The sequence below is a fragment of the Mesorhizobium sp. WSM3866 genome, from assembly GCF_002294795.1.
In the GTDB taxonomy this organism is placed as follows: Bacteria; Pseudomonadota; Alphaproteobacteria; order Rhizobiales; family Rhizobiaceae; genus Mesorhizobium.
The window spans coordinates 1-57671 of record NZ_NSGC01000022.1 but is presented as its reverse complement, the minus strand read 5'-3'; the positions used below and the strand labels follow the sequence as shown (position 1 = coordinate 57671).

Annotated in this window: 52 protein-coding genes (1 of these 52 running past the window's edge); 23 read left to right on the top strand and 29 right to left on the bottom strand. The window is 59.8% G+C overall.

All coding sequences use genetic code 11. From position 1 onward, the window contains the following. The 5 genes in view from thiO to CK222_RS29295 are tightly spaced (at most 4 nt apart) and all read left to right on the top strand, a layout consistent with a single transcriptional unit that may run on beyond the window. On the top strand, nucleotides 1-491 hold the final stretch of the coding sequence (gene thiO / locus CK222_RS29315; RefSeq protein WP_095802717.1) for a glycine oxidase ThiO. 493 nt of this gene lie to the left of the window's left edge; the window shows 491 of its 984 coding nt (coding positions 494-984); its start codon lies beyond the left edge, outside the window; it ends in the stop codon at nucleotides 489-491. Continuing rightward, nucleotides 475-672 (top strand): sulfur carrier protein ThiS, encoded by a 198-nt coding sequence (thiS, locus tag CK222_RS29310; RefSeq protein ID WP_095802716.1) that lies wholly within the window; start codon nucleotides 475-477, stop codon nucleotides 670-672. The genes thiO and thiS overlap by 17 nt, the downstream gene beginning before the upstream one ends. Nucleotides 673-676: 4 nt before the next feature. Further along, nucleotides 677-1450 (top strand): thiazole synthase, encoded by a 774-nt coding sequence (locus CK222_RS29305; RefSeq protein ID WP_095802715.1) that lies wholly within the window; start codon nucleotides 677-679, stop codon nucleotides 1448-1450. Next, nucleotides 1447-2052, top strand: coding sequence for a thiamine phosphate synthase (locus tag CK222_RS29300; protein WP_095802714.1), 606 nt, complete (start codon nucleotides 1447-1449; stop codon nucleotides 2050-2052). Before CK222_RS29305 ends, CK222_RS29300 begins: the two co-directional genes overlap by 4 nt. Continuing rightward, entirely contained in the window at nucleotides 2043-2792 is a 750-nt protein-coding gene (locus tag CK222_RS29295) for a hydroxymethylpyrimidine/phosphomethylpyrimidine kinase (protein ID WP_095802719.1), read from the top strand. Before CK222_RS29300 ends, CK222_RS29295 begins: the two co-directional genes overlap by 10 nt. A 1279-nt stretch (nucleotides 2793-4071) precedes the next feature. Here the strand turns inward: CK222_RS29295 and CK222_RS29285 are convergent. Then, entirely contained in the window at nucleotides 4072-4965 is an 894-nt protein-coding gene (locus tag CK222_RS29285) for a LysR family transcriptional regulator (RefSeq protein WP_095802718.1), read from the bottom strand. 119 nt (nucleotides 4966-5084) lie between these two features. Between CK222_RS29285 and CK222_RS29280 the strand changes: the two genes are divergently transcribed. Then, the gene (locus CK222_RS29280) at nucleotides 5085-5954 is read left to right on the top strand and encodes an NmrA/HSCARG family protein (protein ID WP_067320441.1); all 870 of its coding nucleotides are present in this window, start codon (nucleotides 5085-5087) and stop codon (nucleotides 5952-5954) included. A gap of 204 nt (nucleotides 5955-6158) precedes the next feature. Here the strand turns inward: CK222_RS29280 and CK222_RS29275 are convergent, their stop codons facing one another. The 3 genes from CK222_RS29275 to CK222_RS29265 all read right to left on the bottom strand — a co-directional run bounded on the left by CK222_RS29275 (nucleotide 6159) and on the right by CK222_RS29265 (nucleotide 8907). Next, a complete protein-coding gene (locus CK222_RS29275; protein WP_082953728.1) occupies nucleotides 6159-6869 on the bottom strand; it encodes an ABC transporter permease in 711 nt (236 codons plus the stop codon). A 77-nt stretch (nucleotides 6870-6946) separates the two neighbouring features. After that, a complete protein-coding gene (locus tag CK222_RS29270; protein ID WP_082953713.1) occupies nucleotides 6947-7828 on the bottom strand; it encodes an ABC transporter permease in 882 nt (293 codons plus the stop codon). After that, the gene (locus CK222_RS29265) at nucleotides 7825-8907 is read right to left on the bottom strand and encodes an ABC transporter ATP-binding protein (protein ID WP_067320728.1); all 1083 of its coding nucleotides are present in this window, start codon (nucleotides 8905-8907) and stop codon (nucleotides 7825-7827) included. Before CK222_RS29265 ends, CK222_RS29270 begins: the two co-directional genes overlap by 4 nt. A gap of 538 nt (nucleotides 8908-9445) precedes the next feature. Between CK222_RS29265 and CK222_RS29260 the strand changes: the two genes are divergently transcribed. The 3 genes from CK222_RS29260 (at nucleotide 9446) to CK222_RS29250 (ending at nucleotide 12327) form a co-directional block, all read left to right on the top strand. Next, the gene (locus CK222_RS29260) at nucleotides 9446-10528 is read left to right on the top strand and encodes an extracellular solute-binding protein (RefSeq protein ID WP_082953711.1); all 1083 of its coding nucleotides are present in this window, start codon (nucleotides 9446-9448) and stop codon (nucleotides 10526-10528) included. A 79-nt stretch (nucleotides 10529-10607) separates the two neighbouring features. Then, entirely contained in the window at nucleotides 10608-11273 is a 666-nt protein-coding gene (locus CK222_RS29255; protein WP_095802713.1) for an SGNH/GDSL hydrolase family protein, read from the top strand. A gap of 304 nt (nucleotides 11274-11577) precedes the next feature. Then, on the top strand, nucleotides 11578-12327 hold the full coding sequence (locus tag CK222_RS29250) for a FadR/GntR family transcriptional regulator (protein WP_095802712.1): 750 nt from the start codon (nucleotides 11578-11580) through the stop codon (nucleotides 12325-12327). An 11-nt stretch (nucleotides 12328-12338) separates the two neighbouring features. On the opposite strand, the gene CK222_RS29245 is transcribed toward CK222_RS29250, so the two are convergent. The 4 genes from CK222_RS29245 to CK222_RS29230 form a co-directional block, all read right to left on the bottom strand. Beyond that, nucleotides 12339-13376, bottom strand: coding sequence for a pyridoxal-phosphate dependent enzyme (locus CK222_RS29245; RefSeq protein ID WP_067320429.1), 1038 nt, complete (start codon nucleotides 13374-13376; stop codon nucleotides 12339-12341). 54 nt (nucleotides 13377-13430) lie between these two features. Continuing rightward, the gene (locus tag CK222_RS29240; protein ID WP_067320422.1) at nucleotides 13431-14429 is read right to left on the bottom strand and encodes a Gfo/Idh/MocA family oxidoreductase; all 999 of its coding nucleotides are present in this window, start codon (nucleotides 14427-14429) and stop codon (nucleotides 13431-13433) included. A 349-nt stretch (nucleotides 14430-14778) separates the two neighbouring features. Then, a complete protein-coding gene (locus CK222_RS29235; RefSeq protein ID WP_067320419.1) occupies nucleotides 14779-15870 on the bottom strand; it encodes an ABC transporter ATP-binding protein in 1092 nt (363 codons plus the stop codon). A 152-nt stretch (nucleotides 15871-16022) separates the two neighbouring features. Further along, entirely contained in the window at nucleotides 16023-16760 is a 738-nt protein-coding gene (locus CK222_RS29230) for a FadR/GntR family transcriptional regulator (RefSeq protein WP_095802711.1), read from the bottom strand. Between the two features lie 73 nt (nucleotides 16761-16833). On the opposite strand from CK222_RS29230, the gene CK222_RS29225 reads away from it, so the two are divergent. Further along, nucleotides 16834-17394 carry a RidA family protein gene (locus tag CK222_RS29225; protein WP_210201952.1) on the top strand — a complete coding sequence of 187 codons (561 nt, stop codon included), beginning with the start codon at nucleotides 16834-16836 and terminating at the stop codon, nucleotides 17392-17394. On the opposite strand, the gene CK222_RS29220 is transcribed toward CK222_RS29225, so the two are convergent. Then, nucleotides 17387-19039: a choline dehydrogenase gene (locus CK222_RS29220; RefSeq protein WP_095802709.1), complete on the bottom strand. Its 1653-nt coding sequence runs from the start codon at nucleotides 19037-19039 to the stop codon at nucleotides 17387-17389. The genes CK222_RS29225 and CK222_RS29220 overlap by 8 nt on opposite strands. Nucleotides 19040-19052: 13 nt before the next feature. After that, nucleotides 19053-20549, bottom strand: coding sequence for an aldehyde dehydrogenase family protein (locus CK222_RS29215; protein ID WP_095802708.1), 1497 nt, complete (start codon nucleotides 20547-20549; stop codon nucleotides 19053-19055). A 318-nt stretch (nucleotides 20550-20867) separates the two neighbouring features. On the opposite strand from CK222_RS29215, the gene CK222_RS29210 reads away from it, so the two are divergent. From CK222_RS29210 to CK222_RS29200, 3 genes are read left to right on the top strand one after another with little or no spacing between them, the layout of a single operon-like run. After that, complete coding sequence (locus tag CK222_RS29210; protein WP_095802707.1) at nucleotides 20868-23000, top strand: hydantoinase/oxoprolinase family protein; 2133 nt, start codon at nucleotides 20868-20870, stop codon at nucleotides 22998-23000. Continuing rightward, complete coding sequence (locus CK222_RS29205) at nucleotides 22984-24627, top strand: hydantoinase B/oxoprolinase family protein (protein ID WP_095802706.1); 1644 nt, start codon at nucleotides 22984-22986, stop codon at nucleotides 24625-24627. The genes CK222_RS29210 and CK222_RS29205 overlap by 17 nt, the downstream gene beginning before the upstream one ends. 13 nt (nucleotides 24628-24640) lie before the next feature. Next, nucleotides 24641-25366 (top strand): ribonuclease activity regulator RraA, encoded by a 726-nt coding sequence (locus CK222_RS29200; RefSeq protein ID WP_095802705.1) that lies wholly within the window; start codon nucleotides 24641-24643, stop codon nucleotides 25364-25366. A 123-nt stretch (nucleotides 25367-25489) separates the two neighbouring features. Here CK222_RS29200 and CK222_RS29195 read toward each other — a convergent pair whose 3' ends face one another. The 4 genes from CK222_RS29195 to CK222_RS29180 all read right to left on the bottom strand — a co-directional run bounded on the left by CK222_RS29195 (nucleotide 25490) and on the right by CK222_RS29180 (nucleotide 29456). Continuing rightward, nucleotides 25490-26200: a cytochrome b561 domain-containing protein gene (locus CK222_RS29195; RefSeq protein ID WP_095802704.1), complete on the bottom strand. Its 711-nt coding sequence runs from the start codon at nucleotides 26198-26200 to the stop codon at nucleotides 25490-25492. A 96-nt stretch (nucleotides 26201-26296) separates the two neighbouring features. Beyond that, nucleotides 26297-27181: a carbohydrate ABC transporter permease gene (locus CK222_RS29190; protein WP_095802703.1), complete on the bottom strand. Its 885-nt coding sequence runs from the start codon at nucleotides 27179-27181 to the stop codon at nucleotides 26297-26299. Then, nucleotides 27171-28073: a sugar ABC transporter permease gene (locus CK222_RS29185; RefSeq protein ID WP_067320721.1), complete on the bottom strand. Its 903-nt coding sequence runs from the start codon at nucleotides 28071-28073 to the stop codon at nucleotides 27171-27173. Before CK222_RS29185 ends, CK222_RS29190 begins: the two co-directional genes overlap by 11 nt. Nucleotides 28074-28196: 123 nt before the next feature. Further along, entirely contained in the window at nucleotides 28197-29456 is a 1260-nt protein-coding gene (locus tag CK222_RS29180) for an ABC transporter substrate-binding protein (protein ID WP_067320387.1), read from the bottom strand. Between the two features lie 425 nt (nucleotides 29457-29881). Here CK222_RS29180 and CK222_RS29170 point away from each other — a divergent pair, with 425 nt between their 5' ends. Further along, complete coding sequence (locus tag CK222_RS29170; protein ID WP_067320718.1) at nucleotides 29882-30895, top strand: Gfo/Idh/MocA family oxidoreductase; 1014 nt, start codon at nucleotides 29882-29884, stop codon at nucleotides 30893-30895. Nucleotides 30896-31063: 168 nt separating this feature from the next. Here CK222_RS29170 and alr read toward each other — a convergent pair whose 3' ends face one another. From alr to CK222_RS29120, 10 genes are all read right to left on the bottom strand, one after another. Continuing rightward, nucleotides 31064-32155 (bottom strand): alanine racemase, encoded by a 1092-nt coding sequence (alr, locus tag CK222_RS29165; RefSeq protein WP_176477770.1) that lies wholly within the window; start codon nucleotides 32153-32155, stop codon nucleotides 31064-31066. A 177-nt stretch (nucleotides 32156-32332) separates the two neighbouring features. Then, nucleotides 32333-33562, bottom strand: coding sequence for an amidohydrolase family protein (locus CK222_RS29160; protein WP_067320373.1), 1230 nt, complete (start codon nucleotides 33560-33562; stop codon nucleotides 32333-32335). Nucleotides 33563-33599: 37 nt separating this feature from the next. Next, on the bottom strand, nucleotides 33600-34349 hold the full coding sequence (locus tag CK222_RS29155; protein ID WP_067320370.1) for an SDR family oxidoreductase: 750 nt from the start codon (nucleotides 34347-34349) through the stop codon (nucleotides 33600-33602). Continuing rightward, on the bottom strand, nucleotides 34346-35458 hold the full coding sequence (locus CK222_RS29150) for a Xaa-Pro peptidase family protein (protein WP_176477769.1): 1113 nt from the start codon (nucleotides 35456-35458) through the stop codon (nucleotides 34346-34348). The genes CK222_RS29155 and CK222_RS29150 overlap by 4 nt, the downstream gene beginning before the upstream one ends. Before the next feature lie 35 nt (nucleotides 35459-35493). Then, nucleotides 35494-36753, bottom strand: a complete 1260-nt coding sequence (locus CK222_RS29145; protein WP_067320363.1) for an acyl-CoA dehydrogenase family protein — start codon at nucleotides 36751-36753, stop codon at nucleotides 35494-35496. Between the two features lie 57 nt (nucleotides 36754-36810). After that, nucleotides 36811-37287 carry a heme-binding protein gene (locus CK222_RS29140; protein ID WP_095802701.1) on the bottom strand — a complete coding sequence of 159 codons (477 nt, stop codon included), beginning with the start codon at nucleotides 37285-37287 and terminating at the stop codon, nucleotides 36811-36813. Between the two features lie 179 nt (nucleotides 37288-37466). Then, complete coding sequence (locus CK222_RS29135) at nucleotides 37467-39065, bottom strand: GMC family oxidoreductase N-terminal domain-containing protein (protein WP_176477768.1); 1599 nt, start codon at nucleotides 39063-39065, stop codon at nucleotides 37467-37469. 78 nt (nucleotides 39066-39143) lie between these two features. Continuing rightward, nucleotides 39144-40028, bottom strand: coding sequence for a carbohydrate ABC transporter permease (locus CK222_RS29130; RefSeq protein ID WP_067320354.1), 885 nt, complete (start codon nucleotides 40026-40028; stop codon nucleotides 39144-39146). Then, nucleotides 40015-40953 (bottom strand): sugar ABC transporter permease, encoded by a 939-nt coding sequence (locus CK222_RS29125; protein ID WP_067320351.1) that lies wholly within the window; start codon nucleotides 40951-40953, stop codon nucleotides 40015-40017. The genes CK222_RS29130 and CK222_RS29125 overlap by 14 nt, the downstream gene beginning before the upstream one ends. A gap of 114 nt (nucleotides 40954-41067) precedes the next feature. Further along, nucleotides 41068-42420, bottom strand: coding sequence for an ABC transporter substrate-binding protein (locus CK222_RS29120; protein ID WP_176477767.1), 1353 nt, complete (start codon nucleotides 42418-42420; stop codon nucleotides 41068-41070). Between the two features lie 210 nt (nucleotides 42421-42630). On the opposite strand from CK222_RS29120, the gene CK222_RS29115 reads away from it, so the two are divergent. From CK222_RS29115 to CK222_RS29085, 7 genes are all read left to right on the top strand, one after another. After that, nucleotides 42631-43176, top strand: coding sequence for a flavin reductase family protein (locus CK222_RS29115; RefSeq protein ID WP_067320712.1), 546 nt, complete (start codon nucleotides 42631-42633; stop codon nucleotides 43174-43176). Nucleotides 43177-43202: 26 nt separating this feature from the next. Next, nucleotides 43203-44690 (top strand): M81 family metallopeptidase, encoded by a 1488-nt coding sequence (locus CK222_RS29110; RefSeq protein WP_067320708.1) that lies wholly within the window; start codon nucleotides 43203-43205, stop codon nucleotides 44688-44690. Beyond that, a complete protein-coding gene (locus CK222_RS29105; RefSeq protein ID WP_067320348.1) occupies nucleotides 44687-45841 on the top strand; it encodes a Xaa-Pro peptidase family protein in 1155 nt (384 codons plus the stop codon). Before CK222_RS29110 ends, CK222_RS29105 begins: the two co-directional genes overlap by 4 nt. 8 nt (nucleotides 45842-45849) lie before the next feature. Then, nucleotides 45850-46782: a zinc-binding dehydrogenase gene (locus CK222_RS29100; protein WP_176477766.1), complete on the top strand. Its 933-nt coding sequence runs from the start codon at nucleotides 45850-45852 to the stop codon at nucleotides 46780-46782. Between the two features lie 40 nt (nucleotides 46783-46822). Beyond that, on the top strand, nucleotides 46823-47731 hold the full coding sequence (gene kdgD / locus CK222_RS29095; RefSeq protein ID WP_067320345.1) for a 5-dehydro-4-deoxyglucarate dehydratase: 909 nt from the start codon (nucleotides 46823-46825) through the stop codon (nucleotides 47729-47731). A 179-nt stretch (nucleotides 47732-47910) separates the two neighbouring features. Then, entirely contained in the window at nucleotides 47911-48999 is a 1089-nt protein-coding gene (locus CK222_RS29090) for an ABC transporter ATP-binding protein (protein WP_067320342.1), read from the top strand. Nucleotides 49000-49047: 48 nt separating this feature from the next. Then, nucleotides 49048-50094 (top strand): pyridoxal-phosphate dependent enzyme, encoded by a 1047-nt coding sequence (locus CK222_RS29085; protein ID WP_067320340.1) that lies wholly within the window; start codon nucleotides 49048-49050, stop codon nucleotides 50092-50094. A gap of 169 nt (nucleotides 50095-50263) precedes the next feature. Here CK222_RS29085 and CK222_RS29080 read toward each other — a convergent pair whose 3' ends face one another. Continuing rightward, a complete protein-coding gene (locus CK222_RS29080) occupies nucleotides 50264-50920 on the bottom strand; it encodes a GntR family transcriptional regulator (protein WP_067320336.1) in 657 nt (218 codons plus the stop codon). Nucleotides 50921-51468: 548 nt separating this feature from the next. Beyond that, complete coding sequence (locus tag CK222_RS29075) at nucleotides 51469-52353, bottom strand: sugar phosphate isomerase/epimerase family protein (RefSeq protein WP_067320334.1); 885 nt, start codon at nucleotides 52351-52353, stop codon at nucleotides 51469-51471. A gap of 456 nt (nucleotides 52354-52809) precedes the next feature. Here CK222_RS29075 and CK222_RS29070 point away from each other — a divergent pair, with 456 nt between their 5' ends. After that, nucleotides 52810-53946 carry a Gfo/Idh/MocA family oxidoreductase gene (locus CK222_RS29070; protein ID WP_095802696.1) on the top strand — a complete coding sequence of 379 codons (1137 nt, stop codon included), beginning with the start codon at nucleotides 52810-52812 and terminating at the stop codon, nucleotides 53944-53946. A gap of 64 nt (nucleotides 53947-54010) precedes the next feature. Here CK222_RS29070 and CK222_RS29065 read toward each other — a convergent pair whose 3' ends face one another. The 3 genes from CK222_RS29065 to CK222_RS29055 form a co-directional block, all read right to left on the bottom strand. After that, a complete protein-coding gene (locus CK222_RS29065; protein WP_245307398.1) occupies nucleotides 54011-54691 on the bottom strand; it encodes a GntR family transcriptional regulator in 681 nt (226 codons plus the stop codon). Between the two features lie 123 nt (nucleotides 54692-54814). Then, a complete protein-coding gene (locus tag CK222_RS29060; protein ID WP_067320316.1) occupies nucleotides 54815-55399 on the bottom strand; it encodes a flavin reductase family protein in 585 nt (194 codons plus the stop codon). Nucleotides 55400-55735: 336 nt separating this feature from the next. After that, entirely contained in the window at nucleotides 55736-56731 is a 996-nt protein-coding gene (locus CK222_RS29055) for a LysR substrate-binding domain-containing protein (RefSeq protein ID WP_095802695.1), read from the bottom strand. Nucleotides 56732-56853: 122 nt separating this feature from the next. On the opposite strand from CK222_RS29055, the gene CK222_RS29050 reads away from it, so the two are divergent. Further along, nucleotides 56854-57671: ATP-binding cassette domain-containing protein (locus CK222_RS29050; RefSeq protein WP_245433348.1), on the top strand; the 818-nt coding region annotated here is incomplete at its 3' end.

The following is a 57671-nucleotide window of genomic DNA, read 5'->3' as shown; positions in this document are numbered from 1 at the left end:
CCGCATCTCAGGATATTGAGGTGGACTGCACCGGCAGCGGTGACAGGCGACCGGAACTGCGCGGCGTGCGCGGCGAGATGCTCATCCTGCGAACGCACGAGATCTCGCTGACCCGCCCGGTGCGGCTGCTGCATCCGCGCATCTCCGTCTATGTCGTGCCCCGCGCGGAAAACCTGTTCATGGTCGGCGCGACGATGGTCGAATGCGATGCCGAAGGCCCGATCACCGCGCGCTCGACCATGGAGCTGCTCGGCGCCGCCTATGCGTTGCATCCGGCCTTCGGCGAAGCCGAGCTGGTCGAAACCGGCGTCGGCGTGCGTCCCGCATTCGTCGACAACTTGCCTCGCGTCGAGCGCGACGGGAGGAATATTCGCATCAACGGCCTCTACCGCCACGGCTTCCTACTCGCGCCGGCCATGGCGCGGCAGGCAGCCGACCTCATCCTGGGAAATCCTGCCGCAAAGGAGTTTGCCCTTGAAGCTCATTGTTAACGGTCAAGCCCATGAAGTCGCGGCAGAAACGCTTGCCGCGCTGCTCAGCGAACTTGACTTCCAGGGCAGCTGGCTCGCCACGGCGAGGAACGGCGATGTCGTGCCTGCCAAGGAACGGGACCGCTGCCGGCTCACCGATGGCGACCGCGTCGAAATCCTCTCGCCGATGAAGGGAGGCTGATCCCATGCTCGAGTTCTATGGACAGAAACTCGCGTCTCGCCTTCTGCTGGGCACCGCGCTTTACCCCTCGCCTGCCGTCATGGCGGAGGCGGTGAAAGCGTCCGGCACGGAGATCGTCACCGTGTCGCTCCGTCGCGAAACATCGGGCGGCAAAGCCGGCGGCCAGTTCTGGTCGCTGGTCCAGTCGCTCGGCGTTCGCGTGCTGCCCAACACCGCCGGCTGCAACTCGGTGAGCGAAGCGGTCACCACGGCGCGGATGGCGCGCGAGGTGTTCGGCACTGACTGGATCAAGCTCGAAGTGATCGGCAACCACGATACGCTGCAGCCCGACGTATTCGGATTGGTGGAAGCCGCAAGGATCCTTGCCTCTGAAGGCTTCGAGGTGTTTCCCTACACGACCGACGACCTCATCGTTGCCGAGCGCCTGCTCGACGCCGGCTGCAGGCTCTTGATGCCCTGGTGCGCGCCGATCGGCTCCGCACGCGGGCCGCAGAACCCCGATGCGCTGCGAAGCCTGCGCGGCCATTTCCCCGGCATTCCGCTGATTGTCGATGCTGGCATCGGCCGGCCCTCGCATGCCGCGGCCGTGATGGAGCTCGGCTACGACGCGGTGCTGCTCAACACCGCCGTCGCCAGGGCCGGCGATCCCGTTGCCATGGCGGCGGCCTTCGGCAAGGCGGTCGAGGCCGGCCGCGAGGCCTATTGCGCCGGCCTGCTCGAGCCGCGCGACATGGCCGTTCCCTCCACCCCCGTCATCGGCATGGCAGCATTCTCATGAAGCTCGATCCGTTTTACCTGATCGTCCATTCCGCCGCTTGGATCGCACGTCTGGTGCCGCTCGGCGTGAAGCTGGTGCAGCTGCGCACTAAGGACCAGGACGAAGCTTCGCTGCGCCGAGAAATTCGCGCCTCGAAGGCAGTCTGTGACAGCCACGGCTGCCAGCTCATCGTCAACGATTACTGGCGTGTTGCGATCGAGGAAAATTGCGATTTCGTTCACCTCGGCCAGGAAGATCTGGCGGAGGCTGATGTGAAGGCGATCCGCAGGGCGGGCGTGAGGCTGGGCCTCAGCACCCACGACGGCGCCGAACTCGAAACAGCGCTCCAAGCCGAGCCGGACTATGTCGCGCTCGGACCGATCTACCCGACCATTCTCAAGGCGATGAAATGGGCTCCGCAGGGGCTGGACCGCATCGCCGCCTGGAAGCAGCGCTTAGGCGATATTCCGCTTGTGGCCATCGGCGGGCTCACCGTCGAGCGCGTTGCCGGTGTCTTCGCCCACGGCGCCCAAAGTGCGGCGGTCGTCACCGACATCGCCCGCAACACGCACCCCGAGGCGCGGACAGCTGAATGGCTGGCGGCGACAGCCCAATGGCGTTGACGCCGCATGTGCTGATCGTCGCCGGCTGCGATTCAAGTGGCGGCGCGGGAACAGCCCGAGACGTCGAGACCGTATGCGCCTTTGGACTGCGCAGTTGCCTCGCCGTCACGGCCGTGACCGTCCAGACGCACTCGGCCGTCGAACACATCGAGCAGATGCCGCCGCAGCTTATCGCCGCCCAGATGCGCGCTGCCTTTGCTGCCAATCCGGTCGCAGCGGTCAAGATCGGCATGCTGGGGACCGCGGCAGCCATTGAGGCGGTCGGCTCTGTCCTGGCGGCCCCTCCGAAGGTGCCGGTGGTCCTCGACCCTGTGCTTGCCTCGACCTCGGGACGCGGGTTGCTGGAGGACGATGCCGTCGACGTGTTGCGCCGTGATCTGATGCCGCTCTGCCGGCTCGTGACCCCCAACCTGATCGAGCTCGCAAGGTTGGTGGGAGCAGACCCTGCGAAGGACGAAGAAGGCGCGTGCGTTCAAGGCGAGGACCTGTTGGCGAGGGTGCGGACCGCCGTGCTCGTCAAGGGCGGGCACGCGCACGGAGATCAAGCGAATGACGTTCTCATGCAGCCGGACCGTCGCGCAGTTCGGGTCGAAGCGCCTCGCGTCCATCGGGGGATGCGTGGCACCGGCTGCGTGCTGTCCAGCGCCATCGCAGCATCGTTAGCTCAAGGTCTGCCGTTGGAGGCGGCGGTACGGGGCGCCAAGACCTATGTTCTTGAACTCCTTCGTGGGGCGCGATGACGTTGAACGGGCGAGCGCAATGCGCATCTTGACCGATTCCCAGGAGGTCAGAGGCGCATGCCCTCCAGGTCCGAGCCGGCGATCTAACAAACCTTGGAGGTCAATGGCATCAACTCGTTACCGTCTGCTATTCACCTCGCTTCATAAGATGCTACCCCAACAATCTGGAGCAGCGGGCGGAAGCGAGCGGTAACAAGTGGCGGCCCCGAGTTTGGCCTCCAGCATGGGCATGCAGCGCCAGTGTAGGCTTGTGTCGTCCGGGCAATGGTGGTTAGTCACTCGATGGTGCTGCGCCTCCAACTTGACGGGAGCAAACGCGGGGATCGCCTTTTGCCCAGCCCGTCAACGGGCCCGGAAGTTTCTGGCCTCGCTCAATTTTCGGCAACGAAATCAAAGGTTATGGTGGTGCTGGCAGTCACCTGCGAACCGGTCTCTGTCCCATTTTCCCTGTTAGGTGCTGAAAAACAGCGAATTTTTCGGTAATTTTCGCCTCGCGCGGGAATTCGAACGTGAAATCCTTGCGCAGTTTCAATGCTCTGGCGGAGAATTCCCTACCGGCATATCAGGGAAATGAACTCAGCCTAACAGGGAACAGTGCTGGCGTCGGGGGCCAGAACTGTGCACCCTTGCTTGCCTTTGAGCAGCGTTGCGACTGGGGTGTCGCAACCCCACCAAATCCCCCGTGATATCCAAAAATGCAACGCACCTTCACCAGACAAGAACTGTACGACCTCGTTTGGTCGACACCGATCGTGACTCTGGCCTAACGCTTCCAGAAGGCAGATCGAGGGACTGGCGAAGATTTGTGCTGCTGTGGTCGATGCCTTCCCGATCCAACACCCAGTTCTGCGGATCAGGGCCGATCAGGCGGAGCGTTTCGCGGGCGTGGAAATCTGAATCGGAGGGCAACGCCATTTTAGTTCCGGCTGAAGCTCAAGCGTTGCGCGCCAGACTCCACCCTGGTAGGCAAACAGTCCAGAACGCCTGCTTTAATTGCTCCGCAGCTTTTTTTCACTTGCATCCGATCTCAATCGGGAGCGCTTTCAGATTGGCCTGCAAAAAGGGGCAGGCCGAGAACGGGCGGTACTTTCTGGACGTTGAGTCCCGCCAAAAAGTACCGCCGGCTTGATCTGCTGCCCCTCACATCGCTTGCACGGGGTCAGAAAAATCATTGACTATGGGGCAGTCGGAGGCTTTCGTTAATGATGATACTCCGCTTGTCTTGTTCGCAGTTTTGATCGAAGCAGAGCTGGGTTCCTAGGGAAGGGTGGCCGGATGTTCAGTCCGCGACATAGCCTGCCAATTCATCAGCCGTCCCCTGCGGAAAGGCTTCTTTCAAGTAGTCGAGGAACGCTGACACGCGGGGGCTGAGCAAACGCCTCGAGGGATAAAGGGCCCAAAGCGCCGTCTCGGGCCCTGACACATCCCCCCAATGCACTAGCCTGCCGGCAGCCAAATCGCCGCTGGCAAGCGACAACGGGAGGCGCGCGGCGCCGAGCCCCATGCGCACCGCATCCCGGACCATGACGAACGACGCCAGGCTGAGCACTGGCTTGGCGTCAATCGTCGACTTGCCGGACGAGGTCGTGACTTGCCAGGCTTCGGACTCGTTCAACGAGCCTCGACTGATCGCGGGAACAGGACGCCCAGAGGCTGGGGGCGTCAGGTGCGGACTGGCCACCACCACCAGCCGATCGCGCAGGAACACTCGCCCAACAAGGGTGGCATCCGGCTTCTGATTGACCCGGATGACGAGGTCGTAGGCTTCTTCGATCATGTCCACCGCCCTGTCTTCCGTGGTGATCTCCAACCGAACCTCCGGATATCTAAGGACGAAGCCGGCCGCGAGCTTTCCGACCGCGGTCTGAGAAAAGAGCAGTGGCGCGCTGATGCGTAGCCGACCACGCGGGCTACGGCCGCCCGAAGCGATCGCTTTCGCCGTCTCATCAAGTTCTGTGAGCAGAAAGCCCGTTCGTTCAAACAGGGCTCGTCCCTCCTCCGTGAGCTTGAGCGTCCGCGCACCACGTTCGAAGAGGCGCAGATCAAGACTTGCCTCGAGATCGGCCACGCGTCTGGAAAGGGTGGCCTTTGGCCGGCCGGCGGCGCGCGAGGCCTTTCCGAACCCGCCGTGGCGGGCCACCAAGTTGAAGTCGGCAAGAGCGAGAATATCCACGATCTTGTTCTTTCTGTTCCATCTATGAGACGACCTGTCCAAACATACCATCTATCGGGATGTATGTGGATCACTCATTTTGAGCGTGCCTTTTAACTCAAAACAGAAAGTGAATCCCAATGACCATACTTGTTACAGGTGCCACCGGCCGCGTCGGCCGCCATGTCGTCGACCAACTCCTTCAGCGCGGCGCGACGGTGCGTGTGCTAACCCGTGACCCGGCGAAAGCCAGCTTTCCGACCGGTGTGGACGTCGCCAAGGGTGATCTCCTCGACGTCGATGCGCTGCGCAGCGCCTTCAAAGACGTGAGCACCCTCTTCCTACTCAATGCCGTCACAGGTGACGAATTTGCCCAGGCGATCATCGCACTCAACGTTGCTCGCGAAGCGGGCGTCGACCATGTCGTCTATCTCTCGGTGTTCGAAGCCGATCGGGCGGTGAACGTCCCGCACTTCGCCGTGAAGTTCGGCGCCGAGCGCATGCTGGTGCAGATGGACTTCAGCGCCACCATCTTGCGTCCGACCTACTTCATCGACAACGAGTCGATGGTAAAGGACGTCATTATGGAGCACGGCGTCTATCCGATGCCGATTGGCAGCAAGGGCGTAGCCATGGTCGACGCCCGTGACATCGCCGAAGTAGCCGCGATCGAGCTGATCCGCCGCGACTCCGCGCCCGGCAAGCTGCCGGTCGAGACCATCAACGTGGTGGGGCCCGACACGCTGACCGGCCCCCACGTGGCCAGGATCTGGTCGGACCTTCTGGGTCGCCCGGTGGTCTATGGCGGCGACGATCCCGGCGCGTTCGAGCAGAACATGGCGAGCTTCATGCCAAAATGGACGGCCTACGAGATGCGCCTGATGGCCGAGCGCTATGTCAGCGACGGCATGATCCCGGAGGCCTGTGACGTTGTACGGCTGACCAGTATTTTGGGCCGCCCCCTGCACACCTATCGCGACTTTGCGGCCAGGATAGCGAGCGCGGCCTAAGGCCGCCAACCAGCCGCCAAGATCTTTGGCATAGACTTAGGGGGGAGGTCCGAATCTGATATCGTTGGCTGGAGCGATAACGTCCGTCTCGTCCTGGAAGCGGAAGGGTGGTGCGGCGGACCGAAGGTCTCCTCCGCGGCCACCAAGGCCTCCTGGCCAGGTGCCTGTACAGTGGCAACCGGACTCAAATGGCCAAGCTCGTTTCTACGCGACCGCCTTGGAGCGCTCGGGGATAAAAAGCCTGATGAGGAAGAGGCTCAATACCGTGCTGACGGCGAGGATGTAGACGACCAACGCGCTGATCGAGGGCGAGAACCCAAGACGCATCATGCCCCAAAGCCGAACCGGGAAAGTACTTTGGCCACCGGTCAGAAGCAAAGTGACCATGGTCTCGTCGAACGATAGCGCAAAGCACAGGACGAATGACGCCATCAGTGCCGGTCTGAGGTTAGGTAGCACGACCCACCAGAAGGTCTGAAGCCGGCTGGCGCCCAGATCGAGCGACGCCTCGACCAGTGAAGGACCCATTTCACGCAGCCGCGTCACGATGGTCCGATAGGCGATCGCCAGCAAGATCGTGACATGGCCGATCAAGACAGTCAGAAGCGACCTCGGGACGTCCGCCTCCCGGAAGGAAATCAGGAGCGCGAGCCCTGTGATGATAGGAGGCATTACAAACGGGAGGAAGATCAGGAACTCAATGAACTTTCTGCCCAAGCCGAATCCCGGTGCGCAGTAAAGAGCAAGTCCGGTGCTGATCGCCAGCGCAATCGTGGAAGCGACAAGCCCGACGATCAGGGTCAATTTCAGCGCATCGACAATATCGCCATTGATGCTCTCAAACGCCACGACGGAGACCTGATCCCACTGGAATACGCCACCGCGGATCGGCACGAACGCGGTAACGATGGCCATGAGAATCGGGCCGTAAAGGACGGCCAAGATTAGTGCGGTTACGACGCAAAGGAAGACGACCGTGGAGCGTGCTGGCTTCAAAATGTCACCTTTCCAGGTGGACGGATGCGGGTGGCCAATGCCAACGCCACCGTGACGATCATCATCATGAAGGTCGAGAGCGCGGCACCGAACGGCCAATTGAAGCCGAGACCAAACTGACTGAAGATGATGCGACCGAGTGTAAATCCGTTCGGCCCGCCAACCAGTTCCGGGGTGATGAAATCACCGATCGCCAGCACAAACGTGAATGTCAACGAGACTGCCACTCCCGACAGGCTCAATGGAAAGATCACCGTCCAGAAGATGCGCGGGCGGCTTGCGCCCAGGTCGGCGGCCGCTTCGACCAGACTTGCCGGGATGCGATCAAGGGACAGGAAAATCGGAAAAACCGCAAACGGCAGCAATACGGAGGTCAGTGTCAGGAAGACCCCGTAGTAGCTTAGCGTGAAGAATTCGAGCGGTTGGGAGACAAGGCCCGAAGCCGTCAGGAAATGGTTGATGACGCCATTGGTGCCAAGAAGATTGCGCACCGTGTAGATCTTGATGACGTAACTCATCAGCAAGGGCACAGCAAATGCCACCATCAGCAGAGAGCGCCGCGTCGGGCCAAGAACCTTCATCAGATACGCAGCCGGAAAGCCGATCAGCGTGCAGACAAGGGCTGTAGCGACCCCTATAACGAGGGTCCGCCCAATGACCATACGGACGGTCGAGTCCGCGAAAATTCGAACGTAGTTCGACAGGTTGAAGTCAATAACGACAGTGGAGGCCTCGACGCGCCCGAAGCTGACGACGAAAAAAATACAAAACGGCCCTAGGATCAGGATGATCGGCAAGACATAGGCGATGACGACAAGGCTGTTGATGAGCCGGGCCTCGCCGGTGGATCCCAGCTGCGGGGTCTTCGTGGAGTTCACTTGCGGATGACCCACGTCTCTTGTCCCTTCCACGAGACTGTCACGCCGGCGCCGATTTCAAGCGGAGCAGCCAACTGGCTGCTGAGCTGTTTAACGTGCAGGGTCGCACCGGGCGACTTCGCCGCTTCAACTTCTAAAAGCGACATAGGCCCGACGAAGGAGACTGATTTGACATATGCCGCGGGTGCCGATCCGTTTGCCCCGGCAAGCTCTACGTTCTCTGGCCTCACAGCGAGTGTCACCGTGTCGCCGGCATTGAACTGCATGCCCTGATCGCCCCGGGCCACGGCCGTTCCAAATGGCGTCTCCACAGCGACCCCGTCGCGGTTGATGGTGCTCACCTTAGCTTCAACAAGATTGTTGTCGCCGAAGAAATCCGCGACATAGCGATTGCAAGGGCGATAATAGACCTCTTCCGGCTGGCCGACCTGCACAACCTCGCCATGATCCATGACGCAAATGCGATCGGCCAGACTGATGGCCTCTTCCTGATCGTGAGTGATGAACAGGAATGAGGTTTGGATCTCACGCTGGATTGACTTGAGAAAGGTCTGCATCTGGTGGCGAAGGCCGGCGTCCAACGCGGCGAGCGGTTCGTCCAACAGGACCAGTCGCGGCTTGCAAATGAGGGCGCGCGCCAGGGCCACCCGTTGCCGTTGTCCGCCGGACATCTGCGCTGGATAGCGCAGCCCAAGCTGGCCGAGGCCCACCAGATCGAGCGTCTGCGCAACCAGCTTCTTGATCTCGTCGGACGGCAACCCTTTGACCCGGAGCCCATAGCCGACATTCGCGGCCACCGTCATGTGCGGGAAAAGTGCATAGTCCTGGAAGACGGTGTTGAACGGTCTGCGATTGACCGGAATGCCATTGATCCGGGTTCCGTTCAGGAGAATGTCGCCGCTCGTTGGTTCGACAAATCCGCCAATCATGCGAAGGATAGTGGTTTTGCCGGACCCCGATGGGCCGACCACCACGAGAAACTCGTTCTGGCCGATCTCAAGGTTGACATTGCGCAGGACCGTCTGGCTGCCATAGGTCTTGCCGATATCTCTCATCTCAATAAGAGGCAGGTCGGTCATGAGCATTTCCCATTAGCCGGTTGGGCTGTTCCACCCATTCTTATAGCGGATTGCGAGTAAGCGATGCCGCCACCGTCAGGGACCGCACCTACACCAAGTTGCATGCAGAACGCAATACCGGTAATTCGCTTCAGTTGTTCCCATTTCTGTCTTACAGCGCATTCGCGCCGACCCGGACGCAGTTGCCTCATCTCATCCTCGGCGTCGACAATGTTCTGTCTCAGCACCTTAATTAGCGCGCGTTTGGCGCTTGCTACTCCCATTCGTTTTCGTCGGATCGACCGGCCGTTCACAAAAATTTGCAACATCGGCAGATGATTCCGCGATTCAAAAAAACCGCCGGGACCTCTTGACTCCACTCATTGCCGATTGCACGCTGCATGCACTACGGTTTGCGCCCTGAAAAATGCCTGCCCCATCGACGAGGGAGCCGCGGAGCCGGAGTAAAGGCAGGCCGCCGAGTTGGAGCACCTTCGACAACGGAACGTCATAATCGACAGGGACCAGACCAGCTCGAACCAAACCCGGCTAAACTCAAATGATCAACGATGCCGGAACCATTCCAGAGGAGATGAGAATGTACAAAAAGCTATTTGGCGAAATTGGAAAGCTGCTGGCGGTATCGTCTGTTCTTGCGCTTGCCGTTGCCGGCCCGGCCATGGCCGGAGGCAAGCTGCGGATCCTGACGTGGGATGGCTACGCCGACAAGGACTGGGTCGCGCAATTCGAGAAAGACAATGATGCGACCGTCGAAGTGGTTTTTGCCGGATCTAACGACGAGATGTGGGCCAAGATCCAGGGTAGCCAAGGCAAGGATTTCGACATCTTTGCGACAGCTGCAGCTGGTATGCAGAGATACTATGAGGCAGGCCTCCTCCAGCCGATCGATCTGTCGAAGATCCCAAATCATGCCGGGCAGTTGCCTCAGTTCCAGGATCTTTCCAAGATTGCCGGCGCGGTTCACGACGGGAAGACCTATCTTATTCCCTATGCCTTCAGCCCGATGACGCTCATCTATGACCCCGCAAAGGTAAATCCGGCGCCCACCTCGTGGTCGGTGATGTGGGATCCTCAGTACAAGGGTAAGGTATTGCTCTATGACGACGGCGAAAGCGCGTTCGCTACAGCGGCAATCATGAACGGCGTGCAGACGCCCTTTCATCTGACCGACCAGCAATTCAAGGATGCCATGCCGAAGCTGGTAGACCTGAAGCATAATTCCGCGAGCTTCTACACGTTCGTTCAGGATTCAGTTCAGTTGGCGCAGAACAATGATGCGCCCATCATTTTCGGCGCTTACGCGGATCAGCAGATCAAGGCGCTTGCTGCTGGCGGCCTGAATTATAAGCAGGCCTATCCGAAAGAAGGTGTCATCGCCTGGGTGGATACGTGGGCGGTCACCAGCGGAGCCAAGGGCGATTCCTACGACCTAGCCTTGAAGTGGATCAACTTCGTGATCAGCAAGAAGATTGCCGCAGAGCTGACCGAAAAATCCGGCTACGCCAATTCGGTCACGTCAACCGATACCATACCAGCGGGAACCAAGATCTTCTGGATGCAGCCGGATGAAGATCCAACCAAGCGCACTGATCTTTGGAACCAGGTCAAGGCGACGCCATGACATCGGCCGGCCGTGTCATGTGATGCCGTCGGGCTTCCTCGAGTAATAACTTGCCGCCGTAGCAAAGGGTCCGACATCGATGACAAGAGTAAGGCGAATTCTATGCTGCGGCGACAGCAACACCCATGGCTCGGCTCCCGCCAGGAGTTGGTACGACAGTCAGCGGTTCGACGAGACCGCACGCTGGACAGGCGTTCTGACGGAAGCCTTGGGTAAGGGCTTCCGCGTAATCGAAGAGGGCCTTCCCGGTCGAACAACAACTCTCGACGATCCTATCGAAGGCGCCTCGCGCAACGGGTTGACCTACCTCAAGCCCTGCGTCGATAGCCACCGTCCGTTGGACACAATCGTGGTGATGCTCGGTTCCAACGATCTGAAGACACGCTTCAGCCTTACTTCGGAAGACATTGCTCGAGGTTTGGTCGCGCTGATCGAGCTGATCTTGTCCGGCAAATCGGGTCCCGCAGGAACCGATCCCCGCATTTTGGTCATCGCTCCCGCCCCTATCGAGGAAGTCGGGTTTCTCGGCGAGATCTTTTCCGGCGGAGCCGTCAAATCGGGCCAGCTTGCTGAAAAATACAAAGCCGTCGCAGCCCATTTTGGCGCCGAATATCTCAATGCCGCAGAGTTCATTAAGGTGAGCCCGGTGGATGGTATCCACCTGGACCTCCATGATCATGCCGTCCTTGGAAAAGCGATAGCCGGCAAATTGCTGACAATGTTTGGCATGGGGAAGGAACTCTAGTCCCCGTTGCGAAAATGACGGGAGCCGATCAGCCACCTCGGTGATTTGCTGAATTGAGTTTGGGGACTGCGCCGTACCTGGCTTGAGCGGTAGGAAGGTGCTTCACTACGTCGCCCGGCAAAGGGTCAGCCAAACCGCCGCGCGCGCTAGGCAAATACCGACCGGCGCTAAAGCTGGATCGGCCCACGAAACGTCGGCAGAATGCGAACATGTGCTCGATTGCTTTCAGGGCTCAAGTCATGGATTTTCCGCGCTTGCTTGGTTAGATTTGTAAGACAACTGGAGAATCACGCGGATTTTGCGAATGGCTGCTCCAAACGATGAGCGCATCAAGCTGTCGAAGCGCGTCTATGATGGCTTGCGTCGCCAGATCGACGAGGGTGAGTGGCGCGAAGGCACCCGCATGCCTACCGAGACCGAACTGGCAGCAAGCTTTGGCGTTTCACGCCCCGTCGTGCGCGAGGCCCTGGTGCAGCTGCGCAGCGAGGGGATAATCGACTCCCGCCGCGGTTCAGGCAGCGTGGTCATAGCCGCCAACGGGGCACCAAGGCGCAGTTACAGCCCTATCGAGAATGTTGCAGACCTCATCAGCGCGTTCGAGTTCCGATTGACGATTGAATGCGATGCTGCGGCATTCAGCGCGTTGCGAGGCAAGCCGCAGGATCTGGCTGACATCATCTCGGCGCATGAGAAGTTCAAAAGCGATCTGAGCGAGAGTGATTTCGGCGATCTTGACCTGGCATTCCACATCGCGATCGCCAAGGGCACTGGGAACAAACTCTTCGAAGCGACGCTATCGATGCTCAATCCCCAGATACTTTTGGGTATGCGCCTGGTGGGCGAATTTTCGCTGATCGGCAGCACCACTAGAGCCCAGACCGTTTATCGCGAGCACGCCTTGATCGTCGATGCAATCAAGTCGGGTGACGCGCAGGCCGCTTTTGACGCGATGCGGAGCCATCTGCTTCAGTCGCGCCATCGTATCCTTGGCTTTGACGTCCCACCGAATTGGCAAAGGCTGGGGCCGGTCAACACCAGCACGTCAGCTTCTTGACGGCCATTCTTCTACCTGCAAGCTAGAATGGTGTCGGCGTAAGAAAAAATGGCTGGCAGACCGCCTGTATGGATGAACACCACGCGGTCCTTCGCCGTCAGAAGGCCAGCCCTTATATCGGCAAGCAAGCCGGAGAACCCTTTTCCCGAATACACCGGGTCGACAAGGATACCCTCGGTTCGGGCGAGCAAGGCAGACGCCTCTTGAGCATCAGCCGAGGGAAGGCCGTAGCCATCGCCCACCCAATCGGTGGAGTTGCTGATTTCTTCCACCGGCACCGACAAATCGAACCCGAGGATACGCGCCGCCGCCTCACACTGACCGGCAATCGCGGAAGGGAATTCGTAGGCCTCGTTGCGGCTGTCCATCGGGTTGATGCCGCGGATTTGAGTCGGGTGCCCAAGCAGCATTGCCGCCGCCTGCAAGCCGGCCTGCGTGCTTCCCTGAGAGGTCGCATAGATGTGAGTGGGCAGCGCTTCGCCCAGCGCTTCGAACTGAGCAGATATCTCCAGATACGCGTTGACATAGGCGACCGCCGCCAAGCTCAGCGCGGATTCCGATCCCATGCCGAGGATAGTTGGGTTTCGGCCTTCGCGTTTCAGCCTGGCCGCCATATCCTGCTTGGCCCGCTTCACCGAAGCCGTCGCGTCCACGGGCACGATCTTTGCACCAAAAAGCCTGGATATAAGCTGATTGCCTTGAACTTGATCGTAGTGGGCGTCCTTACGAGGCATCAGGATACAGTCGAGACCAAGCCGCGCGGCAGCTGCGGCGAGTTGGCGCGATTGATTTGATTGGGATGCGGCACCCTGGATCACCACGTCGACACCGCGACTAACCGCGTCGCCGAGGATGAATTCATGTTGCCGAACCTTGTTGCCGCCAAAGGCAACACCGGTGCAGTCATCCCTCTTGATCCAGATCCTTGGCCCCTCAAGCCGCTTTGTAAGCTTGGGGCAGTAGTCGATGGGCGTCGGAAGATGCGCCAGCCGCGCACGCGGGAGCGCTTCGAGCGCAGAGCTGAGTTCGGCCTGTGAAACATTCGTCATTCGGATTGGATCCTTTGGATGATGCTCCCGGCGCGATCCGCGTACGCGAAGCGGTCAGATTTCGATCACTCGACCTGTTGCGGCCGCGGTCCGGGCGGCAAGTGCAAATCGAAGCGAAGCTAAACCGTCCTCACCGGCTACAAGCGGCCGGCCAACACCCCTGACGGCATCGGCAAAGGCCGCTATCACACGGGGGTAGGCGTTTTCATGCTCGACGGGGATATCTTGGCGCTTTCCTTGCACGCTTAGCTCCAGCCTTCCGCCGGGCCGCTGCAACAGCACGTCATCGGCAAAAACCGAGGCCTTGGTGCCGTGCAACTCAAGGGTTGTGCGCGCATGCTCGATCGCGAAGCTCTCCGTGATCTGCGCTGTGAGGCCAGATGCCGTTTGAGCTATCGTGGCTACGCCATCTTCAATCCCGTCGGCAGAGATGCCGTTGTTGGAAGTAAAAGCAGCAACGCGCACAAATTTCTCACCCAGTATAAAGTGCAGGGTATCGGCGTCATGAACGGTTAGGTCAAAGAAGACACCTGCTCCGGCCGAAGTGCTTTCGGTGCGCCATCCGCGATTGTCCTGGGGCAGCAGAACACCGAACATGGCTCGAACCGCGACGAGGTCGCCGAGCACGCCACTTTCGACAAGTTCACGTAGCTTGCGGTGGCTATTCATGCCGCGCAAATGATGGTTGATCGCCAAGACAAGATTTCTATCTTTAGCCAACGAAACCATTTCCCGCGCATCTTCCTCGGTCATGGCCATCGGTTTCTCACCCAAGACATGCTTGCCCGCACTGAGTGCCGCCATGGCGCAAGGGGCATGCTTTTCGTTGGTGTTGGAGATGTAGACCGCATCGACGCCGGCGGAGAGCAGATCCTCGAGCGACCCGCAGGAAAGCGGTATGTCATTGGCCCGGGCATATTCGCTCACACGCGCCGGGTTGCCGCCCTGGACGGCAACCACTTCGTTTCCTGGCGTCGCTCTGATCGCGGGGATGATCCACTCGGCGGCTATGCGGCTTGCGCCAACGAGTCCCCATCGAAGTTGCTTTGTCACTGCGCGGATTCCTGATGAACGAGGATGGATGCCAGCCGGTCGCCTAAGCGCATGGTTTGGGCTGCTATCGTGAATGCGAGGTCGACTGCCCTGGACGGCGGAAAGAAGGATCGATCAGCGGCATGCGGCCTTTGGACTTCGCGCGCTTTGCGCATGCTGAATTCGGGGACAAAACGCAGGGGCGGGCGAGCTCGCTCGGTTGCGCGTTGAAGCCAGGCGCCTGTAGTGCAGATCGCTTGGGCAGATGCCGATGGGCACCCGGTGCGGCGCATGATTTGCCACCATGGTGACAGGGCGACGGATGCGTCTCCGGGCCGGAAGCCTGCCACGCAGATGTTTGGATCCAGGCTCATTGAAGGCGCTCGCCGGACTCGCTGTCGAAGATGCTTATGCGAGACGTATCGACGCGCAGCCGCGCCCTGCCGCTTTGGCTCACATGCCCTGCCCGCAGCAGGGCCAGCTGTTCCACGCCGGAATGCTGAAACAAAATGACATCGTCTGATCCCGTCGGCTCAATCAGATTGACGTCGACGTCCATGTCTACGGTCTTCTCGCTGGTGGCGTTGCCCTCCGCCAGGCCATAGTGCTCCGGCCGGATTCCCACCGTGACCCTGCGGCCATCCTGGCGCAAAGCCGGAGCGAATTCCTGCGGGGCCGGCAGGATTGTCCCTGACCTCTCCAGCACCACCCTGCCCCCCTTGCTCACCGCCGGCAAAAGGTTGATGCGCGGGCTGCCAATGAATGTTGCGACAAAGAGATTGGCAGGTCGATTGTAGACCTCGCCTGGTGTTCCAAGTTGCTGAACGACACCCTTGTCCAGGATGGCGATCCGGTTTGCCAGCGTCATCGCCTCGATCTGGTCATGTGTCACGTAGACGGTGGTTCGACCCATCCGATGGTGCAGCTTCTTCAGCTCGGTCCGCATTTCGACACGAAGAAGAGCGTCGAGGTTCGATAGTGGCTCGTCGAAAAGGAAAAGGCTTGGCTCTCGCACCAATGCGCGGCCAATTGCTACCCGCTGCCGCTGCCCGCCAGACAGTTGTCCCGGCTTTCGATCCAGCAAATGGCTGATCTGAAGCAAGTTGGCGACGTCCGAAACCGCCTTGTCACGTTCCGGCTTTGGCAGTTTTCGCATTTCCAGCGGAAAAGCGATATTTTGCCTGACGGTCATCGAGGGATAGAGCGCATAGGACTGGAACACCATCGCGATATCGCGGTGCTGACAGGGGACTTCGTTGAGGACGCGCTCGCCAAGCCGGATTTCGCCGGCGTTGATCCTATGAAGGCCGGCGATCGCGTGGAGCAACGTCGACTTGCCACAGCCCGATGGTCCGAGAAGAACGAGAAACTCGCCGGATGCGACGTCGATGTTGATGTTTTTCAACACGCACAGGTTGGGGCCGTAATATTTGTAAACGCTATCGATGGACAACGAAGACATAGGCTAAACCTCTAACAGGGCGCCGGATCGGGCGCCGACCGAAATCGCACTGGAAAAAGCAGGCTGGGTGCACAGATTTGCGATCGAGCAAGCGCCATGTCCGAGCGATCGCGGTCGGCAACGGCGCAGGCACGGCGGACGAAGGGACCGCTTCATTTCTGCCCCCTTCGGATCGACGGTCCGGTGCCAAGTGTCGGTTGCCAATCACTTGCGATCTCGAAGCCCAGAATCCTGCGTCGTGAGTTCATGAGATGCCGACCCATCGCCGACTGGGCTTGGTCGGCATCTCGGGCCTGAACGGCATCGACGATCATCTCGTGTTCTTCGAATATCGCCTCGGAGCGGGTTGCCGCTTGTTGTTGAGAGAATTCTCCGACCAGCCGCATCCCGAAGACGATCTGCATGCGCAGCATGCTGAGCGTGGTTTCATACATTGCGTTTCGACTTGCTCGGGACAGTGCGAGATGGAACCCGAAATCGGCATCGCCGAAGGTCTCCTCGTTCGACTGGTTCCTGACGACGGCGGAGGCGATGCGAATTTCCTCCAACTCCTCGTCGGTCCGCCTCAGCGCCGCGAAAGCAGCCACATCGCATTCCACGGAGAATCGAAATTCAAACGCCTGGATGAGGTCGGCTATGTTCTCGATCGGCCTGTAGCCACCCGAGTCCAGGCCATTTTTGCCGATCACAAAGTTCCCGGAGCCTTTGCGCGCTCCGATCATGCCCTCCATTCTGAGCCTGATCAAAGCCTCCCGCACGACGGGCCGCGAGACGCCATAGCTCTTCGCAAGCTCGGTCTCAGGAGGGATTCGTGTGCCCTCCGGCCACTCACCGCCTTCGACGAATTGCCGAAGAGCGCCATAGACCTGGTCTGCCAGTTTGAGCTTCATCGCTCTGCCGGGACTTGGGATTTGCACATATTTGTAATATGTCAGCTAATTTGTTTTACAGCAAGCTATTTTTATGGCAAATGTCCGACATCTTTGGAATAAGTCCAGCAACTTACCCCATTTGCGAATCTTCGCGGTGCTCATCGGACGCACCGCCCACCCCACAGGAGGAGCGACAACAATGACAGGTGCCTTTACCTACAACGGATACGAGATTCCGGCGTACCAACCACCCGCTTATGGTTACACTTCAGTTCTGGTGCATGACGGCCAGGCCTGGGTCAGCGGCAATGTGCCAAAGACCGGCGACAAGGATCTCTACCCGGGGAAGGTCGGATCGGACGTCACGCTCGAACAGGCAAAGGAAGCGGCTGAACTGGCAATGCGCAACGCGCTTGCCTCTCTCGCGCATGCCGTCGGCGGTCTGGACAATGTCGTCCAGATACTGAAGATCACTGTTTTTGTGGCGTCGGCGCCGGGATTCAATCTCCAGCCGCGCGTGGCCGACGCTGCAACCCTTTTGCTGCGTCAGGTGCTTGGCGGACGCGGCAATCACGCGCGCTCTGCCGTTGGCGTTGCCGAACTGCCGCGCAACTCCAGCGTCGAAATCGAACTTGTCGCTGCCGTCAGGTAGGCGCGTGATCCGGATACTTTTGCTGCATCTGTCGAGCGACCGTGTGCTGCTGCGGCAACTTGCGCCCTTTCACCGCATCGGCGCCACGCTCGCCGATCATGATTGACGGAGCATTGGTGTTGCCAGAGACCAGCGTGGGCATGATCGAGGCGTCGATGACGCGCAGTCCGTCGATGCCGCGTACCTTGAGGTCGGTGTCCACGACGGCCCTTTCGTCGGAACCCATCTTGCAGGTCCCGGCAGGATGAAAGTCGGTCTTGCTCCATTCTCGAACATAGGCACGCAGATCCTCCTCGCTCGTTCTTTGCGCGCCGGGCAAGTGTTCGGCCTTGTAGATCTTGGCGAAGGCGGGCTGTGACAGGATTTCACGAGCAATCTTGAACCCGTTGACGGCATGCGCCCAATCGCGCGCATGCGTCATGTATTTAGGATCAATGATCGGCTCGGCCGCCGGATCAGCAGAGGCCAGCATCACCTCTCCGCGGCTTTCGGGTCGAAGATAGGCGGTGTTGAGGGTCATTCCGTGGCCCTTGACCTGCACGCGACCATGATCGATGACGTAGGCGGGAAGGAAGTGCATCTGGATGTCTGGCCAATCGGTGTTCCCTTCAGTCGATACGAAGCCCCCGCCCTCGCAGACATTCGACGTGAGCGGGCCAGTGCCGAAGGCCAGGAATTGCAGCGTGTGCCAAGCGGCCATAGGACCCTTGTCGTGGCCGTTATAGGATACCGGTTCCTTGAGGCTGGCACAGCAATAGACGTCCAGATGATCCTGCAAATTCTTGCCGACGCCTGGCAGGTCATGAACCGCTCTCACGCCCGCGCGCTTGAGTTCGGCGGCTGGTCCGACCCCTGAAAGAAGCAGGATTTTCGGAGAATTGATTGCGCCCGCGCACAGTATGACTTCGGATCGGGCCTCGATCCGGCTTGTCTGTCCCTTTATTGCGACCTCGATGCCTGTCGCGCGGCCGTTCTCCACGAACACCCGAAGCACGCGAGCCTCGGTCTGCACGGTAAGGTTCTTGCGATTGGCATTGGGATAGATAAAGGCCTGCGCGGCGCTCGAGCGACGCGCCGCGCGCTGAGTGACCTGATAATAACCGACCCCGTGTTGTTGAGCGCCGTTGAAATCGGTGTTGTAGGGGTAGCCAGCCTGTTGCGCGGCGCGGATATAGACCCGCGTCAGGTCGATCGGCGAACGCTGGTCAGACACGCCAAGCGGCCCGCCCTGACCATGGTAATCGTCAAGATATCGCTCATTGTCCTCGGATTTGCGGAAATAGGGCAACAGATCATCATAGCCCCATCCCTCGTTGCCGAGGTCGCGCCACTGATCGTAGTCGCGACGGTTGCCGCGGATGTAGACCATAGAGTTGACCGAGGACCCCCCACCCAGAACCTTGCCCTGCGGGAAAAGCATGCGCCTGTTGTTGAGAGCCGGCTGCGGAACCGTTTGCCACTCGTAGCGAAACTTCGGGCCTTGGAGTTTGGCGTAGCCCGCTGGCCAGCGGACCAGCGGACCGTCGTTCTTCTTGCCGAACTCGACAAGAAGCACGCGTGAGCCGGCATCCTCGCTCAGGCGCGAGGCCACGACGCAGCCGGCCGATCCGCCGCCGACAACGATAAAGTCATATTCCTTGTCCATCCTCACCTCCCCCTCAGATGGCCTTGCCGATCCAACGCGGCTGATATCCGCCGCTGCGCAATTGGACAGTTTTGATGTCCATGAACTCTTCGCATCCGACGCGACCAACCTCGCGTCCGATCCCGCTCGCGCCGAGGCCGCCAAAGGGTAGTTCAGCGGGCCCGTCGAGATAGGTATTGACCCAAACGGTTCCCGCCTCCAGCTCCCGCGCAGCCTTCAGCGCCGCGGCTGTGTCGCGCGTCCATATGCCGGCCGACAAGCCGTAGTCGGTGCCGTTGGCGATGGCGAACGCCTCGTCTAGCGTCTCGAAGCTCTGGATAGTGCAGACTGGACCGAATATTTCCTCCTGGGCAATCCGCATGCTGGATGCGACCTCGGTGAAAACGGTCGGGTCGATGTAGCGCCCTCCGGCCTCTTCCCGACACGTGCCGCCAAGGGCGAGCGTCGCGCCTTCGGCCTTGCCGATCTCGATGTAGCCTAGAATCTTGCGATACTGCGCTTCGCTGATGATCGGTCCCATCAGCACATCGTCGCGCAGTGTGTCGCCGACGCGGATGGACCTTGCGGCCTCGATGAACTTTCTCGTGAAATCCTTGGCGATGCCGTTCTGAAGCAGGATGCGACCGCCTTGATTGCACGATTGCCCGGCGTTGAGAAAGGCTCCATGCAAGGCGGCGTCGAGCGCGGCTCCCAGATCGGCATCATTCATCACGATATGGGCGTTCTTGCCGCCTAGCTCGAGCGAAACCTTCTTCAACATCCGAGCGCCGATTTCCATGGCGTGTTTGCCCACCGCGGTCGATCCGGTAAAGGAGATCATTCGCGTAAGGGGGTGCTTGAGCAAAGCCTCCCCGGTTAGTCGACCGCTGCCCGTCACGATGTTGCACACCCCATCTGGCAGGCCCGCCTGCTTGAGGATAGGGCCCAAGAGCAGCGTCGTGGCGGAGGTCAGTTCCGATGGCTTCACGACAGCCGCACAGCCGGCTGCAAGGGCAAACGGCAGCTTCTGGCTGACGATCAAGAACGGAAAGTTCCAGGGCGTTACGATTGCGGCCACGCCGACCGGCGCGCGCAGTGTCAAGGCCAAATAGTCCTTACCCAAGCCACCAAAGCTGTCACCTGTGAGAGACCTGGCCTGCGTTGCGGCAAATTCCCACAGCATGGCCGAGCGCTCGATCTCGAGCCTCGCCTGCTTGTGCGGCTTGCCGCTTTCGGCCATTTCGAACCAGGCAAGTTCATCCACATTTTCGCGAATAAGACCGGCGGTTCGCATCAACACGTTGGAGCGTTGCTCCCCGCTCGACAGGCGCCATCCGGCCTCGAAGGCAGCGTGAGCGCGCACACAGGCCTGATCGACCAAGCCTTCCCCTGCCTCATGCAACAGCGAAACCCGCGTGCCGTTGGCCGGGTTGACCGACATAATCTGCGCGCCCTGTCTGAACGACCACGCGCCGTCGATCCAGCTTCCAAATTGTCTGACCGCTTTCGGCGGAATAAAACCAGAAGTCATCCCAAATCCCAGCGTTCCTGTCTGCGTCGCCTTGGCCTAAGTTGTCGAAGCGCGCCTAAACTCCGCCCAAGCGGCAACAAAATTACATATTTGTCAACCTCTTTTCGACGGTCACATATTCCAAAAATCAACTGAATGTAAACGGTCGGCCGCACGTTTCATGGGCTCGCAATTGCTAAAAAGGCAGCAAAACCCGCTGTGGGCCGGCCCCGTCGGGCCCGGGCAAGGGACAAGCGCGTCAGTCTGCATGCAAGATTGATTGACAATTAATCAGAAAACTTACAAATATGGAAACTGCCTGCCGATAATGGAGTGGTGATGGTTTCCCGCATCAACAGAGCGTCCGCCGACATCGGCGGCACTTTCACCGATATCGTCATCGAGATCGGCGGCGTCCGCGCCTCGACCAAGATCCTGACCACCCATCAGACGCCCGAACGCGCTGTTATCGAGGGCGTGCAGGGACTGCTGGAAAAGCAGGGGCTTGGATTGGGTGACCTTGACGTCTTCCTCCACGGCACCACGTTGGCGACAAACGCAATCATCGAACGCCGTGGTGCCAAGACAGCATTGATCACCACGCAAGGCTTCCGCGACACGATCGAGATTGGCTCGGAAAGTCGCCATGACCAGTACGACATTTTCATCAAGAAGCCGCAGCCGTTGGTGGGACGCGGCCTGCGCTTCACCATACCAGAGCGGGTCGCCTCCGATGGAAGCGTCCTGCTTGAGCTCGACGACACAGATGTCGTCGCGCTCGCGCATTCATTGATGGAGCAAGGCGTTCAATCCATCGCCGTCTCGTTGATCCATTCCTATGCGAATCCATCACATGAGCGGCGTGTGCGGGAAATCCTGTCCGCTATGATGCCTGACGTCTATTTTTGTATTTCGTCCGAGACGTGTCCTGAAGTTCGTGAGTACGAGCGCACCTCTACCACAGTCGCTAACGCCTATATCCGTCCAATCATGGCCGGTTATCTTGGCCGGCTCAAATCCGAGTTGGTGCAAAAAGGGCTCAACGCGCCGATCCTGCTTATGACCTCGGGCGGAGGTCTCACGACCGTCGACCAGGCCGCCGATTACCCGATCCGCTTGGTTGAGTCTGGCCCGGCCGGTGGGGCAATCCTTGCAGCCAAGATCGCAAAGGAATGCGATCTTGACGCCATCGTCTCCTTCGACATGGGAGGAACGACCGCCAAGATCTGTTTGATCGACCATGGCCAACCGTTGAAATCGCGCAGCTTCGAGGTGGATCGGACAGAGAGGTTCCTTAAGGGTTCGGGCCTGCCGGTTCGGATACCCGTGATTGAAATGGTCGAGATCGGAGCAGGAGGCGGATCAATCGCCCAGGTCGACACCATGGGACGCCTCACGGTCGGCCCCGAAAGTGCTTCATCGGAGCCGGGGCCGGCGTGTTACGGAATCGGCGGCCGTCGGCCGACGGTCACCGACGGTGATTTCGTGTTGGGGCGGATCGACACTCGTAAATTCGCGGACGGCCGCATGGTCTTGCGGCGCGACCTGGCAGAGCAAGCGCTATCCAGCGAGGTCGGGGACAAGTTGCGGTTGACGCCTGTTCAGGCCGCCGCCGCGGTCACCGCGATCGTCGAAGAGAACATGTCAAACGCCAGCCGGGTCCATGCCGCCGAGCACGGCAAGGATCTGCGGCGCCGGGCAATGATTGCCTTTGGCGGCGCCGCACCGATGCATGCAGCGCAACTGGCAAGGAAATTGTCCTTGGTCAATGTGATTGTGCCGAAGGGCGCCGGCGTCGGATCTGCCATCGGCTTCCTGGAGGCTCCTTTGGCCTACGAGGTCGTGCGGAGCCGCCATAGCCGGCTGGACCGGGTCAACAATTCCGCCACTGCCGACCTCATCGCACAGATGAAGCAGGAGGCAAGCGCCGTGGTTGCTCCGGCAGCTGGGGGCCAATCCGTCAAGGCACATGTCTCAGCATTCCTGCGTTATGTTGGGCAGGGCCACGAGCTCGAGGTCGATCTGCCATTCGCGGCAGATGGCGGGATCGACGGCGCGGCTTTGAAGGAGGCATTCGATCGGCGATACAAAGAGGTCTTCGGTCGCTTCCTGCCCAATCACGAAGTAGAAGTTCTCACGTGGGCGGTAACCGCATCTGCTGCGCAACCCGCCCTGCCGGCAGATGAGGCCTCAATTGGCCGCTGTCGGAAAATCGAACCGTCAGGCGAGACCCCCTTCACCGAAGTCGATGGCAGCACGATCCACGCTCCTGTCTATGAGCGCTCCGAGCTTGACCCGGGCATCGTCCTGACTGGGCCGCTCGTCATCACCGAGCGCGAAACCAACACGGTTGTTCCGAGAGATTTTTGTGTCGAATGCAATAGGTTCGGCCACCTTGTCCTGACCAATCTTGCCGCACAAGCGGCCAGACCCTCCGATCGCAAGGGAGCGACAAATGGCCGTCAGCCCTGATATCCAACAGATTGGCGAGATCGAGTTCCAGATTATGTGGAACCGTCTGATTGCCGTCGTCGAGGAACAGGCCCAGGCCTTGCGCCGCACGGCATTCAGCCCGATCGTCCGCGAATCGGGCGACCTTTCTGCCGGCTTCTTCCACCCCGACGGTCGCATGATCGCGCAGGCGGTTACAGGCACGCCCGGACATGTCAATACGATGGCCGCCTCGGTCCTGCACTTCCTGGATCGCTATCCCGCAGGCACGATGCGCGAGGGTGACGTCTATGTCACCAACGACCCTTGGATGGGAACAGGCCATCTGCATGACTTCGTCGCGGTGACGCCCGCCTTTTATAAAGGCCATCTGGTTGGGCTTTTTGCATCGACTTGTCATTTCATGGATGTCGGAGGCATTGGCTTTGGCCCGGACGGCCGCGATGTCTTCGAGGAGGGTTTTTATGTCCCCCCGCTTGCAATGATCGCCGCGGGCGAGATCGACAAGGTCCTGATAACGCTCGCGCGCTCGAATTCACGCTACCCGGCTGAACTCGAAGGCGATCTGATGTCACTTGCGGCCTGCAATCAGATCGGAGTGAGCCGGCTGGCCGACATGCTGGAGGAATTTCATCTTACCGATCTGACCGCGCTCTGCGATCAGATTGTCAGGCGCTCACGCGACGCAGCTCTGAAGGCGATCGCCGCAATTCCGAAAGGCACGGCCGAAGCTGAAATGGTGATCGACGGTTACGACCGGCCGGTGACCTTGAAGGCAACGACCCGGATTGCTGAAGACCACATCACGGTGGATTTTACTGGCACGTCGGGACTTTCGGCGCGCGGCATCAACGTGCCCATCAGCTATGCTCAGGCCTATTCGACCTACGCCGTCGCCTGCGCACTTTTCCCTGATGTGCCGAACAATTCGGGCTCCCTTTCCGTCGTGACCGTCACGGCTCCCGAAGCAACGATCGTCAACGCCCAACGTCCTGCACCGGTATCCTCGCGACACGTCATCGGCCAGATGCTGCCCGACGTGGTCTATGGCTGTCTTGCGCAACTGGTTCCCGAGAACGTTCTGGCCGAGGGTGCGTCAGCTCTGTGGAATCTCATCCTTGAAGACGCGCATGACGCGTGCCTCACCCAAGGCATCCCAAGCACGCGACGCTTCTCGGCGCTGTCGGTTCAGACCGGCGGCACCGGAGCTCGCTCGCGGCTTGATGGGCTCAATGCGACGGCCTTCCCGTCGGGAGTTTCTGGTGTTCCTGTCGAGATCCTCGAGACCCTGACCCCACTCATTTTCTGGCGCAAGGAATTGCGTGCCGGTTCCGGCGGAGCTGGGAAATTTCGTGGCGGTCTCGGTCAAAGCATCGAGATCGGTCATCGCGAAGGCCACCCGTTCTACATCTACGCAGCCCTCGACCGCATCGATAACCCCGCACGCGGCCGCTTCGGCGGCGATAACGGTGCCCCGGGGAAAGTAGCGCTGAAGTCAGGCGGATCCCTCAAGGGCAAAGGCAAGCAGTTGGTGCCGGCGGGCGACAGGCTTGTCGTCGAAACACCCGGTGGGGGCGGCTATGGCCCCGCCGACGAGCGCGATGCCGGCAGCGTCATGGCCGATCGCCGAAACGGTCTAATCAAGTGAACTCGAGGACAGCATGAGACAACATAACTTATCTGACGAAACGCGAGCGAAGCTGAAAAAGATATCCACCGCATCCATCGCCACGGCGCTCTACAAGCGAGGGCTCCGCAACCAGTTCATTCAGGGCGTCGTTCCGGTTGCGCCCAAACAGGACAACATGGTCGGCCCGGCATTCACACTGCGCTACATTCCCGCGCGCGAAGATCGCAATCCGATCACCGTCTTCCGGAATCCGGAACATCCACAGCGCGTGGCGATGGAGACGTGCCCACCCGGCCATGTTCTCGTGATGGATGCGCGCAAGGACGCCAGGGCTGCGACCGCGGGTTCTATTTTGATCACGAGGCTGGCGTTGCGCTGCGCGGCGGGCGTAGTCTCAGATGGCGGCTTCCGCGATGCGGAAGGCATAGGTGCGCTGGACATGCCCGCCTACTACGCCAGGCCATCTGCGCCGACCAACCTGACACATCATGAAGCGCTGGACATCAACGTACCTATTTCGTGCGGGGATGCGCCGATTTTCCCTGGCGATGTCCTGGTCGGGGACAAGGATGGCGTGATGGTGGTTCCAGCTCACCTTGCCGATGAGATTGCGGAGGAATGTACCGGAATGGAAAGCTTTGAGGATTTCGTCCTGGAGGAGGTCCGTGGCGGCGCGTCAATCATCGGGCTCTACCCCTGCACAAAACCGGAAAACCAGGAAAAATATGACGTCTGGCGCAAGAAGGCAGGACGGTAGTCGCAAAGCGGCCTCGTCCTCCCGAGGCTGTCCAGGCGGGCTGCGATCCTCCCTTCGCGGCCCGCCACCCTTTTTCTGTAGCGACGGCCTGCAGCCGAGGCCTCCAACGGGTGGCCGCTGGTCTTAGTCACCATTCATCTGATCGATCCGAAGCTTGTTGAACGGGTGACGAGCACCGGTACCGAAGTTCGACAGATATGTATCGTGATGGAATCCCTTGGCCTCCAGGACAATCATGGTCACCATCCACATGATCAGGGCGAGGCCGAGCCCGACAGCTAGGCTCGAGATCCAGTATTGCGACAGGCCGGTCACCACCGCGCCCAACGCCAAGGCCGCGGTAAAGTACCCGACGATCTTATGGTAGGCCTCGAACCATCGGCGTTGCGGGCTCATGTCATAGTGGTCGCCCCGGCTGACCGTAGCGTTTGGCGCGCTCTGGGCGGATGCATCGGGGCCGCCATGGGTCCCGCGAAGGCGCGCGCTCAAAAGCTGGAGCATGCCGAGGACCACGGTCGCAATGCCAAATATCGCGTGGATCGTGGCACTCAAGCCTCCGTTCGCCAGCAAGGCGATCGACCCTCCACAAAGGCTGCATAAGGCAAGTAACGAAAGTCCCAGGCGATGAATGGTGAACCAATAGAGCTTGCGACCAAGTTTTGGACTTCCCTTGGGTATGCCTTCGCGAGAGGGTGGCGGCTTGCCGTACCGGGTGAGAAGAACAATCCCCGGCACCAGAACGATCCAGATCGTGGACATGAGCCACGCGTGATATTCCCAATGCACTTCGAGTGCGAAGCCTAAGGGCAATTGCAAGGTCGTAGCAGTGTCCATGTGTTGCTCATCCGTCTGGCGCGCACATCCATCGTGCCACCTGGGCGCAGTTTCTGATGCGCCAGGGGCCAGGATCCCAAAACCTGCGGGGTCTCCCTACCCCTTCACGGAACCGGCCATTAGGCCGCGAAGGAAGTACTTCCCAGCGAGAACGTAGATGGCGATAGTTGGCAGCGCGGTCAGCACGACTGCTGCCATATCGACGTTGTAGCGCTTCACGCCGGTGGTCGTGTTGACAATATTGTTCAGAGCTACCGTCACCGGAACGTTGTCGCCGGATGTAAATGTCGTGCCGAAGAGGAAGTCATTCCAGATATTGGTAAACTGCCAGATCACCGCAACGACGATACAAGGGATCGAAATGGGCAGGATGACCCTGAAGAAGGTTTGATAAAAACCCGCGCCATCGACCTTTGCGGCCTTGACCAATTCTGCGGGCAGGGAGACGAAATAGTTCCTGAAAAAAAGCGTTGTGAACGGTATCCCATATACGACGTGAACCAATATGAGGCCGGGCATGGTGTTCGCCAGGCCAACTGCGCCGAGCGAACGAGCCATTGGGATGAGGATGATTTGAAATGGAATGAATACGCCAAACAGGAGCAACGCGAATACAACGTTGGACCCACGAAATTTCCAGTGCGTGAGCGCAAAGCCGTTTATGGCTCCGATCGCGGTTGACAACCCGACAGCGGGAACGATCAGGATCGTAGAATTCAGAAAGAAGCCCTTCAAACCTGAACATTGAAGGCCGATGCAAGCGTCGGACCAGGCTTGCTGCCAGGCTTCCAGGGTTGGCGCCTTCGGCAGCGAAAGCAACGAGCCGTTGCGTATCTCGTCGATATTCTTGAGAGACGTAAATACCACGACCAACAGCGGCAGCAGATAGACAGCCGCGATGAAGATCAGGCAGCAGTAGATGAATACGCGCCTGAGATGATAGCGCCCTCCCCTTTCGAGAACGATGCTGTCATGCGTCATCGCGTTGTTTCCTCACGTCGGAATAGAGATAAGGTGCCACGACTGCGGTAACTGTCATGAAAATCATCATGGCACTCGCGGCGCCCACTGCCATCTGGTCTCGACCAAATGTCTGCATGTACATAAAAGTCGCAGGAAGATGTGTGCTGTTTCCAGGGCCTCCGGCGGTTAGCGCCACCACCAAGTCGAAGCTCTTCACTGCCTGCTGCGTTAGGATGACGAATACAGTCAAGAAGGCTGGCCCGAGTTGCGGTATGATGATGCGCCGGTAGATTTGAAAGCTGCCGGCCCCATCAAGCCTCGCGGCCTTGGTGATATCCTCGTCAATTCCTCGGAGCGCCGCCAGGAACAGGGCCATAACGAATCCGGATGACTGCCAGACCCCTGCAATGACGAGCGTGTAGATGGCAAACCGAGGGTCCACCAACCAGTCGAACCGGAAGCTATCCCAGCCCCATAGCCGTACCATTCGCTCGATGCCGAGACCCGGATTGAGGATCCACTTCCAGGCGGTTCCCGTCACGATGAACGACAGCGCCATCGGGTAGAGATATATCGTTCGGAAGAGGCCCTCGGCGCGGATCTTCTGATCGACCAGGATCGCCAGCGCCATTCCGATAATCGATGCGATCGCGATAAACAGGATCGCGAAGATGAAGATATTATCGACCGCGATCCGCCATATCGGATTGCTCCAGAGGCGCCAGTATTGATCGAAGCCGACAAATTCATAGGATGGCAGCATCTTGGATGCTGTGAACGACACCACCCCCGTCCACACCATGAAGCCATAGACCGCCAGAAGGATAATAGCGACCGACGGAGCCAACGCCAGTTGGGATGCGTTGCGGGCAAGCCATAGCTTGGCGCCGGAACCCTCACGCCATTGCACGCGCTTCGCGGTTTGCTGGACCGGGAAAGTCGTTGACACCAGGAATCCTTTCGTCTCACGAAGGCCGACGATCGCAGCTTGGTTGGGGCGGCCGCGATCGTCGCCTGACCTCGATCTGGTCCGCTACTGCGCGGATTTAAGGCCGGTTACGAGTTGGTCGATCGCTTGCTGCGAGGTGACGCTGGGCGTTTCGAAGAAAGTTGAGACGACGTCGGTGAAGACGCCTGTTTTCGTTGCTCCGGCCGCGGCATTGTGTGCCAGTGACGGCAGCGATTTCTGGCTCTTTTGGGCTTCCGCCCGGTCCGCAAAGGCGGCCTTTCCGCAGAAATCGAACTTGTCCATGGAAACGTCGAGTCGCGACGGGATCGAGCCCTTCTTGATGTTGAACGCCTCCTGGAACCCTTTGTCCAGGATTGCCGACGCCATGGCGAGCTGGCCGGCCTGTTTGTCCTTGTCCTTGGTCTTGAAGAAGCCGAAATTGTCGGTCAGCCAGACGTAACTTCCCTTGGTGCCCGGGGCGGGTACGCAGCCGTAGTCGACGTTGGGCTGCAGGTTGGCGAGCGACAGCTCGCCCTTCGCCCAGTCTCCCATGATCTGCATTCCGGCCTCACCCTTGATCACCATCTGGGTAGCAAGGTTCCAGTCGCGGCCGGGATAATTGGAATCGACATATTTGTTGATTTTACGCAGCTGATCGAAAACCTTGACCATCGTGTCGCTGCGAAGCGCGGCTTCATCCTCATCGATGACAGCCTTGCGGTAGAAGTCGGCGCCCCCGATGCCAAGGACAGCATTCTCGAAGAGGTCCAACTCCTGCCAGGGCTGACCACCCAGGGCCAGCGGCGTCACGCCCTTGGCGAGGAGCTTTTCGGAAACTTCGTTGAATTCGTCCCACGTCGTCGGAGGCTGCAGGCCCGCGGAATCGAAGACTTTCTTGTTGTACCAGAGCCAGTTCGAACGGTGCACGTTCACCGGAACCGCGACATACGACCCGTCATGCGAAATGAGAGGAACAAGTTCCGGCGCAATCACCTTGGCCCAGTCATCCTTCGCGGCGAGATCCGTCAGGTCGGTTAGCACGCCCTCGGATGCCCAGGCCTGGACCTGCTGGGCGTGCATCTGTGCCGCGGCTGGCGCCGTATCGGATGCGATGCGGGCGCGCAGAACCTGCACCATGTTCATCCCGGTGCCGCCGGCCACCGGCGAGTCGCTCCAGGTGACGCCACGCTCCTCAAGGAGCTTCTTGAGCACATTCAGCCCGGCCGCCTCGCTGCCACTGGTCCAGTAGTGCATGACCTCCACGTTCGGGCTCCCCGCCAACGCCATCGTTGTCGAACCGGACAGCAACAAGGCCGTCGCGAGGACCAGATTCCGATTAAGCATTTCTCATTCCCCTTTGTAGCTACGGTTGCGAAACAAGGTTGTTCGTTACGGTCTTCCGGGCGTCTGTCGCCTTCTTCTTGGCATCATGCGGGCCGCCCTTACCGACGCCGACACCCTCCGCCTTGCCAACCGTTCAGACTCGCCACTACAGGCCGCCCGGCTTCAGATGTCCGACTTATCGTTAGCTTTTATGACATATATGTCAATCTACAATCAGGGGCACGACTCCGAGTTCGAACCGTGGCCGGCATCGCATGCAGGCGCGAACCGGAGCTAAGACCCCGTTAAAGCGCGATAAAATCGAAAATCAGACCGTCGCTCTCAGATGGTTTCGGCCTCGCAGCAGGTTGACAAATAATATTTTGGTCAGACAAATTATCAGCATGCGGCTGGTCCCGCACCCAGGGAGTGAAGGAGTCATCGCGATGAACGGGAAAGTAGTCTCTTGGGGCCTGATCGGCGCCAGCACCATCGCACGCGAGTGGATGGTCGACTCCATACGCAAGCATCCGCTGGGTAAGGTTAAAGCTGTCGTCAGTGGCGATCCGAGCCGCGCCCAAGCTTTTGCGGACCAGAAGGGTATACCTGACGCCTATGGCTCGCTTATGCCGATGTTGAGCGATCGAGAAATCGACGCGGTCTACATAAGCACCAAGAACGATCAGCACCTATCGCAGGCACTGGCCGCCATCGAAGCCGGCAAGCACGTGCTTTGTGAAAAGCCGCTGGCTCTGCAGCCGAAAGACGCGCAACTGATCGTTGAGGCCGCCGAACGCAAGGGCGTGGTACTCGGTACGAACCACCATCTGCGCAACATGGAGAGCCACCGAGCGATAAAGCGGCTCCTGCACGAGGGAGCGATAGGAAAAATCAACTCGATCCGCATCTTCCATGCGGGATCGCTCCCCGAGAGCCTAAAGACTTGGAGGCTCTTCGACAAAAGCGCGGGCGCGGGGGTTATTTACGACATCACCGTGCACGATGCAGATCTCCTTCGGTTCTATCTGGACAGCAATCCCACAAAGATCACCGCGCTGGCGACCGCGTCTGGCGAAGGGGCCAACGGCATCGAGGACAGCGTCATGTCGGTATGGGAATTTTCAGGCGACATCTTGGTGCAATGCCATGACAGCTTTGTCGTCGGTTATGGCCCGCGCGGCGTTGAAATCCATGGCTCGGCCGGCAGCATTCTTGGCATCGACGTCATGTCACAGGCCCCTGGCGGCAGGGTCGTTTTGCGAACATGTAACGGTGAGCAAGACATACCTCTTGAACTCAAGGTCACTTATGACCGCGGTGTTTCCGATTTCATGGCCGCTATTCAAGGTGAGGGTGAGCCCTCCTCGACGGGCGAGGACGGTGTTTGGAGCGTGAAGTTGGCAAAGGCGGTGGCGCAATCGGCCGCCACAGGTCAGACAGTCTTGATTGGGCAAGTGTGAGGCCCGATTGCGCGACAATTCGTAAACTGCCCATGCGCCATCCGGTTCTCGACGTGAACGAGAATTAAAACGAAATCTCCTCGGCGGTTCGGCGCTCAACGTTATATCGGATGGCGAGCATCAAATTAGCGGCAAGCACGCTCCATGCTCGGACGGATGCCGAGCAGGTTAGCCGAGATTTGGCGCTGCAAATTCACTAGCAATAAGGCGGTAGCGCTGGGCGCCACCAACCTTGGATGGCGCCGGTTTGTGCCCAAGATAAATCCTCGGACAAGACCGGCCAAGCGAGATCAGCGCTTCATGTTCGTTGGTCGCCATGATCGCAGCCAATTGGCGGTACGATATGCTCGGCCCAACAATTTCCGCCACGGATCCCGCGGCTATCGTGGTCTCGGAGAGTTCGGTGATGTCCACGGCGATCAGATCCATGGATACGCGGCCAACAATCGGCGCCGACCTGCCGTCGAACGCAACTTGCCCATGATTGGATGCGATCCGACTATAGCCGTTCGCGTAACCAACCGCGATCACGGCAATGCGCCGATCCGACGGCGCATGCCAGGTCGATGAGTAGCCGACCGGGTCGCCGGAGCGGAGTTGTCGAACCTGGATGACAGGAGCCAAGACGATCGCCGGTTCGGACTTTGGGTTGTCGCCATCGGCCAGGGGATGGATCCCGAACAGCGACTTTCCGGGCCTTGTGATATCCCCATGAAAAGAGGGATCCAGGAAGATCCCGCTTGAGTTGGCTATCGACAGCGGGGCGGCCGGCAGCTTTGCAACTGCGGCCCTCAGCGCCGCGACTTGCCGCTCGCAAAATGCGATATCCATGTCGTCGGCGGCTGCGAAGTGCGTCAGGTAGGCACGAATATCAAGCAAATTGACCAAGTCGACGATTTCCGAAATGCGACCATGCGCCAATCCCAGCCGATTCATGCCTGTATCGATATGGACGAAGACGCGAGGGGGACGCATCGTCTTGTGCGCCACTGACACAGCCGCCGACAGCTGTTCATGACTGTTTATCACCGGCACGATCCCGGAGGCGACCGCTTCAGCCATTGTCGAACTGTTGGCACCGTCCAGCACGGAAATGACGCACTCGGGCTCGAGGTGATCACGCAACGAAAACGCGTCATCCAGACGGGCGGTAAAAAACAGGCGCGCCCCCGCTTCTTGCAGCGCGAGAGCGCTTCTCAGCATGCCGTGGCCGTAGCCGTCGCCCTTCACAACGGCCGCAGTCTTCCTCGCGATCTGCATGCCAGAAGCCGATAATTCGTGCGGATGGCTTCCAGGTCGACAATCATCGCCGGACCGTCGCTTGGCTTCATCGGGAATTGACGGGGACGCCGAAGAGGAAGGAGTGGTCGTCATGTTCCTTGGGCGGTTCCCACGATGTGGCTCTTATCCGGAACAACTCATCGAGGCGCGGTGCGCTCACAGATCGCGTTTGTGGATATGGCCGTCCTTGATCGTGACGCGGATGCCACTGCCGTCCTCCTGGAACACATCAAGGTCTTCGAGCGGATTGCCGTCGACGATCAGGAGATCGGCGAAGGCGCCCGGGACGAGCTCTCCGAGCTTGCCCTCGTGCCGCACGATCTCGGCATTGACGATGGTGGCCGAATGCAAGGTCTGGGCTGGCGTTTCAACCACGGAGCGGATCTTGAACTCACGCAACTGGTAGTGATGCATGACGCCTTCCAGGTCGGTGCCAAACCCCAGTTTGACGCCGGCGTCGCGGCAGATCTTTACCGCTTCGACACCACGGCGCAGCATCATCTTGACCTGTTCCACGATGCGCGCTGGCGTGCCCAGTTGGTCGGCGTAGAAGATGCTGGCCTCGAAGGTCGCTAGCGTGGGCACGACATAGGCGTTTTTCTCCGCCACCAGACGCGCGGTATCCTCGTCTATCAGGTTTGCGTGCTCGATAGTGCGCACGCCCGCTTCCAGTGCTCGTCGGATAACATCGACGCCATAACAGTGCGCCATCACATAGGTGCCGAAATCGGCCGCCTCCTGCACGGCGACCCGTTGCTCTTCGAGTGAAAAATGCGGGGAATAGATAGAAGATTTCCCCGAGTTGCCCCCGCCGGCCATCAACTTGATCTGATGAGCACCGGCCGCGATCTCCTCGCGCACCGCGCGGCGGACTGCGTCCACGCCATCCACGACACGGCTGATGTTGCGCGTGCTGCGACAATGCGGACAGCCTTGCTCATGTTCGGTCCGTACCCGGAAATCGCCCAATCCGCCGGTGACCGCCAGCGCCAGCCCCGGCACGAACAGGCGTGGACCAGGAAAGAGGTTGAGGCGTGTGGCATCGGCGAGCGCCGCATCCGCGCCGCCGGAATCGCGTACGGTGGTAAAGCCGCGTCGCAGGTAGTCGGCAAGGATCTTCGAGGCGTGCGCCGCAACGAGGTAGGGTGCCGTGTTGGCCAGCGTCATCTGGTTGTTGACATAGGCCATCGCGTGGACATGAGCATCGATAAGACCGGGCATCACGACGCGGCCTGCGGCGTCGATCCTGGTCGCCCCTTGGGGCACGCCAACCGAGCCTCCAACCTCGACAATCTTTTGACCCTCGATCCGGATCTGCTGGGCTGAGCGCAACGTTGCGGCTCGTGGATCAAGCAAGCTGGCGTTGGTGATGACGATATCGCTCATGACTGCTCCTGCAGGTGTGGCCGGCCATACGCACCCATCAGCGGGTCGGGCCTTTTATCAACGACTCCCCGCCATCGACCACGACCGCCTGGCCGGTCATGAAGCGTGCATCGGCCGAGAGAATGAAGCGCACGATGGCGCCGAACTCCTCGACGGTCCCCATGCGATGCAAGGGGACGAGCTCCGGCACCTTTTGGAGGAAGGATTCCCGCCCGCCAAATATCTCCCAGACCGGCGCGTTGAAGGGCGTGTCCACCCAACCCGGGCAAAGGGCGTTCACCCGGATATTGTCGCTGGCATATTCCAGCGCGAGTTGCCGGGTCATCGTCAGCAGCGCCGACTTCGAAACGATGTAGGGCAGTGAACCCTTGGCCACCATGATGGATGCTGCCGATGCCGTGAAAAGCAAGCTGCCGCCTCCAACCTTACGGAGCAGCGGAAGCGCTGCACGTGCCAGCACAGCATTGGCGCGAACGTTTAGGGCGAAGCTGAGATCGAAGGCACCCAATTCCATGCTTTCGAGCGTGCCGACGTGGCAAACACCGGCATTGTTCCAAACAGCATCGAGACCGCCGAGGATTTCACCGGCCTCGGCCACTACAGAGGCGATACGCGCGTCGTCGCCAATGTCGATTGCGAGAACCCGCACAGCGCCCAGATTGTCCGGCGCGGCTTTCCTGTCGGCCATGACGACGCGGGCGCCGCAGGCGGCAAGCGCGCGAACGCCTGCCTCGCCCATGCCGCTCGAACCACCTATAACCAGAACACGCTGTCCGACTTGGCTCATCTGACGGCAATCTCCCTGGCAGTCCGGGTGAGACGGACCGGTCCGTTTTGCGTGACCAGAACCGTCTCGCTGAAGGGCATGCCTTCGGAATAATGGATGACGTGAAAAACCATGTTCGGTTCGAGCGCCCAGGTCTGGTTGGGCATGAAGATGCGGGTATGATCGGACGTGCGGGGCACGGCGTGATAACCGAGCGTGTAGGCCGAAACCTGGGGGTAGCTCTTCTTGAGGCCCTCGCGAAGCATGGTCTCGCGGGCGACGCGGTCGATCTCGCCCGAAACGGCGCCGGGAACCATGGCGGCGATGAATTCGTCCTGGATCTCGACCACACGCCGCGCAATCGCGCGTTGCCGATCAGAGACGTGGCCCACCGCCATCGGCCGGGCAATGCGTCCCGAGTAGCCGTAGACCTGGGGCACAGCCTCGATGAAATAGAGTTCGCCCGCCTGCATGATCCGCTCGCCCAGCCGACCATGCATATTGGCGACTGTGCTGCCGTAGCCGAAAACGGCGACACGACCATTGTCGGCCCCAAGACTGATTGCCTTGCGATATGTTGCAATGGCGGGTTCGCGTTCTGATCGGCCAACGGCGATCGCGTCGGTTCCGGCTTGGATCGCCGCGTCGGCTATGGCGCAGGCGCGGCGCAGCGCCTCGATCTCGGCTGGGGACTTGATCAAGCGGTGTTCCCAAATCACCTTGCCGAAATCGATGAATGTCAGTCCGGGATTTCTCGCCTGAACGCGCTCGTATCGCTCGATCGTGAGAAAATGGCTGTCCGTCTCGACGGCCAAGGCTTTCGCGCCGCTGTCACTGATCAGCCCCGCCAAGAGCGCGACTTCGTCCTCTTGATCGTCAAAGGTGACAAACGCGTCCGCTGTGGCCTGCCGCTGGGCCCCGAACTGATCGGCCGAGCGGATCAGCAGTGTCACGGCGCCCGAGGGTGAGATCAGCGCACCCTGGTAGCGGGCTCCCGAATGTGCGTAGCCTGTCAGGTAGGCCAGACTGTCGATCTGGTCGACGAGCAGCAGGTCGGCGCCGCGATCAGCCATTTCCGCAAGAACACGGCTCACCCGCCGCCCAAATTCCCCCCGGTCGAAGGGCAGCACAGCGGGCGGCGCGTCAGCCTTGGCGGCATTGCCCGTCATGCCGCATCCCGGTCGAAATGGAAGCCCAGATCGGCCCAGGTCTTGCGCTCGCTCTCGGGAAGCCGACGACCATATTTCGCCTTGGGGTGATAATCCCGCGACAGTTCGGTCTTGGCGACAGTCTTCATGATCATGCTTTCACGCGTGTGAAGCGTGGCGACGCGTGCGTCGCGCATCAGCCGCGGAATGGAACTCCAGCGGAACACCGCTCTCGTGCCGACTATCTCGAAGGCCTTGGTCGAAACCAACCCCACAGTCGTCTTGGCCATGTGGAGGCCCATGAGAGTGGCGTGCGAGGCCTCGCCCCACATCTTCTGGTCGTAGAGATGTTGCGCGTACCATAGCTGCGAACGGGTCGCTGCAATCGCAGAGGCCATCTCGCCCAGCGAGTACATGTTGGTGTCGTCCTGCTGCAGGAAAGCTCTTGCCGCGACTGCATCGCGCACTTCCTCGTAGATGCCTTGCGCCGAACCAAGCGAATGCGCAGCATAGGCAAGCTCGAAGGTGTAGGGATGGCTCTGGTTGAAATCACCAGGCTCGCCAAGAACGTTTTTCCAGGGAATGAAGACATTGGTGAACTTGGCACCGCCCGACAGCGATGCGCGGATGCCGATCGCTTCTTCCCAGCCCGAGACGAACTCGACGCCGGGATTGGGCAACTCGATGACGAAGACGCTCGCGCCGACATCGGGATCATCTGTTCCGGGAGCCAATGCCCAAAACAAGAGATATTTCGACGCCGCACCACCGCTGGTGAAACCCTTGAAGCCGTTCGCGAGGAAACCGCCCTCTGTAGGAGTCAAATCCGAGGCGAAGGAGATCTTGCCGTCCTTGTGCGGCACCACCTGGGAACGGCCCGGCTGGACCTCGCTGCCGACCGAGGCCACACCCACTCCGTTTTGGGCCACATCGCCCAGGATGCGCCGCTTCTGCTCTTCATTGCCGAGCGCGGCTACCAGTCCAAAGCAGTGATACTGGTTTTGGATGATCCAGCCGGTGCTGCCGCAGGCAGAGGCGAAGATCTCGACCACGGCGTGGCACAGGTTGCTGAAGCCGGCATCCTCGTTGGCATACCCGCCATATTCTTTCGGCACGCCCAGCTTCAGGAAGCCGCCGTCGATGATGTCTTGCCAGTTCTCCTGCGGCCAGCCGCCAGCCTCGTCGACCTGTCTGGCGCGCTGGGCAAAGACCTCCTTGAGGGCTCTAGCCTTTTCGATCCATTGAGCGTCTTCGGGGTTCGACTTGAATGGATACATTGCATCCCTTCCTTCTTGCTGGCTGCAATCTTTAGTGCATGCAGTATGCAATGCAGCTCAGCCTCCGTCAATGGCCTTTCGATAGGTTTCGATGGCACGAATGACCAGCCGGTGGTCGTCGATGGAGGCGAGGCCCGCGCAGCCGATCGCACCAACCATGGCGGTCCCCACGCAGATCGGCACGGCGCCCCCACACAGAACGTAGCGGCTGGGATCGAGCGCGCGCTCAGTGGCGAAGTCGGGCTCCAGCCTGGCTTGCAGCTCGAGCTGCATCGAAGCCTTGGCAAAGCGTCTCACCGCGGCAAATTTCCTTTCAATCCAATGCTGGTAGTCGGCGCTCGTACCAGGCAGCGCCGCACGGAAGATCACCTGTTCGCCGAGGTCGACGCCTACCGCCACACGCAATCCTTCGTCTTCCGCCAGACCGAGCAACGTCTTGCCAACGCGCAGCGCATCAGCCTGGCTGAACGCCGAGAAAGCATGGCCCTCCGTCTCCCGCTGAATTTCCGCGATCTGGTCTCGAATATCGTGCATGGGGTCCAATCCCTGACAGTTCCATTGTATGCAGATGGTCTATCCGCAGGCACAGCAAGAGCGTATGGCGCGACGCCGTTCACGCCAGCATTTCCTAAATATTCCAGTGCCTTGAAGCCTGTTCTGGCTTGCCATATCTCGTCCGCGACAGGTCACCGGTGCGGACGGAGCGCATGCAGTTAATATTCCCCTAGAATGAGTGCCGCGGCCTTCTCACCGATCATCATTGCCGGCGCGTTGGTGTTTCCCGAGGTCACCACAGGCATCACCGAAGCATCGGCAACTCTGAGGCCTGCCATGCCGCGCACCTTGAGCTCGGGGTCGACCACCGCCATGTCGTCGGTCCCCATCCTGCAGGTGCCGGATGGATGATATTCGTTCAAAAGGTTGCGGCGATTATAGGCCTGGATTTCGCGGTCGGACTGGACGTGAAGGCCCGGGTCTAGCTCTTGCCCGGTGAAGTCGCGCAACGCTTCCTGGGCATTGATTTCACGCGCCAGCCGCAGGCCTTCGGTCAACGTTTGGATGTCGGCCGGATCGGTAAGCAGGTTGTGCTGGATCTTTGGGGCGACGAAAGGGTCGCTCGATTGCAGGAAGAGCCGGCCCCGCGACTTTGGCCGCATCAGGCCAAACTGCAGCGTGTAGGCGTTGAACGTTGCGATCTCGCCCTTGGGTGATTTCAGGTCGCGGCTCACGGGATAGAATTGAACCTGCAGGTTCGGACGTTCCTCGGCAGGGTTGGTGCGCAGGAACGCCTGAGCCGACATCGGGAAAACGGCTATCGGTCCGGAGCGCCTGAAAGCATATTCGGCCGCCGCCTTGAGTCCACGCACAGGATGCTTCAACGAATAGTAGGTCAGAGGCTTGGTGCAGGCGAATTGCACAAGACTGCCGCAGTGATCCTGAAGGTTCTCGCCCACGCCTGGAAGATCGAGGATCGGGTGGACGCCGGCTGCGCGCAATCCTTCGGCGGGGCCGATTCCCGACAGCATCAGGAGATGGGGAGACATATAGGCGCCGGCCGACAGTATCGTCTCCGCGGCCACGGCCGAGTGCTGGCCCCCCTTGATGGTGAAGCGCACCCCAGTACAGCGCGCGCCTTGCAGGATGAGACCGGTGACATTGGCGTTCGTGAGGACGGTCAGGTTCTTGCGGTGGCGGATCGGCCGCAGATAGCCGTGCGCAGCCGAACAGCGGACGCCGCGCTTCTTGTCAATGTTGTACTGGACCCAGTCGAAGCCCTCATGGTCTCCGGTGTTGTAATCCTCGACAACCGGCATGCCCATCTGCCGCCCGGCTTCGAGGAAGGCTTCGAACAGAGGCGTGCGGTAGTTGCCGTAGCTGACGGTTATCGGTCCGAATGAGCCGCGATCCTGGGAGGCTGGCCCCTGCCAGGTCTCCATGCGTTTGAAGTAGGGCAAGACACCATTCCAGTCCCAGCCCGTGGCGCCTGCCCTTTGCCAGTCGTTGAAGTCCTCGGCATGGCCGCGGACAAAGATCATGCCGTTTATCGCCGACGAACCACCGAGCACCTTGCCGCGCGAAAGGTTGATGCGCCTGTTGTCGACGCCAGGCTCCGGCTCGCTCGTCAGCCGCCAATCAAGATGGCTGCCCACGGTGTAATTCACGCCAATCGGTATGCGGATCAGGGGATTCCAATCCCTCGGCCCGGCTTCCAGAAGCAGCACCTTGACCGCCGGATCGGCGCTCAATCGGTTTGCCAAAACACAACCGGCCGATCCTGCACCAACGATGATGAAATCAAATATTCCAGTCACGACATTTCTCACGGCAAGCAAATCTGACACCCGGCGGGGTCAAGTTCATGGCAGTCGTTCTCGTATGGTCTGGCCCGATCAACCCTTGACGGATCCCGCGACAAGCCCGCGCAGAAAATAACGGCCGGCAAAGACGTAGACCAAAAGGGTTGGCAGAGCGGTCAAGAACACCGCGGCCATATTCACGTTGTATTCCTTCGTTCCGGTGGTCGATGCGACCATGTTGTAAAGCCCGACGGTTACCGGCGAGGTCAGGCCGGAGGTGTAGGTGGTTGCCAACAGGTAGTCGTTCCAGATGTGGGTGAATTGCCAGATGACCGACACCACCATTGTTGGAATGGCGACCGGAAGCACGATACGACGGAAAATCTGGAGGAACCTGGCGCCATCCATGCGGGCTGCATCAACGATCTCGTGCGGCACAGTGATGAAGAAGTTGCGAAAGAACAAAGTCGTGAAGGCAATGCCATAGATCACATGGACCAGGATGAGACCCATGACACTGTTGGCTATGCCGAGCGAACCCATCACATATGCCAACGGGATGAGCACGATCTGCAGCGGGATGAAGACGCCAAACAAGAGAAACGCGAAGACCCAATTGTGGCCCGGGAACTTGAAATGCGTCAGGGCGAAACCGTTGACCGCCCCAATCGGGGTCGACAGCAACACTGCCGGTACGACCATCATTACCGAGTTCACGAAGTATGGTGCCAATCCGTTGCAACTCGTTCCTATGCAGGCAGCGAACATGGCCTGATACCAGGGCTGCATGGTCGGAGCGGCGGGAAAGTCGATGATTGTGCCGGAGCGCAATTCCTCCAAGGGTTTCAGCGAGGTCAGCACGACGACCAGAAGCGGAAAGACATAGATGGCGGCCATGAACAAAAGTGCGCCATAGATGACAATACGGGTGATCCTATGCGCCAGGCCGTTTCCCAGCACCACCTCATGCGTGCTCATCGGAGGCCTTTCTGGTTGAGGTGTAGAGATAGGGCACCACGATCGCCACTAGTGTCATGAAGATCATCACTGCGCTCGCCGCCCCGACGCCAAGCTGCGAGCGTTCGAAAGTCTGCTTGTACATGAAGGTCGCCGGCAACTGCGTGCTGTTGGCAGGCCCGCCGTTGGTCAGGGCGACGACAAGGTCGAAGGTCCGCAGCGCCTGCTGAACCAGCACCACCGCAACGGTCACGAAGGTCGGGCCAAGAAGCGGTATGATTATGCGGCGATAGATCGAGGGGCCGCCTGCCCCATCCAGTCGGGCGGCCTTTATCAGATCTTCGTCTACCCCGCGCAACCCGGCAAGGAACAAGGCCATGACGAAGCCGGATGCCTGCCAGACACCCGCCAGCACGACGGTGTAGAGGGCAAAGCGCGGGTTCACCAGCCAATCGAACCGGAAATCCTCCCAGCCCCAGTTTCGCATGACATGTTCTATGCCAAGGCCGGGATTGAGGATCCACTTCCACGCCGTTCCGGTGACGATGAATGAAAGGGCCATCGGATAGAGGTAGATGAGCCGCAAGGCCCCTTCCGCTCTTATTCTCTGGTCAAGAAGGATGGCCAGAAACAGACCAACCAAGGTCGTCAGCATGATGTAAAAGAACGTGAAAACCACGATATTCTTGGCCGATTGAACCCAGATCGGGTTGGACCATAGACTGTAGTATTGCCGCAGACCGACCCAGTGATAGTCTGGCAACATCCCTGACGCGCTGAACGATATGTAGGCCGTCCACAGCATGAAGCCATAGACGAATATCGAGGCTATCGCGACCGAAGGCGCGAGGGCGATTTGCGATGCATATCTGCCGATGAACGTCCGCGCACGCCCGGTCTCGAGAGACGGGCGCGCCGTAAAAACTTCCGACTTCAGCGATAGCATTCCCATTCGCCTTGCCGCCACTCCAGATGAGAAGTTTGTACCTGGCCGATACCCATGCCGCGGCCGGACCCGTGGGGCCAACAGCCGCGGCACGACCGCTTGGGAGCGCGTCGATTATTCAGAGATCGTCTTCAGGTCGTTGACGAGCTGATCGACTGCGGCCTTCGAGGTCATTGAGGGCTGCTCGAAGAAGGTCGAGACGACGTCCATGAAAACGCCGCTCTTGGCCGGGCTCCATGCCTCGAAATGCGAAATGGCGGGGAATGACTGGCCGCGAGAGGCCGCGTCCACCTGGGCCTTGTAGGAAGCCTGCGCGCAAAAATCGAGCGCGGCGGCGTCGACGTCGCTGCGTGCGGGCGTGGCCCCCTTCTTCAAGTTGAACCCGAGCTGAACCTTGGGATCGAACGTGGTCTCGGCCAAAGCATCCTGCGCGGCCTCGACGGAGGCGTCCTTGCTTTTGAAGAAGACGAACGCGGTGGACACGGTCAGATAGGTCTGCGCGTTGCCGGGAGGCGGTGCGCAGCCATAGTCGACGTTCGGCTTCAGATTCGCCAGCACCATCTCGCCTTTTACGTAGTCGCCAAGCACCTGCATGCCGGCCTCACCGGTCATCACCATCTTGGCGGCGATGTTCCAGTCGCGGCCGGGGTAGTTCGGGTCGACATACTTGTTCATATTGCGGAATTCATCGAAGACCTTGATCATGGTGTCGCTTTTCAGCGCATCTTCGTTCTGCTCCACGATCGCCTTGCGATAGAAGTCGGGGCCACCAACAGCTACCAGCACCGTCTCGAAAAGGGTGGCCTCCTGCCAGTTGACGCCGCCGATCGCCAGCGGGATCACACCGGCGGCCTTGAGCTTGTCGGCCGCGGCGTGGAACTCGTCGAGGGTGGTCGGCGGCTCAAGACCAAGCTTGTCGAACACCTTCTTGTTGTACCAAAGCCAGTTCGTGCGCTCCACCGTGGTCGGGACGCCGTAGAATGCGCCGTTGAGCTTCAGATGGGGAATGAGGCCCTTTGACATCACCTTATCCCAGTCTCCCTTGGTGGCGATTGGCGACAGGTCAACGAGCGCGCCCTGGTCGACCCACTGCTTGACCTCGTTTGAATGCATCAGCACCGCGTTCGGCGGCGAACCTGCCGTGACGCGGGAACGCAGCACCTGATTGAGCGTGTCTGTTCCCGTCGCAGGCAGGTCCACCCAGCCATATCCCTTGGCCGTGAAGGCATCCTTGATGACGCCGATGGCGGCGGCCTCCGACCCTGCCGTGAAGAAGTGCAGCACCTCAAGCTTCTTTTCCTCCGCGAGGCTCGTCGTAACCGCGGAGAACAACACCGTTGCGGCCAGAAGCGCGCGCGCCATGTAGCCCTGCTTGTTTTTGGTCATAGCATTCCCCTTTTTTGCTTTGCTCAAGTGATGCTGCACGGCTGTTTCGCAACCAAAGTGGCGACAGCGTTCAGGCGACACTTTGTCGAGTTGGCTGCGAGCTTGTCAAGTCCCTCTCTTATTCATCTCGCACGAGAACGGCTCGGTTTCCTTGCAGAATGGCTGTTTTTTTGAAAATTTCGCTGATCTCTAGCCATGCCGCCCCAAATCCAGCCCCCAAATCCAGAATGGCCATTGGCAAGCCGGCGGCTTCGCGATATTGTGTTCAGTATGCAATCTGAGGAGCGACCCGTGAGCCTCGAGCTCCAAGCCGATGCGGCTATCCCGACCGAGCCTTCGCCGCAGCCATGCCTCGATCCAGCCATGTTCCGGGACATGTTCTCAGGGCCTCCAAGCGGCGTAACAGTGGTGACCACACTGGATGAAACAGATGTCCCGGTGGGCCTCACAGTGAGCGCCGTGATGTCGGCTTCGCTCGCGCCACCCCCGCTGGCCGTTTGCCCACCGAACGCAAATCATACATTGGAGGCAATTCCGTCTCGCGGCGCCTTCCCAGTTAACTTTCTGGCGAGCAGCCAGTCTGACGTTTCCGACAGCTTCGCATTCGGCAACCAGGACAAGTTTTCTGCCGTTGCTTGGGGCAAGAGCCCGCATGTGGAGGCGCCTGTGCTTGAAGACGTTCGCGCCCACGCCGAATGCAGCGTCTTTCGCGTCATCGAGACCGGAGACCATCCGATCATTGTGGGTCGCATCTTGTCGGGCGCGGTGACAGAGGATCGTCCTTTGACCTACTGCAGTCGCCAGCACGTCGACCTCGTTTACAAACTCGCCAGCTGAGTTGGTCGCCACGAGGGATGGCCAGCATGGCTCGGGTCGGCATCGGCGGAATTTTTCATGAAACCAATACATTTGCTGTTCCCACGGGGCTTACCGGTTTTCAGGTGCTGCGCGGCGTTGAGATATCTTCGTTCAGCCACGGCGCCCGCACCTATCTTGCTGGTCTGATTGATGAGACCGGCGCGCTCGGTTTCGATGCCGTCCCGTTGCTCTACGCTGAAGCCACACCATCGGGCACGATCCGGCGCGAGGTTTATGTCGCGTTGCGTGAGGAATTGGTCGAGCAGGCGGCGGCTTCGGATCTGGACGCGCTTCTTTTGTCACTTCATGGCGCGGGCATCGTGGAGGGCATCGACAGTCTCGAGGAGGACTTGTGTGCCGCGCTACGCCAGCGTCTCGGCGAAAGAATTCCGATCGTGGCCACGTTGGATCTCCACGGCAACGTCCGCCAGCGCCTAGGCGATTTTTGCTCGGCGCTGTTTCCGGTGCGGCTCAATCCCCACGTCGACCAGTATGAGCGTGGAGTGGAAGCGGCGCGATGCCTTTGCGACATCGTGCTCTCGAGAGCTGACTTCGAAACGGCCATCGAACAGGTGCCGATGCTGTTCCCGCCCGTTCCAACCAGCTTGCCGGCGTTTGTCGAACTCGACCGCCTCTGCACCGAAATCGAAAAGCTGGAGGGCGTCGCGTGCGCCCGCATCATGCACGGCTTCCCCTATGTAGACGTGCCTCACATTGGAGCATCGGTGGTCGTGGTGACTCGCCGCAATGGAGCCAATGATGCCCACCGACTGGCGCAGCGGATCGCCGGCGCCCTTTGGGAGCGAAGGCACCAGATCAAGGTGGACAGCCTACCGCCTGAAGGTGCGATCCAAGAAGCAATGCGAGATGGGCGCACTGTCGTCCTCAATGAGTTTTCAGATAACACCGGAGCCGGCAGCCCAGGGGATGGGACTCACCTTCTGTCGGCTCTCATCGCCGCGGGCGCGCGGTCCTGCTTTTCACACATTTTCGACCCTGGCACGGTAGCGCGGGCCGCCGCCGCCGGGGTCGGCGCGCACATCAATGTCGAGCTAGGTGGACACACCAATACGCTTCTCGGCCTCCCAATAAGAGCCGTGGCAGAGGTTCTTGGCCTCAACAACGGGCTCTTCCGGGTAAAGAGCCCGATGGGAACCGGGGAGACGATAGATCTTGGTTTGCTGGCGACATTGCGCATTGGCAGTGTCGACGTCGTCGTGTCCAGTGGGCGCCGCCAGACACTTGATGACGGCCCCTTTATCAAAGCCGGAGTCGATCTCGCGCAATTTCCAATCGTGGCGCTGAAATCGAGCCAGCATTTCAAGGCCTGGTTCGAGCCGCGATTCGACCGCATCATCACCGCAGACCCACCGGGGCTCTCGCCCGTCGACGTGAGAAAGTTGCATCGCCGTCGTTTGCAACGGCCAATGTGGCCCATCATTGCGGACGTGGACTATCAAGCTGAGCATCGATCTAGACAGGAGCCCGCATGAACAAGCAGGCGGCCGGGCCGGCCTACGCGACGCGCGGACCCCTGGATTTTGACCAGGCTGAGTACCACGCCCGCATGCGTGCGATACAGTCTGAGATGGAGTTGCGCGGCGCAGAGCTGCTCCTTGTCGACCAGATAGATCATCTGGCCTATCTGTTTGGCTATCTCGCGACCGCGGCCCGCTACCAAGCTGCCCTGATCCCGGTGAAAGGGGAGCCCTGGCTGATAATTCGCGAACTCGATCTTGGCACCTTCCTCGACCAGTCCTGGTCAAGGTCCTACGAAACATTCGCCGACGACGAGGATTCGCACGCTCGGGTGACCAGCGCCATCGCCCGGCTGGCCCCGAAAAGCCTGGCGGTGGAGAAAGACAGCAACATCCTGACGATCGCTCGGCTGCACCAGATCCGTGCCGGCAATCCGGGCATGGAGATAGTCGATTTCTCCGGCGTGATCTGGCAACAGCGATTGATCAAGTCGCCCGCCGAATTGGCCTATATCCGCCGCGCTGCCGACATCGCCGATCACATTGTGACCGCCGGCGCCGGCTCGATCAAAGCCGGAGTGAGCGACCGCGACAGCCTCGCCGCCATGTGCGAGGCCTCCATTCATCACGGGGCCGACAATACCCGGGCCGCCATCCTGGGGCGCATGACCGGCGTGGACGCCTTGATAGGCGGGGTGACGGGAGCACCGTGGGCCGAGGGCGAGCGGGTGTTTGTAGAGGCCACGCCGCAATTTCGCGGCTATAGCGCACGCCTTGTCCGGCCAGCATTGGTCGGCAAGACGACCGCCGCGGACCTGGAACTGGCCAGGCAAATGGTCGAGATCCAGGACCGCCAGATTGCCGCAATGGTTCCAGGCGCAAAGGGGGGCGATGTGGACGCCATTTGCCGCCGTGAGGTGCTGCGACAAGGGCTCAAGGCCGTCTTTACCCAGATCACCGGCTATACGCTTGGCTATCAGGCTGTGCCCCGAGTCAGCGACCACACCAGGATCATGGCGCCGGGCCAGACTTGGGCGTTCGAGCCCAACATGGTTTTCCATGTCGTCCTGCACACGCCGCAGTTGGCTCTCAGCGAAACAATCGTCGTGACTGAAGCCGGCCCTGAGCGCCTCTCGTGGCTGCCCCGGGCCATCCTGTCGGAGTGATGCGCCCCATGCTCGCCTATGAAGCGACACCAACCGGGTTGAGATTGTCGCATCGAAGCCGTCCGGGTCCGGTCGAAGTCGTCATCGATGTTGGCGCAATCGCCCTCAATCGCGGTGAATCGCGCCGCGCGGTTCATGGGGGATTTGTAGAAGGCTTTGTCCCCGGTTGGGATACGGCAGGCGTGATCAGCCAGGTTGGGGTTGGGGTAGAAGGCCTGCCGATTGGGGCGCGAGTCGTTGCCCGCGCTCTCTGCGGCGGCTGGGCGCAATGTCGCATCGCTGATTGCAGGGATGTCGCCATTATTCCTACCGACGTCGATCTTGGTCATGCCGCAACGCTGGCCACTGCTGCGACGACTGCCTTAGCCGTTCTATCGCGCGGCGGTTCCCTCTTGGGGCGAACGGTGGCGATCACCGGCGCATCGGGCAGCGTCGGACAATTTGCTACTCAACTGGCCCGCCTGGCGGGCGCCATGGTCAACGCCGTAACGCGCTCTGAAGCCGATCGCGCGCTTCTTGTCTCGCTGGGCGCCCATGATGTTTTCACCGACCTTGGCAACATCAAAGGCGCAGATCTGATCATCGAAACCTTGGGCGGCCCGTCGCTGGTGGAGGCAGCGAGCCTGCTTAATGCGGGCGGGAGTTTGCAATCCGTGGGTTGGAGCGCAGGTCAGGCTGCGGTTTTTGCCAATTTCGACGATCTGATGAGAACCGGCGGCACCATTCAGGGTTTCGCCATTGGCGAACGCCGCGTCGGGATGCTGCTCACACAATTGCTCGCGCTGCTAGAGCGCGGCGAACTCAAGACTTCCATCCAGATGCGTCAACCATGGGAGAGCCTGCCTGCTGCGGCCGCGGCCGTTTTGCGGCCCGGCTTCCACGGCAAGGCCGTGCTCGACGTCACAGGATTCGCCGATGCGGCCCACTGGCCGCTTCCATAACCATCTTCTTCAACACCAGCGATCTAAAAAGAGGAATGCAATGAGGCCAATCGAGATCAAGGCTGCCCTGGGTTCAGGTCTGCTGTCCTTTCCAGTCACCCACTTCGACGCTCAGGGCCGCTTCGCTCCCGAAAGCTACAAATCGCATGTATCTTGGCTCTCGAGCTTCAACGCACCGGTGCTTTTCGCCGCAGGCGGCACCGGCGAGTTCTTCTCGCTGACGCCTGACGAGATCCCCCAAGTCGTTCGAGCAGCCAAAGAAGCGGCGGGCGACACCGCCATTGTTTCAGGATGCGGCTATGGCACCGAGATCGCCCTCACCATCGCCAAGGCCGCACAGAAGGCGGGCGCGGATGGCATCCTGCTCTTGCCGCACTACCTGATCGATGCGCCACAGCAAGGACTGTATGACCACGTTCGCAGGGTCTGTCAGTCGGTCGATATTGGTGTGATGGTCTATAACCGTGACAACTCCGTCATTCAGGCCGACACGCTGGCGCGGCTCTGCGATGCCTGTCCCAACCTCATCGGCTTCAAGGATGGCACCGGCGATATCGGCGCAATCCGGCAGATCACCGCAAGGCTGGGGGACCGGCTCACTTACCTTGGCGGCATGCCCACGGCAGAACTTTTTGCGGAAGCCTATCTTGGCGCGGGCTTCACGACATACTCTTCCGCGGTATTCAACTTCGTTCCGGCCCTCGCGCAAGATTTCTACCGCTCCCTGCGCGCCGGCGAACGCGCCCGATGCGAAGCCCTGCTCAACGACTTCTTCTATCCGTTCATGGCAATCCGCAATCGCGTCAAAGGCTATGCGGTAGCGGCGATCAAGGCCGGGGTCCGGTTGAAAGGTTTCGATGCAGGGGCGGTTCGCCCGCCACTGACCGATTTATCCGGCGAAGAGCAAGACATGCTTGCGTCGCTGATCGCCAGACAGACCTTGCAGTGACGAACCTGAAAGGATGTGCCGTCAGCAACAATCCAGCGCCGGCGCCACGTTCTCACGGTTGCCGACGCGTTTCAGCCTATCGAGGCAACGGCGCCCGCTTGAGCGGGTCGCGCCTGGGTTGAGGCTGAAGCCCGGCCTCTCGTACGATCATCGTCATGGCCCAATTTGAGGAACGGCCGATGTCTTCGCTCACTCTCGACAAGGTAAACAAGCACTATGGCACTCAGTTGCATGTCCTGCGGGACATCAACATCGAGGTAGCCTCGGGCGAGTTTCTGGTCCTGCTTGGACCGTCAGGCTGTGGCAAGTCGACTTTGCTGCATGCCATCGCCGGACTCCACAGGATCAACTCCGGCGAGATCAGGCTTGGCTCTCGCGTACTCAACGACGTGCCGTGTCAGAGCCGTGACATCGCCATGGTGTTTCAGTCCTACGCGCTCTATCCGTCGATGACGGTGCGCCAGAACATCGCCTTTCCCTTGGAGATGCGCAGGCTGCCGCGCCGTGGGCGCGAGGATGCGGTAGAGCAAGTCGCACGCCTGCTACAGATTGGCCATTTGCTCGATCGCAAACCGGGCCAACTGTCGGGCGGTCAGCGCCAACGCGTTGCAATCGGCCGCGCGCTGGTGCGCGACCCGGCGCTCTTCCTGTTCGACGAGCCGTTGTCCAACCTCGATGCGCTGCTGCGGGTGGAGATGCGAACTGAGCTGAAGAAGCTGCACCAACGCATGGGTCGAACCACTGTCTATGTAACTCACGATCAGATAGAGGCGATGACCCTGGCCACGCGGATTGCCATTCTGGAAAAGGGAACTGTTCAGCAGCTCGGCACGCCCAGCGAGGTCTACAACAAACCCGCAAACCTTTTTGTTGCGACCTTTATCGGCAGCCCAAAAATCAACCTGGCGCCCGCTGTCATAGGCGGTGGACGACTTCTGCTTGAAGGCGCCAATTCCCAGCTTCCGGTTCCCGAAGAGTTCCGCGCTGCGGCCAGGGCGCAGCAACGCCAGGTGACCGTCGGATTTCGGCCCGAGCACATTGCGCTCGCGATCGGCGACGTCGGGGACGCGGAAATTGACATAGAAGTCGATGTCACTCTGATCGAGCCCACTGGCGCCCATGACGTTGTGATCTTCCACCATGGTGGCGTCGAACAGTCAGCACTTCTTGGCGCGGGCTCGATCCCGCAGCCTGGTCCGGCGCGACTGCGCATCGACGCATCGCGCTTGAGTCTTTTTGACCCCGCGACCGGCGTCCGGCTTTCGTGACCTGCTGATCACCACCGATTTTCCGTTTCTCGATTGGGGTTTCAACCGATGCCGACTGTCTCAAGAGACGATATCGCCAAAGCGCTGGCGCAACTGCCGCGCGCCCGCCTTGCGCATCTCCCCACGCCGCTGGATCCTTGCCCGAGACTGGCGGCCGAACTGGGCGGCCCAAAAATCTGGCTCAAGCGCGACGACTGTACGGGCCTGGCCTTTGGCGGCAACAAGGTCCGACAGCACGAATACATCCTGGGCGACGCGGAGAGCCGCGGCGTGGACGTGGTTATCCAGGGGGCAGCCTCACAGTCGAACCAGTCGCGCCAGTTGGCTGCCGCTGCGGCTCGCCTTGGAATTGAATGCATATTGATGCCGCGCAAAGACACGCAATTCGAGCATGTGCAGGGCAATCAATTGATCGCGCGTCAGTTCGGAGCAACGATTATCCCGATCGAAGCCAGCGCATCGACCAAGCAGGCCAAGCAGGACATGGCCGAGCGGCTCAAGGCCAGCGGCCGCAGGCCGATGATCCTCGGCATGGGTGCCGAGCGCGCACTGACCCTTGCGGCGGTCGCCTATATCGGAGCTTATCTTGAGCTCGTAGAACAGTTCGAAACTCTGGGCGAACCTCTGCCCACCCATATATACGTCACTTCTCAAGTCAGCACCCAAGCCGGCCTTCAAGCAGGCGCCGAATTGTTGGGCCATGGCGTGAAGATCTGCGGCATCAATCCGATGGATGCACGTAACGAGGCCTATGAAACCCCCGATGAAATCGCCAGCAGATGCCGCGCGGCTGCCGAATTCCTCGGCTTCAAGCTGGACCTCGGTCCGGAGCGCATCAGCAACTCTACAGAATTCGTCGGAGAGGACTACGGCAAACCCGCGGCGGCCGCGCAGTATGCCGCCGCGTTGCTTGCCAGAACAGAGGGTATTCTCGTCGATCCTATCTATTCAGGAAAGGGCTTTTCCGGCCTTGTGAGCGACATTCAAAGCGGGCGCCTCGACAAATCCGACCGGGTCATTTTCCTGCACACGGGCGGATTGCCAGCAATATTCTCATATGCTTCAAGTTACCATGATATTGGGCAAAGTGATTAAAGCGTAATTCACTTAGTTGTGGCGCTGCGAACAGCCGACCGCGCTCAAGAGCAAGGCAAGTGTTTATGACGTCGAGCCCGGCGCGGGAAAAGCTCGCCTGAAGGGATGAGCCAGCAGCAACGGCATGTTAGACGATGTGAGCCACGCCAGCAATCGCCCGACACCTCCGTTAAAGGCTCCAATTCTTGAACAGCCACCGCACGAACTGATCATGCTGGTTGTTCAAGGCTGCCACGAGACGAGCGGAGTCTCGGGATCTCAACGCTTCGAGTTGATCCTTGAGCATCCAATATTCAATCTTCAACCATTCGCCATCATTCGTCGAATGGATGACCTTGCGGATGCGGGTCAGATGATCATTCAACTTACCCTGCATGCTTCGGAGCAGATCATTGTCGCAGTATTCACGCAACATACTCTGCAGAAAGAAAAAAGCGTCCCTCACTGGCGAAGGATCGGTTTCTAACGATTGCTGCGCCTTGTCGAGCAAAACGCCGAATTCATCGATTCGCGCGGCCGGTATGTTGCCTATAGCCTGAATCGCACATTGGGAATCCAAAGCTTTACGGACTTGATAGGCGTTGCTGACATATTTCGCGTCAAGCGGAGCGACGTAAGGTACTTTCCATGCCTCTCCTACAACTAGCCCGTCTTCCTGCAGACGCGTCAGTGCAGCCTTGACCGGGGAGCGACTCACGCCGAGTTGCTTTGCCAAAACACTCTCAGGCACCACCTGGTTGGGGGGTAGTTCGCCATCGGTGATCATCTTCTTTATGATGTCGTAGACCCGCTCGCCCAAGGGTATATTGCGCTCAACCTCCTGCATGATTTTCCTTTTCGGTCGAAGCCTCGAATCGTTCGAAGAATAATGGTGAGGCTAGAGAATACTGGCAAGGTCCTGGTTGATGCACTTGTTGATCACGTGGCGAGGCAATGCGCAATTCGCGATCAGCCGAGCAGCGCCGTTCAAAAGTCGTCCACTAAGCCTTTCCACAGCGATATCGAAAAATCGCGAAAATCGCGGACAAAGACGCCTTCCAACGCGCCGGAACTTCATCCCAGAGCCTTTCATGGCCGTAATTATCGAAATCGTATGATCCCGGGACGAAGGCCATTGTTACCAGCAGCCTCGACATTTCTGCCTCCAAAACCTGGTCGGAGCGACATTACCACCACGATCAGATTGCATCCAGACGGCAGCATTCAGAATTTGGCTTCGCCGCGCGCTCACTGCGGTCTAGCCAATGCGCAGGTCGGTTTGGGAGCCACCTCACAGATGGAGGAACGAGATGACCTTTACTCCGCAGCGCAGTCACCTGATTGTGGGGGAATGGCTGGTCGCGGAAGGGAGATTCCATACGGAGCCACACAGCGCTAGCCTTGCACCAGTTGCTTCATCTGCCTGTGCACCTTTCGTCCGATCTCGTAGGCATTTTCCTGATGCCATTTCCGGCTGAAGGACTCGCAGCCCCACCAGTCGTCATATCCTGTCGCCTTAACAGCATCCGTCCACAATTTCAGATCGATGACACCAGATCCCAATTCAATGTCGCGCAGATCGTCCTCGATCGGGATGCCACCGGCGAATGGACGCGAGTCGCTTATGTGAACGCCGTAGAGCAGATCCTTGCTCAGGTTGGCGACTACGTCAGGCGTGTCCCCGGCTGTAAAGCAATGCCAATAATCGACAATCAATCGAATATTGTCGCGGCCGGATCGGTCGATGAGCTCCACATTGTCGGCTATTCTGTTCAACGGCGTCCATGACATCGGCTCGAGATAGAGAAGCAGATCGAACTGCGCGGCCAAGTCGGCGATGCGAGAAAGGTTCTTCACGGTGACCGCGATCTGCTCTTGGCGAGGGAAGCCAAGCATCCCTTTGTAGAGATCGGTGTGCTCACCCTTGGCGTGCGCGATCGTTGCCCGGACATCCACCGGGCCCGTCATCACCTGGATGCCCCTTGCTCCGACGAGATGTGCCAGGCTGAAGGTAGACTCTGCCTCCGTCATTAAATCGGCTTCTGACGCGCCTCGCCTCTCAATATCGAAGACGGCGCCGAACCCCGGTATGTCGATTCCGTTGAGCCTGGCGACCAGCTCCTCTTCGGTGAACCCGGCATCCAGGAAGCCCTGCAGCTTCCTGGTCGACGGATCTATGCCGTCGAAACCGATCGTTCGCGCGACATCGATATCCATTATCAGGGGCACGTCCCAGGCCACTGACGAATGCAAGATTAGCCTGTTCTTCTTCTTGGTCATGTCGCTCCCATAAACTCCAGAATTCGGCGGGAGCGCCCTCATTCGGGTCGCACCACGTAGCTCGCATATCTGATCAGCGATCTTATGTGGTATTCAGTATGCAATTTGTTGATTCCCACTGTCAACACTCGCATACGCGATTGAAATGCCCGTAAATCCCCTATTTAGCGTACCGAAAGAGAGTGTCCGATTAAACTGCGGCTTGACAGAAGCGCCGGATGCGATTGAATACTGAATTCACATGCTGCGGCTCCGTTGCATCTTCTGACGCCACAAGCCGATAGTGAGTTCTCACGCTAAAGCACTTCGAGTGCCGCAGGGTTGGAAAGGGCCATTGCGGGCTTGATAGATGTTGATAGCCGCGGTCCTGACTAGTCAAGGCGATCCGTCACCGGCGCAAGCGCCGGTGACCATTCTCAAGAAATCGCGATAGCAAATCCAACTGGAGAGGTCCCGATGGCGAATACGAATGCAGCAGGCCGAAGGCTGCGGCTTGGCATGGTGGGCGGTGGCGGCACCAATTCGATCGGTCCCAGCCATGCCTCGGCAGCGCGCCTGGACGGTCGTTGGGAGCTGGTCGCCGGCGTGTTCTCGCGCGATCCTGAGCGGAGCAGACAGGTCGCGAGAGACCACTTCATCGATCCTCAAAGGGCCTATTCAGACCATGCGGAAATGGCTGCGCGCGAGGCCGAGCGCCCGGACGGCATCGACGCTGTCACGATCTGCACGTTCAACGAAACCCATTATGAAATTGCCGATGCGTTCCTAGCCAAGGGCATCCACGTAATCTGCGACAAGCCTTTGGTGGTCAGCCGACAGCATGCCAGTGCGCTGAGCGCAAGAGTGGCCGAGACCGGCCGAGTTCTTGCCGTAACATACACCTACTCGGGCTATCCCATGGTGCGGATGGCAAGAGACATGATAGCCGAGGGGAGACTGGGCCAGGTCTTATCCGTCCAGGTGGAATACGCCCATCAGTACCAGACGCAGGCCTTCGGCAAGAAGGAATGGCAGCACGACCAGACCAAGGCAGGGGCGCTCGGTGTTGTCGCGTCACTTGGGACGCACGCCTTCCATTTGGCCGAATATGTCAGCGGGCTTCGCGTCGAAGCGCTCGCTGCGGATCTGGCCAGCTTGCGCAATCCGCTCGACGACCACGTCAATATGTTGCTGCGCTTCGAAGGTGGCGCGCGCGGTGCGCTTTGGACCACCTCGATAGCTCACGGCTGCCCAAACGGGCTTGCGCTGCGTGTGTTTGGCTCCGATGCCGCGATCACCTGGCACCAAGAGCAGCCCGAACAACTCACCTTTACGGCATCGGGACGGCAGCCGGTTGTCTTTGCCCGCGGCGGCACAGGCGTCAGTGCCGGAGCGAAAGCAGCTACCAGAACTCCCGCCGGCCATCCCGAAGGTTATCTCGAGGCATTCGCCAACATCTATTCAGCGGTGGCGCGGGCGATTTCGGCAGGTCGAAACACACCCGACAATGGAGACTTCCCCACCGTTCACGAAGGGGCACGGGGGGTTGGCTTCATGTTCACTACGCTGCGATCCGCAGAGGCGGGAAGCGTGTTCGTCCCGTTCGAGCTGTGAGGGCTCACCAAGAGCCGGCGGGACCCGGGTGTCCACCAGGGCCTGATTTTTCCGTGCGGAACCGTCAGCTTTTTCCGGCTTGATGGGGCGAGATCCAGCTTTGCAGTATCCAGCGCCGGAACATGTCCATATGTGCGGAAAGCGTTGTGGTCAGTCTGCTAACATCGCGGGCACGAAGCGCATCGAGCTCATCCTTCATGACCCAATATTCTATGTGCAGCCATTGTCGGTCGTCGGTGGCGCGACTGGCCAGCCTGACGCGGGTCAGATGATCTTGAAGCCGTCCCAGTATCAAGCAGATAAGATCGTTTTCGCAGTATGTCAGGAACATCTGCTGCAGATGCTCATAGGCCTCGCGAACCCGATATGGCATGCCGGCTTCTACCTCGGGTCGGATGTTTTCGAGCACCATCGCGAATTCCTCGATCGCGTCTGGCGGTATGTGATCTACCGACTGTAAAGCGATTTGTATCTCAAGCGCTTTGCTTATCTGATAGACATCGTCGATGTATTTTCTGTCGAGGGCCGCCACCTGGAGAACTTTCGCATCCACCTGGTTGATGAGACCATCTTCAATCAACCGGTCTAACGCCGCCCTGATTAGCGCTCCGCCGATATCCAGACGCTTTGCAAGGTCGCTTTCGGAGATCAGTTCACCCGGTCGCAAATTGCTCTCGATGATCAGCTTCTTGACCGTCGTGTAAGCCTGGACGCCAGGCGCTGCATTCTCTTTGAGATCCTGCACGGTCAACTGTGCTCCCTACCTAGACCAAAACGGCGCCATATTCGCCCGGAAAGCCGACGGTCCCTCAAATTCATAGTTGGCACAGCCTGTGCCTAGCTTCGATGCAACGCGGCGATTGCGCGCCTACTTGTTGTTAGGCCCGTCTGAAGGTGCCCTGCGAGAGCTTCCAGGATGAGCCGAAAGCAAAGCGTAATTGCGAGCGTGATAAACCAAAGGAGAAGCATCGGCTGTGCCGCCGGCGACCAGGCGTCCAACGACAATCGTATGGTCGCCAGATTCAATCAGCGAATCTACCTGACATTCCGCATATGCTCGAACGTCCTTGATCACGGGAGCACCCGTGATTTCGCCAAAACCCCAGTCTATGCCGCCGAACTTGTCGCCTTGCCCGAACGCGAACTGATCCGAGATCCACGATTGATCACTGGCCAGGAAATTGACCGCGAAACGCTTCTGAGCCCGGATGACCTGGAGCGTGTATTTTGACGATTGCAGGCATATGACCAGCTGCGGCGGGGTGAGCGACAGCGACATTACTGCGCTGACGGTCAATCCGACCGGGGCTCCACCGGTGTCGGTCGCCGAAACGATTGTCACGCCACTGGGAAAGCCACCGAATATGCCGCGAAAGGTGTCGGCGTCAACACCTGCCCGGTCTCCTGGTTCCTGGGAGTCTTTTGAGGAGACAGTCTGAGGTGTCATGCCCATGTGCTGGCCTCGATTGCGCACTGCATTCTGCATACACTATCGCGCATGACTGTGATTTGCAACCCAATCCTCAGCCAACAGGCGTAGTGTTGGGGAGACTTGCTTGCGTTGTGAGGAACTCCGCCAACCGTTTGGCAAATCCGCGGCAGGAGAACGGGAGGCTTCAGGTCCCAAGGGCTTCGCCCGCCCCCGCCGGGCGGGAGCTTTCACAGCAATCGCTGACAACTCGCGACAAGCCGAGACACAGGAACTGGATCGGTCACATGCCCAGGTAACTTTAGCCCATCTGCGAACCAGCTTGATTGGCGCGCGGCAGCCAGAGGAATGCAGACTCGATCAAGCCATGGCTGCCGGCTTGTCATCCCGCAATCCAAAATGAGGCCGTCGTTCGAACGATAAACGTAGGCCCAGCTCGGACAAAAAAAGTCGAGCGCGGTCGGTGTCGCGCCTGCCGATCCGCGATACCCATTCCGAAAACAGGCGCACCGCCCGCCGGTTCATGTGCCTCGAAGGGCAGACAAGCCAATATCCGGGAAACTCTATGACGTCGAATTCGGTAGACACGGGCACCAATGCGCCTGACACCAGGTCTTCGAATGCGATCGACGTGCTTTCCAGAACCACGCCCGCTCCATCCTTCGCCAGCTGAACCGACATCGAGGAGCGGTCGAATCGATGGGGGTAGGTCATGCGCGCGCCCTGGACACCATTACGGGGCAGCCAGTAATCCCAGCGGAAATAGGCCTTGACGCTGTCGATCAGTCTGGCCTGGCGAAGCTGCTCGCGCGGATGGGATGAAAGCCTGCGCAGTTCGGCGAGATACGCAGGCGAGCACATCGGCAGGATCAGGTCGTTTACGACGCAATGCGAATAAAGACCGGCCCAGCCGCCGTCGCCGTAACGCAAATCGAGATCGATGACCTCGGTTTCGAAATCCGAGAAATTGGGTGTCGCGTCGACGCGCAGATTCCAGGTCGGGTAGTCCTTGCTGAATTCGGCCAAACGTGGAGCCAGCCATTTCTCGCCAAAGGAGGGGCTGACCCGGAGGCTGAGCTGAAAGCTTTCACGCTGCCGCACGATGGCATTTCGAACCTCGCGAATGGATTCGAAGGCTTGCGTCGTCGTCTGGTAGAGGCGCTCGCCGTCGATCGTCAGGGACAGGTGGCGCTTTTCGCGCTGGAAAAGCCGCACGCCGAGCTGGTGCTCCAGCAGGCGCAACTGTTGGCTGACGGCCGAAGGCGTAACCTGCAATTCCTGGGCAGCCTTGGCTACGCCGCCCAAACGCGCGACCGCTTCGAAATGCGCCATCGACTTGAACTTGAGGTCTGACATCGCTCGCGACAGTTAAGTTCAGCTACACAGAATGTTAAGAAACGAGAATTGAGCCGGATGTCAATCGGCCGCATCATTCCCGCGATCTCGGGAGGAGATGCAGGATGGAAACGGCCCAGAAAGTGGGCGGCGCCGGCACTGTGCCGGCGGCCGGGGAGATATCGCTCGGGAGGCCTCTGATCGACGCTGTCAAAGTCGAGAAGAGTTACGGCGCAACCCGCGTCCTGCGCGGTGTGAGCTTTCAGGTCCGGGCGGGCGAAATCCACGCGCTGATGGGCGGCAACGGCGCCGGCAAAAGCACGCTGATCCGCATCATCACAGGCCTCACCCCCCGCGACGCCGGCGACATCGGCTTCGCATCGGCGAAGGCCGGCGGGAGCGGCCCGATCATAGCGGTGGTGCATCAGGAACTGGCGCTGCTGCCCGAACTCTCGGTCGCGGAAAACATCGGCATCGTGCATGCGAAGTCTGGCCTGTCGCAAAGCAGCCGCCGCCGCATGCGCGACATCGCGCTCAATGCCCTGCGCCTGATCGATGCGGCGATCGCCGAGGAGATCGTGGACCTGCCGGCGCGCAAATTGTCCCTGCATGAAGGGCAGATCGTGGAGATCGCCCGCGCGCTTTCAACGGGCGCCGAAGTGCTGCTTCTCGATGAGCCCACCGCCAACCTCACCGCCGGCGAGACGGCCAAGCTTTTCTCCGTTCTGAAGCGACTGGCGCGCGACGAGGGAATCGGCATCGTCTTCGTCTCGCACAGGATGCGGGAAATCCGCGAACTCTGCGATGTCTGCACCGTCCTGCGGGATGGTGTCACCGTCGCGAATGCCACGCCGCTTGCCTCACTGAGCGATGGCGAGATCGTTCAGCAGATGGGCCAATCGACCCACCGTTCCGGACCACAGCTCAAGCGGCGGCAACGCAGCCCAGAGGGCACGCCGGT

What these genes read in the sequence shown, in the direction of transcription:
- CK222_RS29305 (WP_095802715.1), top strand. Translation starts at nt 677, where the DNA reads ATGCTCGAGTTCTATGGACAGAAACTCGCGTCTCGCCTTCTGCTGGGC.
- CK222_RS29300 (WP_095802714.1), top strand. Translation starts at nt 1,447, where the DNA reads ATGAAGCTCGATCCGTTTTACCTGATCGTCCATTCCGCCGCTTGGATC.
- CK222_RS29295 (WP_095802719.1), top strand. Translation starts at nt 2,043, where the DNA reads ATGGCGTTGACGCCGCATGTGCTGATCGTCGCCGGCTGCGATTCAAGT.
- CK222_RS29280 (WP_067320441.1), top strand. Translation starts at nt 5,085, where the DNA reads ATGACCATACTTGTTACAGGTGCCACCGGCCGCGTCGGCCGCCATGTC.
- CK222_RS29275 (WP_082953728.1), bottom strand. Translation starts at nt 6,869, where the DNA reads ATGGCCATCGTTACCGCGTTCGTGCCGATCCGCGGTGGCGTATTCCAG.
- CK222_RS29265 (WP_067320728.1), bottom strand. Translation starts at nt 8,907, where the DNA reads ATGACCGACCTGCCTCTTATTGAGATGAGAGATATCGGCAAGACCTAT.
- CK222_RS29260 (WP_082953711.1), top strand. Translation starts at nt 9,446, where the DNA reads ATGATCAACGATGCCGGAACCATTCCAGAGGAGATGAGAATGTACAAA.
- CK222_RS29255 (WP_095802713.1), top strand. Translation starts at nt 10,608, where the DNA reads ATGACAAGAGTAAGGCGAATTCTATGCTGCGGCGACAGCAACACCCAT.
- CK222_RS29250 (WP_095802712.1), top strand. Translation starts at nt 11,578, where the DNA reads ATGGCTGCTCCAAACGATGAGCGCATCAAGCTGTCGAAGCGCGTCTAT.
- CK222_RS29245 (WP_067320429.1), bottom strand. Translation starts at nt 13,376, where the DNA reads ATGACGAATGTTTCACAGGCCGAACTCAGCTCTGCGCTCGAAGCGCTC.
- CK222_RS29235 (WP_067320419.1), bottom strand. Translation starts at nt 15,870, where the DNA reads ATGTCTTCGTTGTCCATCGATAGCGTTTACAAATATTACGGCCCCAAC.
- CK222_RS29230 (WP_095802711.1), bottom strand. Translation starts at nt 16,760, where the DNA reads ATGAAGCTCAAACTGGCAGACCAGGTCTATGGCGCTCTTCGGCAATTC.
- CK222_RS29225 (WP_210201952.1), top strand. Translation starts at nt 16,834, where the DNA reads ATGGCAAATGTCCGACATCTTTGGAATAAGTCCAGCAACTTACCCCAT.
- CK222_RS29220 (WP_095802709.1), bottom strand. Translation starts at nt 19,039, where the DNA reads ATGGACAAGGAATATGACTTTATCGTTGTCGGCGGCGGATCGGCCGGC.
- CK222_RS29215 (WP_095802708.1), bottom strand. Translation starts at nt 20,549, where the DNA reads ATGACTTCTGGTTTTATTCCGCCGAAAGCGGTCAGACAATTTGGAAGC.
- CK222_RS29210 (WP_095802707.1), top strand. Translation starts at nt 20,868, where the DNA reads ATGGTTTCCCGCATCAACAGAGCGTCCGCCGACATCGGCGGCACTTTC.
- CK222_RS29205 (WP_095802706.1), top strand. Translation starts at nt 22,984, where the DNA reads ATGGCCGTCAGCCCTGATATCCAACAGATTGGCGAGATCGAGTTCCAG.
- CK222_RS29200 (WP_095802705.1), top strand. Translation starts at nt 24,641, where the DNA reads ATGAGACAACATAACTTATCTGACGAAACGCGAGCGAAGCTGAAAAAG.
- CK222_RS29195 (WP_095802704.1), bottom strand. Translation starts at nt 26,200, where the DNA reads ATGGACACTGCTACGACCTTGCAATTGCCCTTAGGCTTCGCACTCGAA.
- CK222_RS29190 (WP_095802703.1), bottom strand. Translation starts at nt 27,181, where the DNA reads ATGACGCATGACAGCATCGTTCTCGAAAGGGGAGGGCGCTATCATCTC.
- CK222_RS29180 (WP_067320387.1), bottom strand. Translation starts at nt 29,456, where the DNA reads ATGCTTAATCGGAATCTGGTCCTCGCGACGGCCTTGTTGCTGTCCGGT.
- CK222_RS29170 (WP_067320718.1), top strand. Translation starts at nt 29,882, where the DNA reads ATGAACGGGAAAGTAGTCTCTTGGGGCCTGATCGGCGCCAGCACCATC.
- alr (WP_176477770.1), bottom strand. Translation starts at nt 32,155, where the DNA reads ATGCAGATCGCGAGGAAGACTGCGGCCGTTGTGAAGGGCGACGGCTAC.
- CK222_RS29160 (WP_067320373.1), bottom strand. Translation starts at nt 33,562, where the DNA reads ATGAGCGATATCGTCATCACCAACGCCAGCTTGCTTGATCCACGAGCC.
- CK222_RS29155 (WP_067320370.1), bottom strand. Translation starts at nt 34,349, where the DNA reads ATGAGCCAAGTCGGACAGCGTGTTCTGGTTATAGGTGGTTCGAGCGGC.
- CK222_RS29145 (WP_067320363.1), bottom strand. Translation starts at nt 36,753, where the DNA reads ATGTATCCATTCAAGTCGAACCCCGAAGACGCTCAATGGATCGAAAAG.
- CK222_RS29140 (WP_095802701.1), bottom strand. Translation starts at nt 37,287, where the DNA reads ATGCACGATATTCGAGACCAGATCGCGGAAATTCAGCGGGAGACGGAG.
- CK222_RS29130 (WP_067320354.1), bottom strand. Translation starts at nt 40,028, where the DNA reads ATGAGCACGCATGAGGTGGTGCTGGGAAACGGCCTGGCGCATAGGATC.
- CK222_RS29125 (WP_067320351.1), bottom strand. Translation starts at nt 40,953, where the DNA reads ATGCTATCGCTGAAGTCGGAAGTTTTTACGGCGCGCCCGTCTCTCGAG.
- CK222_RS29110 (WP_067320708.1), top strand. Translation starts at nt 43,203, where the DNA reads ATGGCTCGGGTCGGCATCGGCGGAATTTTTCATGAAACCAATACATTT.
- CK222_RS29105 (WP_067320348.1), top strand. Translation starts at nt 44,687, where the DNA reads ATGAACAAGCAGGCGGCCGGGCCGGCCTACGCGACGCGCGGACCCCTG.
- CK222_RS29100 (WP_176477766.1), top strand. Translation starts at nt 45,850, where the DNA reads ATGCTCGCCTATGAAGCGACACCAACCGGGTTGAGATTGTCGCATCGA.
- kdgD (WP_067320345.1), top strand. Translation starts at nt 46,823, where the DNA reads ATGAGGCCAATCGAGATCAAGGCTGCCCTGGGTTCAGGTCTGCTGTCC.
- CK222_RS29090 (WP_067320342.1), top strand. Translation starts at nt 47,911, where the DNA reads ATGTCTTCGCTCACTCTCGACAAGGTAAACAAGCACTATGGCACTCAG.
- CK222_RS29085 (WP_067320340.1), top strand. Translation starts at nt 49,048, where the DNA reads ATGCCGACTGTCTCAAGAGACGATATCGCCAAAGCGCTGGCGCAACTG.
- CK222_RS29080 (WP_067320336.1), bottom strand. Translation starts at nt 50,920, where the DNA reads ATGCAGGAGGTTGAGCGCAATATACCCTTGGGCGAGCGGGTCTACGAC.
- CK222_RS29075 (WP_067320334.1), bottom strand. Translation starts at nt 52,353, where the DNA reads ATGACCAAGAAGAAGAACAGGCTAATCTTGCATTCGTCAGTGGCCTGG.
- CK222_RS29070 (WP_095802696.1), top strand. Translation starts at nt 52,810, where the DNA reads ATGGCGAATACGAATGCAGCAGGCCGAAGGCTGCGGCTTGGCATGGTG.
- CK222_RS29060 (WP_067320316.1), bottom strand. Translation starts at nt 55,399, where the DNA reads ATGGGCATGACACCTCAGACTGTCTCCTCAAAAGACTCCCAGGAACCA.
- CK222_RS29055 (WP_095802695.1), bottom strand. Translation starts at nt 56,731, where the DNA reads ATGTCAGACCTCAAGTTCAAGTCGATGGCGCATTTCGAAGCGGTCGCG.